The organism is Streptomyces sp. NPDC032472 (assembly GCF_040636955.1).
Taxonomy (GTDB): Bacteria; Actinomycetota; Actinomycetes; order Streptomycetales; family Streptomycetaceae; genus Streptomyces.
The window spans coordinates 1-57,671 of record NZ_JBEZVK010000037.1; the positions used below are offsets into that span (position 1 = coordinate 1).

Here is a 57,671-nt window from a genome sequence, read left to right on the forward strand (position 1 = left end):
CCCTGCCCGTTGCCCTGGCCGGTGAGGCAGCCGTAGCCGGAGAGCGAACCCGGCTCCGCCGGGCACCGGGCTCCGCCCGGACCCGCGCCTCAAACGCCGGCGAGGCTGATTTTGCCGGACCCCCGTCACGGGCATCGAGCCATCCGGCGCGGCTGGAGTTGCCGACCCCTCGTTTCAAGCGCCGGCGAGGCGAGGGGCAGACCACCCTGGCGGAATTGGCTCTTCACGCCCGCCGCACGGCGCCCGATGATCCGGGGGAGGACGACCGTACCCGCCCACCCCCCGGAGGATCCGTGACCGAGCCGCACAACCCGGACAGCACACCGCCCGCCGCCGCCGGGGCCACCGTCTTCCCGGGCGGCCCGGCCCTGTTCCGGCTGGACCCCCGCATCGCCCACCTCAACCACGGCTCGTTCGGCGCCGTCCCCGTCCCCGTCCAGGAGGCCCAGGCGGCGCTGCGCGAGGAACTCCACGCCGACCCCGACGCCTTCTTCGTCGGCGCCGCCAACCGCATCGCCGCCGCCCGCGCCCGGGTCGCCGCCCACTTGGCCGGGGGCACGGCCGACCCCGACGGCCTGGCCTTCGTCTCCAACGCCACCGAGGGCGCCAACCTCGCCCTCGACGCCATCGCCTTCGACGACGGCGACGAAATCCTGGTCACCGACCACGGCTACGGCACCGTCACCGCAGCCGCCGCCCGCCGCGCACCCGTCACCACCGTCCGCCTGGACCCGTACCTCCCGGACGAGGACGCCGTCCGCGAGACGGTGCTGGCCGCGCTCACCCCCCGTACGAAGGTCGTCCTGCTCGACCACATCAGCTCGCCCACCGCCCGGCTCATCGCCTCGCCCCGGCTGCTCGCCGAACTCGCCGCGCGCGGCGTGACGACCGTCGTCGACGGGGCCCACGCCCCCGGGATGGTCGCCGACCCCCTCGCCGGCGGCGCCGACTTCTGGTTCGGGAACCTGCACAAGTGGGGCTACGCCCCCTCCGGCACCGCCGTCCTCGCCGTCGCCCCCGCCCACCGCGGGCGCGTACGGGCCCTGGTCCCCTCCTGGGAGGACGCCCACGGATTCCCCCGCTCCGTCGAGAACCGGGCCACCGCCGACTACACCGGCTGGCTCGCCGCCCCCGAAGGCCTGGACCTGCTCGCCCGGCTCGACGCCGCCAAGGTCCGCGCCCACAACAGCGCGCTCGCCGCCCACGGCGCGGCCCTGCTCGCCGAACTCCCCGGCATCGCCCCGCTCCCGTACACCGAGGGCCTGGCCATGCGCTCCCTGAGGCTGCCCCCCGGCTTCGCCGAGACCCCGGACGCCGCCCGCGCCCTGCGCGAGCGGATCGCCGCCGAGCACGGCATCCGGGTGCTCATCTGGCCCTGGCCGGGCGGCGGCGGCATCCGCGTCTGCGGGCAGCTCTACAACCGCCCCGAGGAGTACGAACGCCTCGCCGCCGTCCTGCCCGCCTACCTCAGGCGCGCCTGAGCAGGTACGTGTCCATGATCCAGCCCTTGCGGGCGCGGGCCTCGGTGCGGAGCTCCTCGATCCGGCCGGCGACCTCCGCCAGCTTCCCCTGGACCAGGATCTCGTCCGGGGTGCCCACGTAGGCACCCCAGTAGATGTACAGGTCCTGGTCGAGGTGGGCCGTGAAGGCGTGCCGGGCGTCCAGCATCACCACCACGTCGTCCACGTCGCCCGGCCAGCCCTCGGCCAGGCGCCGGCCGGTGGTGATCTGGACCGGCCGCCCGACCCGGTTCAGGGTGGTGCGGTGCCGGGCCAGCAGCGAGGAGATGCTGCTGATGCCCGGCACGACCTCGTGCTCGAACGCCACCCGGCCCCGCTCCAGCACCTCGTCGAGGATCGCCAGGGTGGAGTCGTACAGCGACGGGTCGCCCCAGACCAGGAACGCGCCCGTCTCCCCGTCCGCCAGGTCCTCGGCGATGAACCGCTCGAAAATCTCGGCCCGCGCGCTGCGCCAGCCGTCCACCGTCGGCGCGTACTGCGCCGGGGTGCGGTCCCGGTCCGGGTCGCGGCCTTCCACGAGCCGGTGGCCGGGGCGGGCGTGCGCATCGAGCATCGCGCGCCGCAGTCCGGTCAGGTCCGCCTTCTCCTCGCCCTTCTCCAGGATGAGGAACGCGTCCGCCGCGCCGATCGCCTTGACCGCCTGAAGGGTCAGGTGGTCCGGGTCGCCCGCGCCTATGCCGATCACTGAGAACTTCTTCACCCGGCTATTCTGCCCGTCATGCGCGCCGCCCTGTTCGTCACCTGCGTCAACGACGCTCTGTACCCCCGGACCGGCATCGCCGTCGTACGCCTGCTGGAGCGGCTCGGGGTCGAGGTGGACTTCCCGGCGGCCCAGAGCTGCTGCGGCCAGCCCCAGTACAACACCGGCTACCGTCGCGAGAGCGAGCCGCTGCTGCGGCGCACCGCCGAGGCCTTCGCCGGCCACCGGTACGTGGTCACCCCGTCGGGCTCCTGCGCCGCGATGGTCCGCGCCCACTACCCGCGCATCGGCGCCCTGGCGCAGCGGGAGGGCCGCGGCTCCGAGTTGGCCGGGCTGGCCGGGGACCTGGTCCCGCGGGTGTACGAACTGACCGAGTTCCTGGTCGACGTCCTCGGGGTGACCGACGTCGGCGCGTACTTCCCGCACACCGTCACCTACCACCCCTCCTGCCACGGGCTGCGCCAGCTCGGGCTCGGGGACCGGCCGCGCCGGCTGCTCGCCGCCGTGAAGGGCCTGGAGCTGGTCGAGCTGCCGGGCGCCGAGGAGTGCTGCGGCTTCGGCGGCACCTTCGCCGTGAAGAACCCGGACGTGTCCGCAGCGATGGGCACCGACAAGACCGCAGCCGCGGCGGCCACGGGAGCGGAGGTGCTGTGCGGAGCCGACAACTCCTGCCTGGCCCACCTCGACGGCATCCTGCGCCGCAGCGGCACGCCGCTGCGGACCCTGCACCTCGCCGAGATCCTGGCCTCGACGGAGGAGGAACCGTACGCATGACGGACAGGAAGGGCAGAACGGAATGGACGGGCAAGGCGGATAGAGGGGACAGAACGGGAACGGGAACCGGAACGGGAACGTTCGTCGGTATGCCGGCCTTCCCCGCCGCCGCGCGGGAGGCGGTCCACAACGAGGTCCTGCGCGCCAACCTGAGGCACGCCACGCACACGATCCGGGACAAACGGGCCCGCGCCGTCGCCGAACTCGAGGACTGGGACCGGCTGCGCGCCGCCGGAAAGGCCGTCAAGGACCACACCCTGCGCCACCTCGACCGCCACCTGCTCCAGCTGGAGGAGGCGGTGACCGCCGCCGGCGGCACCGTCCACTGGGCGGCCGACGCTGCCGAGGCCAACCGGATCGTCACCGGCCTCGTCCTGGCCACCGGCGAGCGGGAGGTCGTCAAGGTCAAGTCGATGGCCACCCAGGAGATCGGCCTCAACGAGGCGCTGGAGGCCGCCGGGATCGCCGCGTACGAGACCGACCTCGCCGAGCTCATCGTGCAGCTCGGCGACGACCGCCCCTCCCACATCCTGGTCCCGGCCATCCACCGCAACCGCGGCGAGATCCGGGACGTGTTCGTGCGGGAGATGGGCCGCTGGGGCCGCCCCGCCCCCGACGGGCTCGGCGACGATCCGCGCGAGCTGGCGGAGGCCGCCCGCCGCCACCTGCGCGAGAAGTTCCTGCGCGCCAAGGTCGCCGTCTCCGGCGCGAACTTCATGGTCGCCGAGACCGGCACCCTGGTCGTCTTCGAGTCCGAGGGCAACGGCCGGATGTGCCTGACCCTCCCCGACACCCTCATCTCGGTCGTCGGGATCGAGAAGGTCGTCCCGACCTTCCGCGACCTGGAGATCTTCCTGCAGACGCTGCCCCGCTCCTCCACCGCCGAGCGGATGAACCCGTACACCACGATGTGGACCGGCACCGCGGACGGCGACGGCCCCTCCGTCTTCCACCTCGTCCTCCTCGACAACGGCCGCACCGACACCCTCGCCGACGAGGTGGGCCGCCAGGCGCTGCGCTGCATCCGCTGCTCCGCCTGCCTGAACGTCTGCCCCGTCTACGAGCGCGTCGGCGGACATGCCTACGGCTCCGTCTACCCCGGCCCGATCGGCGCCGTCCTCAGCCCCCAACTGCGCGGCACCGCCAGTCCTGTCGACGCCTCGCTGCCGTACGCCTCCACCCTGTGCGGCGCCTGCTACGAGGTGTGCCCGGTCGCCATCGACATCCCCGAGATCCTGGTCCACCTGCGCGAACGGGTCGCCCAGGGCGGGCCGGTGACCCGCGGGGGCCTCCGTACGGTGATCCGGCCCGCCCGCGGCCACGCCGCCGAGCGGGCCGCGATGCGCGCCGCCCGGCTGCTGCTGGACCGCCCGGGCGTGCTGCGGGCGGGGGAGCGGCTGCTGGCCCGGGCCCGCAGGCTCCGGCCGCGCCGGCTGCCGGGGCCGGGGCGGGCCTGGACCGACAGCCGCGAGCTGCCCGAACTGCCGGAGCAGCCGTTCCGCGACTGGTGGGCCCGTGAGCGGGGAGGCCGCGCATGAGCAGCAGGGACGTCATCCTGGCCCGCATCCGCCGGGCCCTGGCCACCGCGCAGGCCGACGCAGACCCGGCTGCCGATGAGGTCCCGCGGGACTACCTGCGCGCCCACGGCGAGCGCACTCGGGCAGAGGCCGCCGACCTGCTCGCGGCCAACCTCACGGAGTACCGGGCGAAGGTCCACCGCACCGACGAGGAGGGCCTGCCGCTGCTGCTGATGCGGCTGCTCGCCGCACGGGGGTCGGGTACGGTCCTCGTACCACCCGCACTGCCCCCGCACTGGCTCTCGGCCGCCGACGCGACCCGCCTCCACGACCGGGCGGCCTCCACCCCGTACGAACTCGACGCCGTGGACAGCGTGGTCACCGGCTGCGCCCTGGCCATCGCCGAGACGGGCACCATCGTCCTGGACGGCGGCCCCGACCAGGGCCGGCGCCGGATCACCCTGATCCCGGACCACCACATCTGCGTGGTCCGCGTCCCCGACCAGGTCGTGGACTCCGTCCCGCAGGCCCTCGAACGGCTGGACCCCGCCCGCCCGCTGACCTGGATCTCCGGCCCCTCGGCCACCAGCGACATCGAACTGGACCGGGTGGAGGGCGTGCACGGCCCCCGCACCCTGGAGGTCGTCCTCCTCGGCGCACAATAGCGGCATGCCATCCCACATCGCCCTGACCGCCCTCGTCGTCCACGACTACGACGAGGCCGTCGACTTCTACACCCGCGCCCTCGGCTTCACCCTCGTCGAGGACACCCCGCGTCCGGACGGCTCCCGCTGGGTCGTCGTGCGCCCGCGCGGGGCCACCGAGTCCGCGCTGCTGCTGGCCCGCGCCAAGAACGACGCCCAGCGCGCCCGGGTCGGCGACCAGACGGGCGGGCGCGTCGGCTTCTTCCTCCACACGGACGACTTCGCCCGCGACCACGCCAGGATGACCGCCGAGGGCGTCCGCTTCCTGGAGGAGCCGCGCCACGAGCCGTACGGCTCGGTCGCCGTCTTCGAGGACCTCTACGGCAACCGCTGGGACCTGCTCCAGCCGGCCCCGGCCGCCGACTGACCTAGTTCTCCTCCCCCCTACTCCTCCTCCCCGGCGTCGCCGGGGAGGAGCCGGGGCGCCTCGGCGGCCGCATCGATGGTGTGTCCGCCGCCTTCCACCCGCACCGCCAGCTCCCGCGCCCAGCGCAGCAGCCCCGGCACGTCGATCCCGTACGCGGCGCCTTCCGCGCCCGCCCCGTCCAACCCGTCGGCCCCGCGCCGCAGCAGCCGCGCTCCGCCGACCGCGTTCCCGCGGGCTGCGTGGGTGAGCCCGACCGCCAGCTGCGCGAGCCCCCGCCAGAGCGGGGCCGCTTCCTCGGGCCCCGACTTCCAGGCGTCCTCGAACACCTCGTGCGCGTGGAACGGCATCCCGGCGTCCAGCAGCCGCTGGGCCTGCGCCACCGTCTCCGCCGGCGTCCGCACCACCCCCTCGGGCTGACGCGCCACCCCCGGCTCCCCGTAGGGCAGCGGCCGCCCCAGCCCGTCCCGCGGCCGCGCACTGCGCGCCCGCCCCTCGCCATCCCGATCCCGTCCACTCACCCGGCCATCCTGCCCCGCCCCGGATACCCGTGCATGCGCACCCCTCAACGTGGGGTAATGTTCTGCATGTGCCGCCGAGACGGGGAAACCCCCAAACGGGCAGAACAGTCGGAAGCACAACGGGACGTGGCGCAGCTTGGTAGCGCACTTGACTGGGGGTCAAGGGGTCGCAGGTTCAAATCCTGTCGTCCCGACTCGAAAGAGTCGAGGTCAGGGGCCGTTTTGGAGCAATCCTAAACGGCCCCTTGATCGTTTTTGGGGACCAGTTGGGGACCAGGGCGGTCAATCCGGGTCAGATTGCGGTGACGGCCGTGACTGGCAGCGAACGAGGTGCACGGAGCACCATGAGGTGCGCAGACAGCGCGGCGCCAGCTGCTGACGACGTCGTCCCGGTGAGTGGCATCGCGCAGGACCGCAGTGGAGATGCGACCGCCACGCCCTCGACACACCCGACGACCTCGACCGCACATTCCGCCGCGGGTTACGCAGAATCCAGCTCCGGCCCCACCTGATCGACGGCTGCCTCACCGCCACAGGTCTGGCTGTCAACCCACCGACCCCACCCTGAAAACCTCAGTATCCGGGGGGCAAGGGGTCGCAGGTTCAATCCCGTCGTCCCGACTTTACGAAATCACAGGTCAGGAGCCGTTTCAGAGGAGATCTGAAACAGCCTCTTGATCATTCTTGGGGACTGGTTGGGGACCAGCGCACTTGACTGGGCCAGAGCGCACCTTGACGCAGTGAAAGTACGCCGTACGGTCCGTGACGTGCTTTCTGTCCTTCGGCAGCCGACGTCGCACGGCCGCGTCCATCCGGTGATCGTGTCGGGTAGCGGTTCGTTATCCTGTCCCTGCTGTGAGGGCGGGGCGGTCGGTGCGGAGAGCGCGGGATCAGGGCCCCTTCTCCCAGTGGAGCAACCTCTGGAATCCGCCATGTTCCGGCGGGGCTTCGGCGCAACGACGTATGTCCGACGGAGCCCTGCGCCCGTGGGGGTGTTCCTCGGGCGGGCCTGACCCGTCATGGTTCCGGCTTCGAGGTGAATGCGGGCGCTCCCCAGCCGCCTTCTGGTGTACCTCTGCGGTGTCGCAGCGCCCACAACGCGACGGGAGCTCCCGCCCCGACCAGCGCTGAAGCCACATACAGACCGGCCTGGTAGCCGGAGAGAAAGGCATTCGAGTCATCGGCCCCGGCTGAGGCTGCGGCATGTTCCACGAACGACACGATGGCGCCCACCAGACCGATCCCGACGACTCCGGACGCCTCGCGGACGGCGCTGAACAGTCCGGCCGCGATTCCGGAAAGGTGATCGGGGGAGGATTCCAGAGCGCGGGCGGTCAGCGGAACGGCCAGCGCAGAGCCGAAGCCGACGGCCGAAAGTCCGGGCAGAATATGGGCAAAGCTCCCTCCGGAGCTGCCCAGTGCGACCATCAGCAACCCCAGGCCGACCAGGAGTAGACCCGCAGCGGAGATCCGGCCGTCTCCCCAGCGGCGCGCCATACGCGCGATGAAAGGGGTGGTGACGATCAGGAAAAAGGCCACGGGAATGAATGCCAGCCCGGCTGGCGTCGGGGCGAGGCCGAGGCCGTTCTGTAGGAACTGGGACGTCAAGAAATAGACTCCGCTCACGCTCACACCCCACAGCAGTTGAGTAATGATTCCGCCGACGAAAGGGCGTTGCCGGAAGAGGAGTCGCAGTACGGTGTTCCGGCGCGATGTCAGTTCGTAGGAAAGACCGACGGCCGATGCGGCGATGATGCCGCCCGCCGTGGCGAAGGGAATGCCGCTGAAACCCTGTTCAGGCCCTTCGATCAGGCAGTAGGCGAGGGCTGCCAGCGAGCAACAGGCCAACGCCACGACGCGGAGCGACAGCGTGGCCGAGGGCGTGGACGCGGCACGTGGCGAGGGTCCTGGCCGGGGGATGAGGAAGCCGACGAGGAGACTTGCGCAGCCCAGCGGCGTGTTCATGGCGAACACGGACTCCCAGCCCAGGTGCTGTGTCATGACACCGGAGACCACGGGGCCGCAGGCCAGCGCGGAAGCCAACGCGGCGGTGGTGGCGCTGAATGCCGCATTGCGCACGCGAGGCGGCAGATCGTGCGACAGGACCGCCAGTGAGGCCGGCAGGATCAGTGCCGCGCCCGCTCCCTGCAGTCCCCGGCAGGCGATCAGCACCATCCCCGAGGGTGCCGTACTGCACCCGACCGATGCGACGGTGAACAGGGCGACACCGAGGGACAGCGTCGCACGCCGCCCGACGGTGTCGGCCAGATGCCCGCCCAGTAGCAGAAGGCTGGCGAGGGTGAGAGGATAAATCGCCGCAACCCATTTGAGGTCGGCCTCACGCAATGCGAGTTCGGCCTGGATCTGAGGCAAAGCCACATTGACGACGGTGTTGTCCAGGGCCGTCATGAAGGACGGCAGCAGTACAGCCACGAGGATTGCGAGGACACGCAGTCGACTCACGATACCTGCCTTGAGCGGCGCGGGCGGTGGTAAGGGGCCGCCACGTTCTGCGCGCCCTTTCTGCGTACTCTGCCCCGTGGGCATGGCAGGCGCGACTTCCGGCCTGAGGTACCCCCGCTGTGCGGGAGGTGCTGACTGGCTGGTCAGGGTGGGTTGGCGTGCTTTCACGTTCGCCTGTTCGGCGGCTGCCTGGCCGGCGTAGTGCTTCTCCTTGAGTTGTGTCCGATCAGCCCACGGATGCCTGGATTCCGGCGCTGACCAGGCGTGTTGTGAGCATGATGGACGTGTACCAGGTCGGCGTCCGCCTGGGCGGAGGTGAGATCGGTGACCCGCAATCGGTTCGGCTCGGTCGCCGTGAATTCGCTTTGCACCAGGCCAGGGGCGAGAGTGGCGTCGGGGTCGCGGCGGGTGAAGCCTTTGCCCGTCCGGCGCGGGCTGATGCCGGCGAGACCTGGTGGTCAGCAGGTCGTCCCGCTCGCCGGCGTCGGCCTCGGCCTGGCGGATCCCGTTGCGCAGGGCCCCGTGGTGCACGCCGAGCTCCTGGCCATGCGGCGGATCACGGGCTTCGGCTCGGCAGTCCGACACATCTGGAGCGCACGCTCACGCAACTCCAGCGGGTATTTCTTTGGGGTGTGCATCGCCTGGGATCCTCTCATGAGTCCCATCTGACCGGCTGTCACCCCTCCCCGCATTTCGAGGGAACCTCAGTCACCCTGATTACGGTATCCGGGGCGGAAAAGCCGCTTGGTTTCCGTACGCCGACCGGGTGCGGCTCTCGGCGTGGCGCTGCGTTCTTGGTCCGTCGCCGTGTTTGGCTAATCGCTCACCACTGTCACTATCCATGGGGAATGAGTGATGGGCGGCGACGGCTGTCATCAATTCGCCTGACAGGCTGACGGCTGAGGAGTTCCGCTGCCTGTCGAGAACGAAGGTTCGGTGAGTTAGTGCTGAAAACCATGGAAGACACGATCAGTCATCATCTGGCCCGTGCCGCCGCGCAGACCCCCGATGAAAAAGCGTTCACTTTCGTGGACTTCAGCACCGATCGTCACGGAGCCTCCAGCTGTCTGACGTGGCGCCAACTGGAGCAGCGGGTACGCACCCTCGCGGCGGTCCTGCGTCGCGGCGGCGCGGCCGGCGAGCGGGTGGCCCTCGTGGGTCCGCAGAACCTGGACTACGTCGTCGGCTTCCTCGCGGCCACGTGCGCTGGTGCGATCGCCGTTCCCCTTTTCCCCCCGGCTCTGCCGGGCCATGCGGAGAAACTGGCTGCCTCGCTCGCCGACGCCGACCCGGTGCTCGCCCTCACCAGCCCCGACTCGCTTCAGGCCGCGGAGAAGTTCTGCGCCAACCAGGACGGCCTCCGCGTGCGCGTGGTTACCGAGGAGGACCTGCTCTCGGGTTGGGCGGCAAGGGCCGAACCGACGGGCGGTGAGCCCTCTCATCCGCGCCCCGAGGACTGTGCCTACCTGCAGTACACCTCGGGCTCCACCCGCATGCCGTCCGGCGTGGAGATCTCCCACGCCAACGTCTGCGCCAACGCACGCCAGGCGCTGAAGGCGTACGACATCCGAGCCGGGCGCAACTGCACCGTCGGCTGGCTTCCGCTGTATCACGACATGGGGCTCGTGCTGGCGATCGTGGTTCCTGTCGTCGGCCACCTCCACTCCGTGCTCATGGATCCGCTGGCCTTCGTGCAACAGCCCTTCCGATGGCTGCGGCTGCTCAGCGAATACCCGGGAGCGCTCACCGCCGCCCCCAACTTCGCGTACGACTACTGTGTGCGCCGCGTCACCGAAGAGGAGCGCGCGAAGCTGTCACTGGGATCGATCGCCGCCATGGTCAACGGCAGTGAACCCATCGCCGAGCAGACGCTCCAGCGGTTCCAGCAGGCCTTCGGCCCGGTCGGCGCGCTCCCCACGGCGATGCGCCCGTCCTACGGGCTGGCCGAGGCGACTGTGTTCGTTTCCGCCTCACCGACCGGTGAGGAGCCGACCGTCACCTCCTTCGACCGTGACGCGCTGGCGGCCGGCACCGCCCGGCCGGCCGAGGGCACCGAGGGACAGGCCGTGACCCGCCTGGTCGGCTGTGGAGTGCCCACCGACCAGGAGGCCGCCATCGTCGACCCGGTCGGCCTCGTCCGGCTGGAAGAAGGGCGAGTGGGCGAGATCTGGCTGCGCGGCCCCAACGTCGGACACGGCTACTGGGGACGCCCGGAACAGAGCGAGGCCACCTTCCGCGCCACCCTCCACGGCGACAACCCGGGCGAGGGAACGCATCACTGGTTGCGCACGGGAGACCTTGGTCTGTGGCACGACAAGCACCTCTACATCACCGGTCGCATCAAGGATCTCGTGATCATCGACGGGACCAATCACTATCCGCAGGACATCGAGCACACCGTCGAGAACGCCCACCCGGCGATCCGCCGCCATTACACCGCGGCGTTCTCCGTCCCCGGTGATGACGGAGAACGCCTGGTCGTCGTCGCCGAGCACGCCCGTGACCTCGCGGAACCCCACAGGGTCCGGGACGAGGTGACACGCGCCGTACGCGTGGCGGTGTCCGCCGGCCACGCCATCGCGATGCACGACTTCGTCCTCGTCCAGCCCGGCACCGTACCCCACACCACCAGCGGGAAGGTCGCCCGCAGCGCCTGCCGTGAGCACTACCTCCGGGGTGCATGGACCTCCGACACCCACGTACAGAGGGATACCGACAACGTATGAACCAGCCAGGCGGACACCAGGAGTCGGTCGAGGAGAACGCCCAGGCCACCACCTCCACCACGGACGGCCGATCCGGACCAGGCGTTGTCGAACTGCGGAACGCACTGGTGCAGTTGGTCTCGGGCATCACCGGCATCTCGCCGGAACAACTCGACGACGGCCGACCTCTGGCGGAGTACGGCCTCACCTCCCGCGACGCCGTCGGACTGACCGGCGAACTGGGGAAGATGCTCGACCGATCGCTGCCCGCCACGCTCCTGTGGGAGCACCCCACCATCGGACAACTCGTCGCCACCCTGACGAAGGCCGACCAGGCCGATGCCGCGCAGTCGGACCGGCAGCCCCGTGCGCCCGACGAGGCGGCCACCACCGCCCCCACCGACGACGGCGCCATCGCCGTCGTCGGCATCGGCTGCCGTCTGCCCGGCAACGTACACGGGCCGGACGCGTTCTGGGAGCAGCTCACGTCGGGAACGGACGCAGTCGGCCAGGTGCCCGAAGAACGCTGGCCGAACTTCGCCGGCACAGCGCCCGACGTCACCGCCCTGATGGAATCCACCACACAGTGGGGCGCCTTTCTCGACGACGTCGAGGGATTCGACGCCAAGTTCTTCGGTATCACGCCCCACGAAGCCAACGTCATGGATCCCCAGCAACGGCTGGTGCTCGAAGTCGTCTGCGAGGCGCTGGACCATGCGGGTGTACCCGCCCACGCCCTGCGGTCCACCCCCACCGGCGTCTTCGTCGGCCTGAGCGCCCTCGAGTACGGGCATCTGACCACCTCGGATCCCGCGCGACTGACCCCGTGGACCAGCACCGGAGCCGCTGGCAGCATCGTCGCCAACCGCGTGTCCTATCTGCTCGACTTCCGCGGCCCCAGCATCACCACCGACACGGCCTGTTCGTCGTCCCTCGTCGCCGTGCATCTGGCCTGCCGCAGCCTGCGCAGCCGGGAGTGCGACACGGCACTGGCCGCAGGAGTGAACCTGCTCCTGTCCCCAGCGGTCACGGCCTCGCTCGAACAGGCCGGCCTGCTGGCCGAGGACGGCAGGTGCAAACCTTTCGACGCCGCGGCGGACGGAATCACCCGCGGTGAGGGCTGTGGCGTGGTCGTGCTCAAGCGGCTCGCCGACGCCCGGCGCGACGGCGACAGGGTGCTCGCCGTCATCAGGGGCACCGCCGTGAACCAGGACGGCCGGTCGGCGGGCCTCATGGCACCCAACCCGGCGGCGCAGGAAGCGCTGCTGCGCGACGCCCTGCGCGACGCACGCATCGACGCGGCCGATGTCGACTATGTCGAAGCGCATGGGACGGGCACCCTGCTGGGGGACCCCATCGAGGCGACCGCCCTCGGAGCGGTCGTCGGACGTGGCAGGCAGCCCGACCGACCACTGCTGATCGGATCGGTCAAGAGCAATCTGGGCCACCTCGAAGGCGCAGCCGGCATCATCGGCCTGATCAAGACCGCGCTGGCCCTGCACCACGGCCGTATCCCGGGCAGTCTGCACTTCCACAGCCCCAACCCCCACATCGACTTCACCGAGCTCGGACTGCGCGTGGTCACCGAACCGACCGCATGGCCCACCTCCGGGGACCGTCCGGGCCGCGCCGGTGTGTCTTCCTTCGGCTTCGGCGGTACGAACGCCCACGCCGTACTCGAGCAGGCGCTGCCGACCGCTGCGAATCCCGCGCAGCCCCCGCGGGCCGAGGACGAAGAGGCCGACCACCCGCACATCCTGGTGGTGTCCGCCCGTTCCCCGGACCGGCTCGCCGACGTGGCCGCGAGCCTGTCGCGATGGGTGGCCGCCGACGACGCGCCCGCCCTCACCGACATCGCCCACACGCTCGCCTCGCACCGCCGTGGCCCGTCCTGCGCCGCCGTCGTCGCGCGGACCCGCTCCGAGGCGGCTGCCGGGCTGGCCGCGCTGGCTCGGGGGGAGACGGGTCCCGGCGTGGTGGCCGCGTGCACCGACGCACGAGCGGCGCAGTCGTTCACAGCGCAGCGACCGGTCTTCGTCTTCTCCGGTTACGGCTCACAGTGGGAGGGCATGGGGCGGCGCCTGCTGACCGAGGACGCCGTCTTCGCCGCCCAGGTGTCCGCGCTCGACACGCACTTCCTCGCGGAGACCGGCTCCTGCCTGACCGACTTGCTCATGTCCGATTCGGCCCGGACAGCGGACCGGATCCAGCCGCTGATCTTCGGGATCCAGCTGGCCCTGGCGCGGACCATGCAGGCCTACGGCGTGGAACCCGCCGCCGTCATCGGCCACTCGATGGGAGAGGTCGCAGCCGCCGTGGTCGCAGGCGCTCTCGACGACCGCGACGGAGTGCGCGTCATCGTCCGCCGGTCGGCCCACCTCGCCATCCTCGAAGCCGAACAGGCCGGCGCGATGGCCGCGGTGGAGCTGCCCGCACCGTCCCGGACGGCGACCCTCCGCCGCTTTCCCGGTGTCGAGGTCGCCGTCCACTCCTCACCGCAGCGCTGCACGGTGTCCGGCCCGGCCCGAGCGGTGCGCGACCTGGTGGACGAGCTGACCGAACAGGGCCGGCTCGCCCGGCTGCTCGAGCTGGCCGGAGCCGCCCACACAGCCCTGGTCGACCCCATTTTGACGCCCCTGCGCGAAGACCTCGCCGACCTGCGCCCGCACGCACCCACCACACCCTGGTACAGCACAGTCCTCGATGATCCCCGCGCAGGCCCGGCATCCGATGCCAGCTACTGGTGCGCCAACGTCCGCCGCCCGGTACGCCTGCAACAGGCGGTGACAGCGGCAGCCGAGGACGGCCACACCCTGTTCCTGGAGATCTCGCCCCACCCCATCGTCCTCGTCCCGCTCGCGGAGAGCCTCGACGCCACCCCGGCGGGGGAAGAGGCGCTGGTCGTCCCGACCCTGCACAAGAACACCGACGACACCGTCCAGGTACGGGTCGCGCTGGCGCGGCTGCACTTCGCCGGCGTCCCGATGAACCCCGGGCTGTGGCCCGCCGGTGCGCGCACCGCACTGCCCACGCCCGCGTGGCGGCACGAACGGTTCTGGTTCCCCCGCCCCGCCCGGTCGACGGAAGCCGGCTGCCATCCCCTGCTGGGGATGCGCATCGACGACCCGAGGACCGGCGCCGTGCTGTGGCAGGGAGACGTCGGCACACGCCGACACGGCACCCGCGGCACGGTCCACGGCAGAGCGGTGCTGACCCTCGCCGAGGCCGCGGAGCTGATGATCGAAGCCGGCCTGGACCTGTTTGCCCGGGAGGGCGTCACGCACCTCGGCATCGAGGACCTGCAGATCCACCGGTGGCTCGCCATCTCCAGCAGCACCCCCCTGACCACGGTGTGGGAACCGGACTCCGGCACACACGGAACCATCACCCTCCACGCCCGCGGCGCCGACACCGTTTGGCGCTGCTACGCCTCGGCCCGCGTCACCCGCGCCCCCGAACCCCAGGACGCGCCCCACCCCGAGCCGGAATCGGAGCCGGCGCTCGTCCGGCACTTCATCCCCGAGGACCCCCGGCCTCCCCACCGGTCGTCCTACGCACATGTCCTGACCGCCATGCTGGAGGCGCAGAGCGCCGCGGACACGCCACCGGGCAGCGACCGCGCCGCCGAGGCCGCCGCCCACACCGTCCCGGTCGGCGTACGGTCCTTGCACATCAAGGGGCAGGGCGTCCTCGACACCGGCTATGACATCCGCTGCACGCCCGTCGACGGCGTCGGCCCGGCGGAGGCAGGCGTCGACCAGTGGCACGTCTCCGCCCGGGGCGCCACGAGCGAGATCGTCGCCCGGTTCGTTCAGCTGCGGCCCGTGGAGCGACGCGAAGTGCCCCGGTCCCTCGAGACGTTCACCTACGACATCCAGTGGGAGAAGTCCACCGTTCCCCTGCCGGCGCGCCGTCTGCAACGTGCCCTGCTCCTCAGCGACGAACCGGACGCAGCGGACGGCGTCACGGCCTCGCTCGTGGCGGCCCTGGAAGCCGGCGGTGTCGACGTCACGCCGACCGATGCCCGGGACGACGACGCCTGCGACGCCGTACTCGACGCCTGGCTGGAGGCCCCGCAGGACGGGCCGAGCGCCGTAGTCCTGTTCTTCCAGCACCACGAACGCGACGACGACATGCGGCCACTGCACAGGGCGGCCCGGTTGGCGCGCCGCCTGGCCGGCGCCACGCACCGGGAACCTCCGCGCCTGTGGATGGCCACCGTTCTGGCACAGGCGACGGGGTCCGGGGAACCGGGGACGCCGTATCTCGCCTGCCTGCGTGGACTCGTCCGGGTCCTCGCGCTCGAACACCCTCATCTGCGGGCCTCACTGGTGGACATCGACCAACAGCCCGGCGCGGTCGACGACCTCGCCCGCGAACTCCTCGCGGGCGGCGACGCGGACGAGATCGCCTGGAGGTCCGGCACACGCCTCACCGCCCGTCTTGCCCGGGCCGACCTGAGCGCACAGCGCAACGACAAGGTGGCTTTCACCCGTCCCGACGGCGCGTACATCATCACCGGGGGCCTGACCGGACTGGGCCTGGCGACAGCGGGCCGGCTCGCCGAGCAGGGTGCCGGGCGCATCGTCCTCAACGGACGCCGTGCCCCGGGACCCGAGGCCCAGGCCGTCCTGGTCGAGCTGGAGGACCGGGGAACCTCCGTCGTTTTGGTCCAGGGGGACATCGCGGACCCGGACGTGTCCACGAAACTGGTGCGTGCCGCCCTCGCCGAGGGCCACACCCTGCGCGGCGTCGCGCACTGTGCCGGCGTCCTGCACGACCGCGTGATCACCGACCTCGAACCGGCGGACATCGACACGGTGCTGCGGCCGAAGGCCGTCGGAGCCCGGAACCTCGAGGCGGTCATCGCCGACCACGATCTCGACTGGTGGGTGATCTTCAGCTCGGCCGCGGCACTTCTCGGCTCACCCGGGCAGTCCGCCTACGCGGCCGCCAACGCCTGGCTCGACGCCGTGGCCCAGCACCGCAGAGCCAACGGCCTGCCCGCGACCTCCATCGCCTGGGGCCCTTGGGCGAACGTCGGCATGGCGGCCGGGAACCCGGTGTCGGCCCTGGAGCCCATCCAGACGAGCGAGGGACTGGATGTCCTGCAGGCACTTGTCACACTCAATCGCGCGCACGTAGGCGTCGTCCACCTCCACGCGGACCGTGTGCTGGGGGCGTTCCCCGGCCTGTCCGCCATCCCATTCTTCTCCGACGTCCTCGGGGACGGTTCACCCGGCGCCGAGGACTGGGTCGGCCCCCATGGCATCGCGGATCTCGGCAGCTCCGCCGCAGACGCGGTGTACGCACGCCTGGTCAGAAGAACCGCGGCCATCATGGGGTTCACGGCCGCCGAACTCAGCGAGACGGTCCCGCTGACCGAACTGGGCCTGGACTCCCTGGTGGCGGTGCGCATCCGCAACGCGTTCCGCCAGGACTTCGGCATCGACCTGCCGGCCCCCCGGCTGCTGCGTGGCGCCAGCCTGCGTGAACTCGGCCTTGCGGTGCTTGAGCAACTCGGACTGGACGCCACGGAGGTGACGGCCGGTTCCCAGCCGACGGCGTCCGACGACACACGACAGGCCGAGCCGTCCACACTCGCGCTGCCGCGCTTCCTCGGCCCCAGGGACGCCGCGGAGCGGCTGGTGGCGAGTGCCTGGGCCGAAGTCCTGCAGCAAGGGCCCAAGGACATCCGGGAGGACTTCACCACCGCCAGCGGGGACCGGGCCGCCGCCGCGGCTATGGCGGATGCCATTCGCCGGCGCCTCGGCGACGACACCGAGTTGAGCCTGACGGCCGACGACATCCTCGCCCAGGGCACCGTCGCCGCCGTCGCCGAACTGATCCGGCCGGTCGTCAACCGAACCGGCCGGTCGGCACTCACCACCCTGCGCCCCCCAGTCGCCGGGTCGCAACGGCCGCCGCTGTTCACCTTCCACCCTGCCGGCGGCCCGACCTCGGTCTACCTGCCCCTGATGGGACTGTTGCCGGCCGAACAGCCCGTGTACGGCCTGGAACGAGTCGACGAGTTGAGCACCATGGAGGAGAAGGCGGCCCACTACCGCACACTCATCCGTGACATCCAGCCGGAAGGGCCCTACCACCTGCTCGGCTGGTCCTTCGGAGGATGTCTCGCCTACGAAGTGGCTCGTCAACTGAGGCAAGAAGGAATGGGCATCGGGTTCCTCGGACTCATCGACACCATCCTGCCCCCCGCCTTGCCGCAACCGGACTCACGGGAGTTCCTGCTCGAGCGTTTCGGTCGTTTCGCCGAATACATCGAGAAGACGTACGGGCACCGTCTTGATCTGCCCTACGAAGAGCTGGCAGCCACCCCGGACGATCAGCAGATCGACGTGATCATGCGTCTGGTCGCCGACGCAGGCCTCGACATGAGCCCAGCGATCATGGAGCACCAAAGGACCTCGTACGTCGATGCCCGCGTCGGCGAACGGTACGTCCCCCGTCCCCAGGAGGGCCACGTAGTCCTCTACCGTGCCAAGCAACCGCAGCAGCTCACCACCGCTCTCGACCCGCGCTACCTCCGGCAGGACGACGACCTCGGATGGGCGCCCCTGTGCCAGACCCTCGAGATCGTCCCCGTCGAGGGCGACCACCTCTCCGTCATCGACCCCCCCCACGTCCAGACCATCGCGCAGCACGTCACCCGCGCCATGGGGTGGCCCACCCGGTGATCGGCGCACCGCGCCTGTTGCGTGGGGCTCACCTGCGGAACAGGCGCAATCGCTCCTCCCCCACCCGAGCAGGGGCGGGCCTGCGAGCCGGTGTCGCCGAGCCCGGCCTCCGTCCGCGGCGGTGCCCGCCACCTTGCCGGCTGTGTTCTGGGCGGTAGGCCGTTGAAGTGCTGCACTCCGTCAGGGACACGCGCTATGACGAGGACGCCTCTCGCGTCCGTACCGGCTCGCTCCGACCCATGCGCGATGGCCTCGCCGCGCAACCGCGCCATCGGCGCACCGCCTCGCCGGCCGCACCGCGATCACTGAAGCCACCCGCTGGGTCGGCCGGAGTTGTTCGGTGTCCGGTTCGTGATCACGAGAGTCCGAGCAGGGCGAGTGGTCGGCGGGCATCGCGGGCGTTGTGCCGCAACGCGGAGGCGATGTTCGCCCGTAGTCGGGAGGCGTCCTTGGCGAAGGTCACGACGCGGATGTGGTGGAGCGACTCGTCCAGGGGCGGCCCGGCAGGGGACGGCACGGCTGACCAGAGCGTGCCGCACACCGCGCGGATTGCGCATGGTCGGGCATCTCGCCCAGCCGCCCCAGGACTGTCCTGTTGTCCTGCCAACGCTGCTCGGCTGTACGGGCTACTGCACTCCGTTGAACGAAGTGTCTTGCTGGGAATGGCCAGCACATTTCGTCATGCTTCCGGCTGTGTGGGTCACTTTTCTGAAGTACGCGAGAATGAATCTGGTGTGCCTCTGGCTCGCCGCCGCTCTCCTCTCGACCGATGCGCATGCGGCTGAGCGGAGACCGGACGGAACGTCCGGGTCCCAGCACACAGAGGCTCGTGTCACTGCCGTGAAAATCATCGACGACCGGACGCGCGATCTCACGGTCAGTTCTCCGGCGATGGGAATGCCGATCCCGGTCCGCGTCATTCTTCCCGCGAGCTGGAGAAAAAGGCCGAAAGCCACCTTTCCTGTTCTCTACATGTACCACGGCGGCGACGACGACTACACCTCCTGGATGCGCGAGACAGATGTGGAAGAGTTGGCGGAGAACTCCGACGTGCTCATCGTCATGCCGGACGCCGGAAGGGCCGGCTACTACAGCGACTGGTTCGCCGGTGCTCCCCGCTGGGAAACCTTTCACGCTGGCGAACTCGTGAGGCTCATGGAGAAGAAGTACCGTGCGGGCCCCTCACGAGCCATCGTCGGACTGTCCATGGGCGGCTTCGGCGCCCTCAACTACGCGTCGCACCACCGGGGGATGTTCCGTTATGTGGCCTCAATGAGTTCTTACGTGGATCTGAACGACCCTGCCGTGCGTCTGGAACTCTCACTCGGTACGTGGAAGGATGGCATCGACATCAGAGAAGTGTGGGGCGATCCGGTGGAGGACGCCGGAGTCTGGCGATACCACAACCCCGTTGCCAGGCCGCGTTCCTTCCGCGGAACGCACGTCCATCTGTCCGCGGGCAGCAGCGAGCCCGGACCGTTGGACACGGGACGCCCATCCGGTGCGCTGCTGGCGAGCGTGCTGGGCGAGGCACCGCTGCCGAAGCAGATCGAGAGATTCGCGGGGTCGCTCCGCTCGGAGGGTGTCGACGTCACGACGCATGTGTACACGCCGGGAACGCATTCCTGGCCGTACTGGCAGAATGAGTTGCACGACATCTGGCCAGCGGTCATGAAGTCACTCGGGTAGCGGTTCATGCGTACAGTGGTGATCTTCGCCGCGGGATCCCGCGGCGACGTCCAGCCTTGTCTGGCCCTGGGGCGAGCACTGCTCCGTCGGGGCGACACGGTAAGGATCCTGGCCAGCGTCCGCTATGGGCGTCTGATCGCCGAGGCGGGCCTGGACCTCCATCCCCTTCCGGTTGACCCCACGGAGATCATCGAGTCCGCCGAGGGGCAGGAACTCCTCGCCGGACGAAGGAACCCGGTGGCGTTCATCCGCCGTATGGACCGGGTCCTGCGGCCCTACATCATGCCGATGCTGGAGGAGACGCAGGCCGGTGCGAACGGAGCCGACCTGGTTCTGGCACCAACCTTCAGCTTCCTCGGCGTTCACCTGAGCCAGTACCTCCAAGTCCCGCACGCCGTCATTCACTTCCAGCCGAGCCAGCCCACGAAGGCCTTTCCGCACCCGTTCGCACCGGCCGCCCGGCTGCTGGGGGGCGTGGGCAACCGGCTCAGTTACGGTGCGGTCGACCTTGGGTCCTGGATGGTGTTCCGGCGGTTCGTCAACGCATGGCGCCGGGAGAGCCTCGGCCTCCCGGCGCTTTCCCTGTCGGCCCCCTTCCGGCAGGTTCGCCAAGCCCCCGTGCTGTGTGCGTTCAGCCCCACGGTCGTACCGCGGCCGTCCGACTGGGGACCGAACGTCCACGTCACCGGCTTCTGGCACCACGACCTGCCGCTGTGGAAACCCTCACGGCGACTGCTCGCCTTCCTCGCCGGAGGCCCCCCGCCCGTCTACGTCGGATTCGGCAGCATGAGGACCAGCGACGCCCAGGCGACTGACGCCCTCGTACGGATGGCCCTGCGTCGGGCGAACCTGCGCGGAGTGCTGCCAGGGGACCCCGCCACCAGCGAGGACGACATCCTCGTGGTCGGCGACACCCCCCACGACTGGCTGTTTCCCCGGATGGCCGCTGTCGTCCACCACGGCGGGGCAGGCACGACGGCCTCGGCCCTGCGCGCCGGAAGACCATCCCTGGTCTGCCCGTTCTTCGGGGACCAGCCCTACTGGGCCGCACGGGTGCACGAGCTCGGCGCGGGGCCCGCGCCCCTGCCGGTCCGTGAGCTCACCGTTGCCGCCCTCGCCCAGCGCCTGCAGGTCCTCACCCGGCACGCTTCCTACGCTGAGGCCGCGCGTCGGCTCGGCCGGGTCCTGGAAGCCGAGGACGGCACCGCTCGGGCCTGTGAGGTCCTGGACCAGTTCGGGGTCGGCTCTGGGTGATCACGGGTGATCGAGACGTCCTCGAACGCTTCCGGTGCCGGGCCCGGAGCGACTTCTGGGTCAGTAGCGTCAGGGGGCCGGCCGGCCGGCCGGCATGCAGGCGCCGCAGCAGCCGCAGAGCCGTACTGCGCGGCACGGGCGCGGCCAGCACGTGGGCGAGACGGGTCGCCGCCCGGCCGCATAGCTCCCGCGCAACCTCGGATATCCGGCCCGCCAGAACCGGCACGTCCGCCACCGTCCGGCCGTTGTACGCGTGCACCTTCGCCGTCGGCGTCCCGCACATCGGGCAGGACTCCGGATCGTCCCGGGTCCCAGCCGTGACCGGCACCGCATCAACACGACCCGCCACGTGACGACGGCCACCGCCGAGAGCCTCGAAAGCACCGTTGCCACAGAGGAGTTGACGTCCGTCGCACCTGGTGATCACGGAAGGGCACCCAGCGTGGCCACCGACTACGGGACAGAGCCGAACGGCTGCGGTCCTCGCAGTGGGCCCGTCGGCGGTGGCGGTGGGCCGGAATGGTGGAATAGATACGATATGTGCTTGATCTTGGCTTATACGGCATCTAGTATTCGTCGGGGGAAATGCTGCGAGGTCCGAGTCCCGTGCCACCGTCCGGAAGTGGGGTGTGGAGCGCGTGCGCGCGAGGTGCGGCTGCCGACCGGCTTCGGGTCAGAAGGGACGTCCCAGAGGGACGCGCTGGCTGCGGGCGTTCGCCGCAATGCCGTTGCTGGCGTCGGTGCTCGCCGCTTGTGGCGGTGACGAGGGCTCCGGCAGGCCCACCCTCAACTGGTACAACTTCCCCGACGACTCCGGTGCACTCCAGCAGGCGGCCGACCGGTGCAGCCGGGCTTCGGGCGGCCGCTACAGGATCAGCTACAACAAGCTCCCGCGGGCCGCGGACGGCCAGCGCCAGCAGCTCGTACGCAGACTCGCCGCCGAGGACGACTCGCTCGACATCCTGGGCCTGGACGTCACCTGGGCGGCGGAGTTCGCCGAGGCGCGCTGGATCCGGGAATGGACGGGGGCGGCGAAGCAGCAGGCTGTCGAGGGCACCCTGCGCGTACCACTGCAGACCTCGACCTGGAAAGGCAAGCTGTACGCCGTCCCGTACAACACCAACACCCAGCTCCTGTGGTACCGCAAGGACCTGGTGCCCACCCCACCCAGGACTTGGGCCGAGATGCTGGACATGGCCGGCGCCCTCGCCCGGCAGGGCAAACCGCACTACGTGGAGATCCAGGGCGCCCAGTACGAGGGCCTGACCGTCTGGTTCAACACGCTGATCAACAGTGCGGGCGGCTCCATCCTCAACGCGAGCGCGACCGAGCCTTCACTCGGCCCTCCTGCCGTGCGAGCCGCGGGGATCATGCGTGAACTGGCGAAGTCTCCGGTCGCGGACCCCTCCCTGCCCAACCAGATGGAGGACCAGAACCGCCTCGCCATGGAGTCGGGGGCGGCGGCGTTCGAGCTCAACTACCCGTTCGTCTATCCGTCGATGAGGGCGAACAACGCCGAGCTGTTCAAGAACTTCCGCTGGGCGCCGTACCCTCGGGTCGACGCGAACCGTCCGGCACGGCCCACCATCGGCGGCATCGATCTGGCTGTGAGTGCCTACTCGCGCCACCCCGACCTGGCATTCGAGGCAGCGCTGTGCCTGCGCAACCGGGAAAACCAGCTCACCGCCGCGCTCGAGGGCGGTCTGCCGCCCACCCTTCGCGCCCTGTACGACGAGCCCGCGTTCATGAAGGAGTACCCCTTCTCCGAGGCGGTGCTGGCCGCCCTGGAGTCGGCGAGCGTGCGCCCGCTCACTCCGGCCTACCAGAACGTGTCGATCGCGGTCTCCCACACGCTGTCTCCACCGGCCGGGATCAAACCGGAAAGCTCCGTCGACACCATCGGGGAGCAGATCGACGATGCCCTGCGATCCGAGGGTGTGATCCCGTGAACCAGATCTTGCCGCACGACTCCGTCAGCCGGCGCCGCAGCGCGCGGGCCTCGTCCTCGAACGGCCCGAGATGAGCACGCGGGCGCAACCGGCCGGAACCCAACCGCCCGCCGCCGAGGCGGAGATGGAGCAGGTGTGGCCGGACCGGGCGGCACTCTCGGCGGGCGCCAGGCAGGAGCGGCGGCTCGGCTGGCTGCTCTGCGCGCCCGCGGTCGTCGTCATGATCGCCGTGACCGCCTACCCCATCGGGTACGCCGTCTACCTGTCCCTCCAGCGGTACGACCTGCGCTTTCCCGGACAGGCGGAGTTCGTGGGCCTGAGCAACTACGGGGCGGTGCTGTCATCCCCGTTTTGGTGGGACGCCTTCTGGGTCACGCTCTTCATCACCGTCGTGTCAGTGGCGATCGAGCTGGTCCTCGGAATGGGGCTCGCCCTGGTGATGCACCGCACGATCTTCTGGCGCGGTGTCGTCCGCACGTCGGTACTCATTCCGTATGGGATCGTCACCGTGGTCGCCGCCTTCTCCTGGCAGTACGCCTGGACCCCGGAGCTCGGATACCTCGCCGAGCTGCTGCCCAGCGGAGAGGCCCCGCTGACCGAACAGTGGCCCGCCCTCTGGCTGATCATCCTCGCCGAGGTGTGGAAGACGACGCCTTTCATGGCCCTGCTGCTGCTCGCGGGCCTCGCGCTGGTCCCCGAGGAGACCCTGAAGGCCGCCATGGTGGACGGTGCCACCGCCTGGCAGCGCTTCACCAAGATCATGCTGCCGCTGATGAAACCGGCCGTCCTGGTGGCACTGCTCTTCCGCACACTGGACGCGTTTCGGATCTTCGACAACGTCTACGTCCTGACCGCAGGCGCCCAGGGGACCAGCTCTCTGTCGATCCTCGGGTACGACAACCTGTTCACCTCGCTGAACCTGGGCATCGGGTCGGCGATCTCGGTCCTGATCTTCATCTGCGTCGGGATCATCGCCTTCACCTTCGTCAAACTGTTCGGCACCTCCGCACCCGGCGCGGAGGCGAAGCGCTGATGGCCGCGGTGGGAAAGTCGCATGCCGCCCGATGGGGTGTCATGAACGTGGTGGTGGTGCTGTACGCCCTGTTCCCGGTGTGGTGGATCGCCGCGCTGTCGTTCAAGGACCCCACCACCCTGACGGACGGCAACTACATCCCCACGGACTGGACGTGGGAGAACTACCGGGGCATCTTCGAGACCGCCGAGTTCACCCGCGCGCTGATCAACTCGATCGGTATCGCCCTGATCGCCACGGTGATCGCGGTGGCGCTGGGCACGATGGCCGCCTATGCGGTGGCCAGGCTGCGCTTTCCCGGCAAGCGGGTGCTCATCGGCATGTCACTGCTGATCGCCATGTTCCCCCCGATCTCCCTGGTGTCACCACTGTTCAACATCGAGCGGATCATCGGGATCTTCGACACCTGGGTCGGGCTGATCATCCCGTACATGACCTTCTCCCTGCCGCTCGCGATCTACACCCTGTCGGCTTTCTTCCGGGAGATCCCCTGGGATCTGGAGAAGGCCGCCAAGGTCGACGGGGCGACGCCCGCGCAGGCCTTCCGGATGGTGATCGTGCCGCTGGCCGCGCCGGGCGTGTTCACCACGGCCATTCTCGTGTTCATCTTCTGCTGGAACGACTTCCTGTTCGCGATCTCACTGACTTCCACCGAGTCCGCGCGCACCGTGCCGGCCGCGATCGCGTTCTTCACCGGGAGCTCCCAGTTCCAGCAGCCCACAGGGTCGATCGCCGCCGCCGCTGTGGTCATCACCATCCCGATCATCATTTTCGTCCTCTTCTTCCAGCGGCGGATCGTCGCCGGGCTGACCTCCGGGGCGGTCAAGGGATGAACGGGCCGATCGCGGCAGACAGGCCACCGGCCCGAGACACCGACCGCAGTGCCCGGCCCCGGAAGGCATGACGGCAAGGAGGCATCAGCCATGGCCGAGATCACCCTTGAGGGAGTCACCAAGCGCTTTCCCGACGGAGCCCTCGCCGTAAAGGACTTGGACCTCGAGATCGCCGACGGCGAGTTCGTGATCCTGGTCGGCCCGTCGGGATGCGGCAAGTCCACCACCCTGAACATGATCGCCGGACTTGAGGACATCACGGAGGGGACCCTGCGCATCGGAGACCGAGTCGTCAACGACCTGGCTCCCAAGGAACGCGACGTCGCCATGGTGTTCCAGAGCTATGCCCTGTACCCGCACATGAACGTCCGGGAGAACATGGGCTTCCCGCTGCGCCTGGCCAAGGTGGACAAGGACACCATCAACGCCAAGGTGACGGAAGCCGCCCGGATCCTCGACCTCACCGAGCACCTGGACCGCAAGCCCGCCAACCTCTCGGGCGGTCAGCGCCAGCGGGTGGCCATGGGGCGGGCGATCGTCCGTGATCCCAAGGCGTTCTTGATGGACGAGCCGCTGTCCAACCTGGACGCCAAACTCCGGGTGCAGATGCGCACTCAGATCTCCCGGCTGCAGCGGCGCCTCGGCACGACCACCGTGTACGTCACCCACGACCAGACCGAGGCGATGACGCTCGGCGACCGCGTCGTGGTCATGAGGCAGGGCCTGGTCCAGCAGATCGGCACACCTGCCGAACTGTACGACCTGCCGCGCAACATCTTCGTCGCGGGCTTCATCGGCTCCCCGGCGATGAATTTCCTGAACGCCACTCTGGAGAACAGTGCCCTGCGCTCGCCCCTGGGCGACCTGACCCTCGACGCCCGTACGAGGCAGGCGCTGGAAAGGCGGAACGCGCCCCGCGAGGTCATCGTAGGGCTACGACCGGAGGCATTCGAGGACGTCGCCCTGCCACACCGGGACCGGACGGGCCCGGTCTTCACCGCCACCGTGGAGGTACTGGAGTCGCTGGGCTCCGATGTGTACGTCTACTTCACCGCGGGGGGCGGCCCCGCAACGACCACCGAACTGGAGGAGCTCGCCAAGGACTCGGGCCTGCGGGACACCGGCGCCGACACCCATCACATCGTGGCCCGCCTGGACGCCGCCACGGGTGCCCGCGAGGGCGAACCGGTAGAGCTGCAGGTTGACATGGCCAAGGCTCACGTGTTCGACCCGGCGACCGGAGCGAACCTTACGAATCCGGTGAGGGCGGACTGACGATGCACCACACACGGGCGCGATCCGCATCCATGTACCCGTGAAGGGTGCCGTCGTTATGGCGGGAAGGAGTCACGAGGCCGATGTGACGCGGCCGTCCGGCGCGATGGACGGGTAGAGGTGGGCCACCGTCAGGCCGCAGAGGTCGTGACTGCCGTCCACACCCAGGTTTCGCGGACCTTGTGATCCGGGCGTAGGGGAAAGGGCCAGTAGTGGGGCGACAAACTCGCGCGGCCCACACGGCACCCGTCGGGACGATGCGGGCGGGCCCGAGGGCCAGAGGTGCGGGAGCGGCTGGACGGGCGGGTGCTGATCGACTGCTCCAACCCGGTCGGTCCGGGTTTCCGGCTGCTGGCGGACCGGGGGCCTCGGCGGTCTTGTGTCTGGCGGGCGCCGCGCCGGGAGCGCGGGTCGTCAGGGCTTTCAATCTCCGCCACGAGGGTGTCTGGCGTATGGACCCGCCGGTCTTCGACCTCGTCATCGCAGGGCTTCTCGAAGCCAACCCCGACTGGCTCGGCGCATACGGCCACCGGCTGATCATCGAACGGCGCACCGGCCGCGTCGTCGGTTCGATCGGCTTGTTCTGGCCGCCTGCCGAGGGCGCTCTCGAGCTCCGCTACGGCGTCGTCGCCTCCCATCAGGGCCGCGGCTACGCTACTGAGGCTGCCACGGCACTCGCCGCGTTCGCCCTCGGCGCGCCCGGGGTCCACACCGTGGTCGCCGGCGTCGAACTGTCGAACCCGGCCTCCGTCCGCGTCCTGGAAAAGGCCGGCTTCGACAGGTTCGAGACCGTGCCCGCCGAGGACGGTGGTGAGCTGGCTCGCTACCGGATGACCACGGCGCCGGAGCTCCGCCAGGCATAGGCTGTGCGGGCCGGCGGCGGACCATCCCCGCCGGCCCCCGGCCGGCCGCTGCGGATGGTCGGGGGGCTCGTGCCTTCCTCGCGTCCTACACCTCAGTGGCAGCCGGTTCGGTCATCAGACGTGTCGTGAGCGGCGCATGGATGCCGTGTCGTTCTGCCGCCCGGAGCAAGGCGCCGCCGATCACGTCGCGTTCCAGCGGTCGGCCCGCTTCCGCGTCGCGTTGCATTGACGATTTGCTGTCGGCTGGGAAGGCGTCGTGGCGCGTCATGATCTGGCTGACGTCCGTCGGCCCACCGAAGGCCCTGCTGACAGCGGTGGTCTCCGCGACCAGTGCCGCCAGCTCGTCGCGTCGCTCGGACCGGATAGTGCCGATCGGCAGGTGGTAGCGGGTGGTGAGGAGCGCGAAGGGTGCCAGGAAGGCCAGCTTGCCCCACAGCACGGCGTTCTCGTCCGGGACGACGCGGGTGCTCGCGCCGATCCCGGTGAGCAGTTCGGCGATCGGAACGGCGGGCTCAGGGTCGGCGCGGGTCGGTCGCCGTCTCGGCCTCCTGACCTGCACGAGCCACTGAGCAGTAGATGAATATGATTGTCGTGGGCTAGTCTGTGCCCGCTCGCGCCGGGCCACCTCCGGTCGGGCCGGGCGCGTTCCGCCGCGCCTCGGAGGAAGAGCGAGGGGCGCAGCGTGGTTGAGGGATCGGCGAGTGCGGCGACGGCACCGCCACCTCCTTTCGACCCGGATGGCGGCGAGGACGACTCGGGGCGACGGCACCGGACGGCGACCGGGACGGTCCGCTCGACGCTGGTCGGGGCCGCGGTAGCCGCGGTGCTCGCCGGACCGTGGCTGGAGCGGCATTTCGGGCTGACGGCGTTCGAGGCGTGGCGCACGCTGCTGGTGGCCATCGTCATGCAGGGCGTACCGTTCCTGATCCTCGGCACCGTCGTCTCGGCGGCCATCGGCGCGTTCATCCCCGCCCGGGTCTTCTCCAAGATCCTGCCCCGCAACCCCGTTCTCGCCGTGCCGGTGGCCGGTGCCGCCGGAGTGGTGCTGCCGGGGTGCGAGTGCGCCTCGGTGCCGGTCGCAGGCAGCCTGATGCGACGGGGTGTGGCTCCCGCGGCGGCACTGACGTTCCTGCTCGCCGCGCCCGCCGTCAACCCCGTGGTGCTCGTCTCGACGGCGATCGCGTTCCCCGGCAAGCCCGAGATGGTGGCCGCCCGGTTCGGCGCCTCGCTGGTCACCTCCGTGGTCATGGGCTGGCTGTGGATCCGGTGGGGGCGCGAGGAGTGGCTGCGGCCGCCGACGGGGCACGCGGAGCATGCACCCGGCGCGGGCCGGCTGGAGGCCTTCCGGCGCGGGATGCAGCACGACTTCCTGCAGGCGGGCGGCTTCCTGGTGGTCGGCGCCATGGCCGCGGCGACTTTCAACGTCCTCGTACCGCCGTCCGTCCTGCAAACCTTCTCCGGGTCTCCCTGGCTGGGCGTCCTGGTGGCGGCGGCGCTCGCGGTGCTCCTGTCCGTGTGCTCGGAGGCGGACGCGTTCGTCGCGTCCTCGTTCACCGGCTTCTCGCCGACCGCCCGGCTCGCCTTCATGGTGGTGGGCCCGATGGTCGACATGAAGCTGATCGCCCTGCAGTCGGGGGCCTTCGGACGGGCGTTCGCGGTGCGGTTCTGCGGCGGCACGTTCGCCGTGGCGGTCCTGTGCTGCGTACTCGTCGGAGGCGTGCTCCTGTGACCGGACGACACCCCGACCGCGTGGCGCAGCCGGGCCTGCTGAGCGGACTCGGTCCGCCGGTCCTGATGGCGCTGACCGGCACGGGCCTGCTGCACACCACCGCGCGCAGCGACGTGTACCTCCGGTACGTCAAGGAAGGGCTGCGGCCGTACCTCATCGCGTCCGGACTCCTGCTGCTCGCCCTGGGCCTCGCGGGGCTGGGAGCCGAGGTGGTGCGCCGCGTGCGGCAGCCGCTGGGCGATCACACGGAAGGGCACGCCGACCACGGGCACGGGCCTGCCACGCCCGTCGCCTGGCTCCTTGCCGTACCCGCCCTTACCCTGATGTTCGTCGCCCCGCCGGCGCTCGGCTCGTACACGGCCTCAAGGGACGGGGCCGCGACGGGGGTCGAGCAGGCCGCCTACGAGGAACTGCCGGAGGCGCCGACCACACCCATGGGCCTGGAGGAGTTCATCGGACGCTCCGTGCACGCGCCGAAGACCCTGCGTGGCCGCGAGGTCCGGCTGCTCGGATTCGTCTCCGCCGGCAAGAGCCCGGACACCTGGTACCTCAACCGCCTGAAGCTCAGCTGCTGCGCGGCCGACGCGCGGACCCTGCGCGTGGAGATGCACGGTGTGAAGGCGCCGGAAAACGACACCTGGGTCGAGGTCACGGGCGTCTGGCGGGCCGAGCACGTCCCCGTCGAGAACCCCGTCCCGACGCTGGAGGTCGGTGTCCTGAAGCCCGTGGGGCAACCGCGCAATCCCTACCACGACGCGCCGCCCACGGACGGCTGAGTCCTCGGCCGGGGTCCGCCACGCCGCCTTGTCCCGCCCTGGCCCGGGTATCGACCCCATCGGGCTGAGGCTCCACAACTTGTCATCGCGCCAAGGGCCCCAGCTCGACATCAGCAGATCCTTGGTTTGCTGGTGGCGCAGGAGCGGCAGCCCGGTTGCCTAGGGTGTGGGGCCCGAGGTTCGGCGGCTTGGTCCGCGAATGGTCCGGATCTTCAGGGCGCCGGCCGGTCGTCGCAGAAGGCGGCATTCCGGGAGGGGCCGGGCTGGGCGGTGCCGTGGCTGCGACCACCGCCCAGCCCGGAGTCTCAGGCTGCCTTCGGCACGGGTGTGGCGACGGGCTCGTGCTCGCAGGCGTCGTCGATGCCGTATGTCTCCCACTCCGGGAATTCGTCCTCGGCCGGGACTGCTTCGTCCGGGCTGAGGAGGCAGGCTCCGAGGGCCGCCCGGAGGGCCTCGGCGCGGAGTCCGGTGCCGATGAACACCAGCTCCTGGCCCTGGGCGCTGTCCGGGCCGCGGGCCCCCGAGGGCTCGAACCGGGCCACCGCGCCGGCCTGGGACCACAGACCGGTCACCCGGGGACGGCTGGCGAGCCAGAAGAAGCCCTTGGAGCGCAGGATTCGCCCGAAGGTGCCGCTGTCGAGGCCCTTGGTGACGAACGTCCACAGCCTGCCGGGGTGGAAGGCCGCGTCGGCGCGGAACACCAGTGAGGAGATGCCGTACTCCTCGGTCTCCGGGACATGGTCGCCGTTGAGCTCCTTGACCCAGCCCGGGGCCTGCTGGGCCCGCTCCACGTCGAACAGTCCGGTGCCCAGTACCTGTTCGAGCGCCACGTGGCCGCGTACGGCGGGCAGGATCCGGGCCTCGGGATTGAGCCGGGCGAGGGTGGCGCGCAGTCGCGCGGCGTCGCCCGGCCCGACCAGGTCGAGCTTGTTGATGACGATGACGTCCGCGAACTCGACCTGGTCCATCAGGAGATCGCTGACGGTCCGCTCGTCGTCCTCGTACTGGTCCAGGCCGCGCGCCACCAGTTCGTCCCCGCCGGCGAGTTCCCGCAGGAAGTTCGAGGCGTCGACGACGGTGACCATGGTGTCGAGGCGGGCGAGGTCGCCGAGGGTGGCGCCGTCGTCCCGGGGGAAGGCGAAGGTGGCGGCGACCGGCATGGGCTCGGAGATACCGCTGGACTCGATGAGCAGGTAGTCGAAACGGCCTTCGCGGGCGAGCCGGTCGACCTCCTCCAGCAGGTCGTCGCGCAGGGTGCAGCAGATGCACCCGTTGGTCATCTCGACCAGCCGCTCCTCGGTGCGGGAGAGCGCCGCCTCGCCACCGCGCACGAGCGAGGCGTCGATGTTGACCTCGCTCATGTCATTGACGATCACCGCGACCCGCAGGCCTTCGCGGTTGCTCAGGACATGGTTGAGCAGGGTGGTCTTTCCGGCGCCGAGGAAGCCGGACAGAACCGTCACCGGCAGGCGGTCGTACGAGACCACGGGATCAGCCTTCGGGGTGGATGAGGCCACGCTCGTACGCCTTCACCAGGCGCTGCGGCACCTGGTAGACGGAGCCGTCGACGGTGATCGGCACGAGCTGGGGCGTGGTCGCCTTCCACTGTGCGCGGCGGTGGCGGGTGTTGCTGCGGGACATCTTCCGCTTTGGGACGGCCATGGTGGGACTCCTCGGTCTGGTTACTGACTCGCCGAGGCTATATGAAAATGGGTACCATTATCAATATGGAGGGTGGGGGTGATGGGGGGTGGTCGAGCGTGACGTCCCCGAGCCCTTCGGCGAGCCGGCCCGGGTGCAGCGGGCGCCAGGCGTGCCGTACGAGGCTGGACGCCGCGGGGTCGGGGTCTGGGGTGACGGGAGGGAGGGGGGCGACAGCCTTCAGTGGCGACTCCCATGTCTTGCGTGCGCGCTTCGGTGACCGCCTGGCCGCCTGGCCGGCTGGCCGTCAGCGCCGCGCCCTCCGTGGGGAGTTGCCGCAGCTCGGTCACCCCGATGCCGGGGTTGAGGTGTCGTGCGAGAACGGCAGCTCCCTTTCCGGGGCGAGGGTCGTCCGGGGTGGCCATCGCCACGAGAACGGTGTCAGCGGCCTCGATCTGAAGGTCTTTCAAAGGCGACTCCCGACTCCGACGCCATCGCCCGCCCCGCATGCTCCGGCCAAAGCCAATGGCGACCGACACACCGCCCGGGCCTTACTCATGGGCGGGCGTACGCGCAGTGAGGCCGTCTCGGAGTCGAGCCGGTTCCGCCGTGACGGCTCGGCCTTGGAGATGTACGCGTGCGGCCCTCTTCGAGCCCCCCTTGCTTGCCCGTTGAGGTGCCGCACGCGTACGGAACACACCCTAATCATTAATGGTAATCATGTTCAATGACTCGCGCGGGGCAGTGTGCGGGTAGTGCTCGACCGAGGGTCGGGTTTGGGGTCCGGGTGTCGCCTACCAGGACGACTTCTTCACTCCTGGCAGGAAGCCTGCGTGCGCCTGCTGCCGGGCTCGCACTCGGGAGAGCCCGAACTTGCGCAGGTAGCCACGGGGGCGGCCGTCCGCACTGTCGCGGTTGCGGACTCGGGTGGCGCTGGCGTTGCGCGGTTGCCGGCGCAGCTCCGCGGCAGCGGCTTCCCGCTCCGCCGTGGTGGACGACGGGTGTCGGATGGCCTCCTTGAGTTCGGCCCGCCGGGCGGCGTAGCGCGCAACGATCTCCTTGCGCTTCTCGTTCTGCGCGATCTTGCTCTTCTTGGCCATCAGACCTTCCCCCCTCGGGCGCGGATCCGGGCCACGGCGGCCTCGATGCCGATCGCGTCCACCGTCTTGATCGCCTTGGCGCTCAGCGTCAGGCGGACGTGGCGCCCCTCGCCGGCCAGCCAGTAGCGCTTGTGCTGGATGTTCGGGTCGAAGCGGCGCGAGGTGCGCCGGTGTGAGTGGGAGATGTTGTTGCCGAAGCCCGGCTTGGCGCCGGTCAGTTGACAGTGGGCAGACATGGATGCGGCCGCCTTTCTGGGGGAGCGTGCTTGTTGGTAATGAAAATCAGTGTCATATACTAGCCTCATGGCACGCAACGAGATCCGCCCGATCGTCAAGCTCCGTTCCACGGCAGGCACCGGGTTCACCTATGTGACGCGCAAGAACCGGCGCAACGACCCCGAGCGGCTGGTGCTGCGCAAGTACGACCCCGTCGTCCGCCGCCACGTCGACTTCCGCGAAGAGCGCTGATCCCCCGCACACCCCGCCCCGACTCATCGAAAGGCCCCTTGCCATGAAGCCCGGAATCCACCCCGCCTACGCGCCCGTCGTCTTCCGCGACTCCGCCTCCGGCACCGCGTTCCTGACCCGCTCCACGATGACCAGCGACAAGACCGTCGACTGGGAGGACGGCAACACCTACCCCGTCGTCGACGTGGAGATCTCCTCGGGGAGCCACCCCTTCTACACCGGCACCGCTCGCGTGCTCGACGCCGCCGGCCGTGTCGAGAAGTTCGAGCGCCGCTACGGAGCCCGCTGATGGCCCGCGACCACCAGCTTCCCGTCGTCATCGTCGCCGGCCTTCACGCCGACGCACGAAAGGAGGTCGTAGAGCGCCTCCTGCATGCGGTTCCGGGCAGTGTGGCACTGCACCACGACCTGGCCGCGGCACCGGACGGCACCGTGCTCCGCCTGATCCGCGACGCGTCGGGCATCCTCTCCCGCGGCGAGACACCCCTGGTCAACGACTGCGCGTGCTGCGCGCTGCGCGAGGACCTGGTCCCGGAGCTGGAGCGGATGGCGGACAGTGGTCTGACCCGTCTCGCCGTGGTCGAGCTGTGGGACTCGGTCGAACCGAGGGCCATGGCGGAGGTCATCGCCGGGCATGGCGGCGACCGGCTGGTCGTGACGGGCGTGATCACCGCCGTGGACCCGGCGCTTGTCCTGCCGTATCTCGCGAACGGCGACGACCTGGCCGAGGCCGGTCTTGCGGCGGCCCCCACCGACCAGCGGACCGTCGGTGACACCTGGGCCCGTCAGTTGGAGTACGCGCCCGTCCTCGCCGTTGTCGACAGCGAGGAGGCCGACGACGAAGACCACGCCCTCCTCGCGCAGCTGCATCCCACCGCGCGACGGGTGCCGGCCGCCTCCATGGAACTCGCACGGGCCGCGTTCGCCGGGTTCAACGTCGAGGCCGCCGCAGCTGCCCAGCATCCTGCGTGCGCGCTTCTGCCCCAGGAAGCCGACGAGGCGGGCGTCACCACGTTCGTGTGGCGCCGCAGACGGCCGTTCCATCCCGAACGCCTCTACCAGGCACTCGAAGACCTGTGCTGTGCCGCCGCCCGGAGCCGCGGCAGGTTCTGGCTCGCCGACCGCCCCGACACGCTGCTCGCCTGGGACGCGGCCGGCGGAGCGCTGTGCGTGGAGAGCGCCGGGCCGTGGCTGGCGTCACTGCCCGACGCGGCCTGGGACATGGTCCCGCCCATGCGCCAGGCGGCAGCCGCACTCGACTGGCACCCGGACCACGGCGACTGCTGCCAGCACCTTGTCTTCACCTCGCCCGGCCTGGACCGGGACGGGCTGGAACAGCTCCTCGACTCCTGCCTGCTGACGGACGCGGAGTACGGGTCGGGACGCGAAGCCTGGAAGCACCTGCCCGCCGCCTTCGACTCCCTCCTCGACGCCGCCTGACACCCGCCCAGACTGATCACGGCCCGGCGAGGCCGTAACCGAATCATCCATGCAAGGAGAAGCCCCCCATGGCCCGACGTCCGCACCCCGGCAAGCCCCTGAAGTCCCGCCCCAACCCCCTCGACGCGGCCGAGGTCACCTACATCGACTACAAGGACACCGACCTGCTGCGGAAGTTCATCTCCGACAGGGGGAAGATCCGCAGCCGACGCGTCGCACGGGTGACGGCCCAGCAGCAGCGTGCCCTCGCCGCCGCCATCAAGAACGCACGGGAGATGGCGCTGCTGCCGTACGCCGGCCGCTGAGGGCACCCGGGCTCATCGCCCGGACACCATCAGCCGGTCCGTTGGCGCGCCTCGCGGCGCGGGGGATGGGTGGCTTCGACGCTCTCGCCGGGGCCGGTCGGGCTCGCCGCCCTGGTGGGACCGGCCGCCGTACCCGACGCGGTAGGTGTGGTGCACGCGGCGGCGACCGAGATCTCCGCCCGGCCCGCCGTCGAGGCCCTGCGCATGCAGGGCGAGTCCTGGTGGCGTACCGCGTTCGGCTACGTGGCCCGGTCCATGCGCCGGACCCTCGCCGCGACGCGGGGATCCGCCTGACCGGATCCTTGTACTTGGTGGCCACCGCCGCGTTCCTCGGCATCGGCGTCCAGCCGGACGCCGCCGACTGGGCGGTGATGGTGGACCCCAACCGATCGGGGTTGTTCCTGCAGCCGTGGGCGGCGGTGGTGCCCGCCCTGCTCATCGCGGCCCTGTCAGGAGGCCGGGGATGAACCCGGTCGCGGAAGTGGAAGACCTCCGGGTGGAGGTCGCCGGCGGCACGCTCGTGGACGGGGTGAGCCTGACGGCCCGCGCGGGACGGGTCACGGCCAGCGGAAAGACCACCACCGGACGCGCCCTGCTCGGCGAGTTCCCGTCCGGCGCCCGGGTCGACGGCCGGATCCGCACCCCGGGACCCGGCGCCGTCGGCTACGTACCTACCCCAGCACCCCGCCGCCGTCCTGAACCCCGCCCGCCGCGCCGGAGCGCTTCTGCGGGACATCGCCGCCCAGCGGGGCGGAACCCGCCGCGAGATCCGCGACCGCGTCGAGGCCGCCCTGCGCCGGGCTCAGTTGCCCGACCCCCGCGGACGCGGTGCTGCCCGCCCCCACTACGCGGCCCGGGCTCCCCAAGCCGCGAGCCACGATCCGGCGTGCCGCCACACGGATCGCGGTGCGGGAGCTGACCGCCCGGCACGGTGCCGGTACTACACGGCATCACGCTGTCGGTCGCTCGCACCGCGGTCCGACTGCGTGGCGCCGACCGGGACACCGCACGCCGGGCGGCCGTACGGACCTTGGCGGAGCTGGGCCTGGCCGAGGAGCTGACCCTGCGCCGTCCTGGTGCGCTGTCCGGCGGCGAACTCCAACGGGCGGCCCTGGCCCGGGCCCTGCTGGCCGAGCCCGAAGTCCTGGTGTGCGACGAGATCACCTCCGGGCTCGACCCGGCCACCCGGGACGCTCTCCTCGCTCACCTGGCGGCACTGCGGGAACGACGCGCTCTCAGCCTGGTGTTCATCACCCACGACGGGGCAGCCGCCGACGCCCTGGCCGACCGAACCGCCGTCCTCGACACCGGCCGCTTGGCCGCATGCCAGTAGCAGTCTGCTCCGGCCTCCCTCTGGCAGGAGGGGCTCGGCAGGCAACGAACAGACTTGCGTACCCGGTCGGTGTACGGGCATCCCGACGGGCTGAATGCCCACATGACGATGTCTTGCCGCAGCCTTGGCGGCGCTTTGGCGCATGACGCCCTCCCCGGCGCTAGCGTTCCCGTCATGCCGTCTCTGCCGTCACACCCCCCACGCCACGGCGGGCTCCAGGCCTTGCCGTACCGCAAGCCGACGCGCGGTCGGGACTACTGGATCCTGGACGATGTCCTGCCCGACCCCGATGCCGTACGGGCCCGCGTGCTCGAGCGGGACGACTGGGTGGAGGGCTACCCGTACAAGCCCGAGCCATGGCCGGGGCTGCGCACGATGCCCGGTCTTGAACCGGCGGAGCTCGCGCACGTGGAGAAGCTGGTGTGCAGGACCGTCGGGGTACGCAAGATCTGGACCGTGGATCCCGTCGGCGGTGGCATCTTCAACCACAACTGCGTCCAGGTCGTCGGCAAGGACGAATGCGAACCGCGCCCGCACACCGACTCCCGAAGCCTGTGCCGCTACGCGGCGGTGCTGTACCTCAGCCCGGACCTGCCCAAGGACTGCGGCACCAGCTTCTACCGCCAGAGTCTGCCCGGCGGTGTGCTCGGCGGCAACCAGGTGCTCGCCCCGCACAACAACCTCGTCGACGCACTCGGCACCCGTTTCGTGCCGGAGGACTCCTTCACCGAGGACCTGCGCGTCCCGCCCCGCTACAACCGTCTGCTGCTGTACTCGGCCAACCTCATCCACACCGCGACCGGTTACGTGGGCAGCACCTTGGAGGACAAGCGGATGACGGCCGTCTTCTTCTGGATGGCCTAAGCCTGGACCACCGGCAGGTGATCAACCGGATTCCACCGCCGGCGCGCGGGAGTGGGTTCGCGCTGCGCAGGCGGTCCCTTGGTCCGAGAGGGTGCTCGAGGTGCGCGCCGGTGGTGTCCGACGACGTACTCAGCCTCGCGCTCCTGTCGGCTGTCGCCCGTGGCGTCACCGTGAAGGACGAGGTGGCCCAGCTCGTGTGCTGCGGTGAACCGGTGGCGGTACGCGTCGTTGGTGCGGTTGGGCGTGAGGATCGCCACCGGACGCGCGGGCCGGGAGGAGAAGGCGTCAACCGTGCGGGCCGCCTCGTCGGCGGCCGCTAGGACGACGATCCCGTGGTTTCCATGCGTCGGACCGTCGGAGGCCGTTCTCTCACTACTGGGAGGGCGGCCTTCCGTGCGTCCTGAGCCATGGTGGTCGCAATGTGGTCGCACGTCCGGCCTGCGGCCGGCAAGCCGAGGCCCTGACGGCCGGCGGCGCGGGAGAGCGGAGCCGGCGGACGACCTCACCGAGCCCCTGGATGCGGTCGCGTGGTGGTCGCAGCCACGCCGGGCTGCTCGTCTCGTGGTTGGCCTTCTCGGCTCCGGTGAGGGTGCGGTCGACGGCGTCGACGGCTTCGGGGGCTGCGCCGCCCACAACGGGGGCTGCGCAGCACTGCGCACGGCCGGCGGACCGTGCGGGCTGACTGCGCGGTCCGGGTGCCTGCTGCCCTGGTTCCAGGGCACTCCGGGCCGCGCAGTCCGCCGGGGCTATCCCCGCCCGAAGGAACGGGCAGACCTCGGCGCACGCCCTGCCGGGACGCAGGGGCGCCCGCGCGGACGGCGACACCGCAACCGCGCAGGCGGAGCCGCTCCGGCCCGGTTGTGCCTGCGGCCCCGCCCGGGCGTCGGGGTCAGGACGGGTCGCCGTACTGGAGGCCGCGTCCGTTGGTGCCGACGTACACGCGGCCGAAGGCGTCGGGGTCGCCGGTGATGACGCCGGTGCTGCCGATGCCGCCCCACTGGTGGGCGTCGTCGTTGACGCGGAGCCAGGTGGCGCCCTTGTCGGTGGAGCGGAAGACGCCGGTGACGTCCTTGACGGTGCCGATCAGGTACAGGGCCTGGTAGGAGGCGCCGGGTGCGGCCTTGCCGAAGCCGAGGGCGGAGGCGGACTTCACCGGGGCGAGCCTGGTGAAGGTGCGGCCGCCGTCGGTGGAGTGCAGGAGCCCCTGGCCGCCGCCGGCGATCCACAGGTCGCCCGCGACCCCGGGGACGGCCTTGAGCCGGCCGTCGGCGGGCAGGTTGCCGGCCCGGGCGCTGAAGGTCGCCCCGCCGTCGGTGCTGGCGTAGAGCGTGCCGCCGGCCAGTGAGTAGAACGTCCCGGCCGAGGAGCGGTCGGCGACGACGAGGGCGTCGGTGCCCAGGCCGCCGACCTTCGACCAGCTCGCTCCCTTGTCGGTCGAGCGGTACGGGGCCTGGCCGGCCTGCGTCCAGACGATGGCCGAGCCGTCGGCGGAGAGCGCCACCCGGCCGCTGTCGGCGCCGGCCACCGGTTCGGACGCGAAGCCGTTCCAACTGCGGCCGCCGTCGGTGGAGTAGGCGCCGTCCTGCGCGCCGCCACGGCCGACCCGGACCACCATCGAGGGGTTGGACTGCGCGAAGTCGATGGAGGTGCTGTTGGTCATCATCGGGTTCTTCAGTCGCCCGGGGGGCACGTCGGTCAGGGAGTCGTGGCGGAATCCGCCCAGGTCGCCCATGGCCGTGATGACGTGGGCGCCGCCGGGCGGGGCGATCGCGTCCAGCAGTGCGGTCTCCTCCAGCCCGCGGGCCCCCACGCTCCAGTGGCTGGTGCCGCCGCTGTCGGAGGCGCCCGCGTCCTTGCTGCGCAGGATGCCGCTGCCGGTGCCGTACAGCACGTGCCCGGAGTCGAAGGGATCGATGGCCAGGGCGGTCATCCAGTGCCCCGTCCCGGTACCCACGTACGGAGCGGCGGAGGCGTCCCGCACCGACTTGTCGGCCAGTGCCTTCCATGTCGTGCCGCCGTCGGTGGTCCGGTAGATCTCGTCCTGCGGCCACCAGCGGCCGAGGGTCGTGACCATCACCGTGGAGGGATTGCGCGGGTCGACGGCCAGACCGGAGAACCCGTAGTTGCCCTGGGAGGGGGAGATGTTCTTCCACGCCCCGCCGGCCGGCGTGTGCTTCCACACCGAGCCCCCCGTCACGCCGTTGGGGCCGAGGGCGTTGGTGTACGTCAGGTACAGCGAGCCGTCACCGGAGAGCACGCCGTGCTGCGGCATCTGGCCGGTCGGCTGCCCGGGGACGGCCTGCCAGGTGCTGCCGCCGTCGGTGGAGCGGTAGAGGGAGGTGGACCTGTCGGCGACGCCGACGTAGACCGTCTTGCTGCCGGCCGGCCCGTACGTCACGAAGGAGATGCCCGCGCCGCTGCTCGCCCCGTCCTTGACGGGGAACGAGGAGACCTGGCTCCATGTCGCGCCGTGGTCGGTGCTGCGCCACAGGCCGTTCTTGCGTGTGCCCAGCAGCAGGGTGCCGTTGTCCGCGGGGTTGACCGCCAGCCGCTCGCCCGCCCCGCGGCCGTCCTCGTTGCCGCCCAGCTTGAAGGGAAGGTCGGTGCGCTGGAAAGTGCGGCCGCGGTCCGTGGAGCGCAGGATCGCTCCGTTGCCCGCCCAGTTGTTGGTGTAGGTGCCGGTGGCGAGGTAGAGCCGGTTGGCGTCGACCGGATCGGTGGCCAGCGCGTCGACGCCCAGCAGGTTCCAGTCCTTCTCGCCGATCCAGTCGGTCAGCGGGATCCACTGCTCGGCCCCGGTGTCCCAGCGGTAGGCGCCGCCCATGTCGGTACGTGCGTACAGCAGGCCCTTCTCCCGCGGGTTGAACACCAGACCGGTGACGTAACCGCCGCCCACCACCTGGGCGTTTCGCCACGTGTACGGCCCGGATCCCGGCGCATCGGTCCCGGCCGTCCTCACCAGCTTCCACTGCTGGTTGGTACCGCCATGGCCGCGGTACTGGATGACTGCCGCGCCGTCGGCAGTGGAGCCGCCGGCGACGTCCAGGACCTGGCCGCTCCTGCGGGAGGTGAGGACGACGGCGTCGGAACCGCTCACCTCGTCGATCCGCCACTCCTGGGAGGTGGAGGAGGTGTCGGTCTGCTGCTCGACGGCGGCCGCCTGGGCTGTTGAATCGCCTGCTACGCCCAGCACTTTGCCGCTGTTGCGGTTCACCAGCTCGTAGTGGCCGTCCCCGGTGGGCCGCAGCTTCCACTGCTGGTTGGCGGTGTTCTGGTCGGTCCACTGCTGGATGCGGGTGCCGTCGGCGGTGGAGAAGGCGTTGACGTCCAGCGCCTTGCCGCTGCGTACGGAGACCAGCCGGTAGTAGGAATTGCCGTCGATCGTCGCGGCCTGCGAGTCGTCCTGCACGTACAGGAGGTACGGCACGAGGACGGCGGGCACACCGAGCAGCAGTCCGGTCCCGGTCCAGCGACGGCGGTGACGTCCGCGGCGCCCGCCGTTCGTGGGGTTCTTCATGGGGAGGTGTTCTCCTTGCGTATCACTGTGGATCGGGGCAGGTCAGCGCTGCAGGGTGAGGAGGCCCGGCCGGTAGGGCAGTCGGTCGTAGGGACCGCCCGCCGTGGGGGACTTGCCCTGGTAGAGGAACCGCAGGTTGCAGGGGTCGACGGTCATCGTCTGGTCGGGGTTGTCGCGGACCAGGTCGCCGTGGCTGATGTCGTTGGTCCAGGTGGCGCCGCTGTTCGCCTTGCCCGCGAAGGGGTTGCTCTCGCTGCCGGCCTGCGGGGTCCAAGCGCCGCTCAGGCTGGAGGCCGTGAACGAGCGGAAGTAGCGCGTCTGGTTCGCACCCTTCGCCTCGACGATCAGGAGGTACTGGTTCTGGCCCTGGACCTTGTACACCTGCGGCGCCTCGAACAGGTTGTCGGGCGTGTCACCCAAGACCGTCGTGTACGAGGAGCCGAAGTTCCCCGGGAAGTTTCCGATCGGCATGCTCGCCCGGTAGATCTTGCCGTTGTCCCCGGCGAAGAACAGGTACATGTTCTGGTCGTCGGCGATCAGGGTCTGGTCGATCGGGCCGGTGGGGGAATCGGTGCGGGGGATGCTCCCGGTGAACAGCGGCTGCGGCGCCGACCAGCCGTCGGGGTTGGCCGGGTCGCTCGACGTGCGGTAGATGAAGGGCCACGCCCCCCACTGGTACGCCAGCACCCAGATCTTCTTGGGCGCGAAGTAGAACAATGTGGGAGCCACCGCCGCCTGGCTCATCCCGGTCTGACGGGCCGACGCCATGTCCGACCAGTTCGTGAAGGGCCCGGACATCATGGAGCCGTACGAAGATCCCGAGAAGTTCGACCCGTAGACCAGGTGCTTGCCGTTGTACGTCACGGTGGTGAAGTCCTTCAGCGAGGTCCACCCGTTCGCCGGCTGCGCCAGCGCACCCGTGGACGTCCACCGGTACGTCGACGGGAGAGCACACGTGCCGCCCGTCGGCGCGGGCTTCGTCGGGGCCGGCGTCCCGGGCAGGCCGGTCCACTTCTGGTTGCCGCCGGACCAGCAGGAGTACAGCTGGATCCTGGTGCGGTTGGCGGTGGCCGCGCCGACGGCGTCGAGGCACAGCCCCGACTGGGACCCGGCGATCGTGCCGTCGGTGTTGATGTTCCACTGCTGGCTGACGCCGCCGCTGCAGTCCTCGATGACCACCGCGGTGCCGTTGGCGGTGCCCTTGTCCCTGGCGCCCAGGCACTTGTTGCCGTAGATCATCAGCTGCTTGCCGGAGGTGTAGGTCCAGCGCTGGTTGGTTCCTCCGTGGCAGTCCCACAGCTGCGCCTGGGTTCCGTTGACCGTGGTGGAACCCGCGATGTCGATGCAGCGGCCGGAGGCGACGCCCTTGATCGTGCCGGTGCCGGTCCCGAGGGCGGTACCGGGGGCTGTCTTGAGGACGTTCACGACAGCCGTGTAGGCGGCCTTGGGGTTGCCGTTGTCGTCGAACAGCAGGGGGTGCTCGCCTTTGCGCCAGGAGTCGCTGTCGCGGATGCCCCAGACCGAGATGCCGGTGCACCGGGCCACGGACAGGCAGGCCTTGACCGTGTCCGCGTAGTGGGTGGGCGACGCCTGGGCGATGTCCAGCTCGGTGATCTGGACGTCGACGCCGAGGGCGGCGAAACGGGACAGGGTGGTCTGGAAGCTTGCCGGGGGACCGCCGGGGCCGAAGTGGCTCTGGAACCCGACGCAGTCGATCGGCACGCCGCGGGACTTGAAGTCCCTGATCATGCTGTAGACGCCCTGGGTCTTGGCGTCCGACCAGTTCTCGATGTTGTAGTCGTTGTAGCAGAGCTTGGCCGAGGAGTCGGCCGCCCGGGCGGTGCGGAACGCCTCCTCGATGAAGCCGTCGCCCAGCACGTTCTGGAACACCGAGCTGCGGTGCCGGCCGCTGCCTCCGTCGGCGAAGGCCTCGTTGACCACGTCCCAGGCGTAGATCTTGCCCTTGAAGTGGGTCATTTCGGTGGTGATGTGGTTGTTCATCACGCTGCGCAGCGTGTTCGCGTCGCCGATGGAGCCGACCCAGGACGGGAGCTGCGAGTGCCAGACCGTGGTGTGGCCGCGCAGGCGCTGGCCGTGCGCCGCGGCGTGGTTGACGATCTGATCGGCCGGACCGAAGTTGAAGTTGCCGCGGGACGGTTCGACGGCGTCCCACTTCATCTCGTTCTCCGGGGTGACCATGTTGAACTCCCGGTCCAGGATGGCGGCGTACTTCGAGTCGCCGAGCCTGCCGGCGGCCACAGCAGTGCCGAAGTACCTGCCTGAGGGCGCCGCATGCGTGCCCAGGGGTGTCGTGGCTCCGGCGGAGCCGGGCAGGAGCGTCAGGGCACCCGCCAGCAGCGCCGCGGCCGACAGTCCGATCGTCAGTGTCCGGCGGTGCCGACCGCGCCGGTGCAGGCCCTTCATGCTGCTCCTCGCTGGTCTCGGGTCGCCCCGGGGTGCGTGATCGCGGGGGCATCGGCCGGCACGGCCTGATCCGCCGCGGGGTGGGTGCGGTGCGGGACGGGGCGTCGATCCTGCGTACGGCTCGCGCGGGGCTCACGGGGATGTCGCGTCATGGGGGGCTTTCTTTCGCGTATGTGCCTACGGGGAGGTGGGGACCGCTCACGCCGGCTCGCATGGTGAGCGGCGGGAAGAACCCCACGAAGTGGAGGCTGGCGGGCGCGGGGCCGCGTAACAGAAATGCGGCGCCGCCCCGAAGATCGCCCCGTGATGCATCTCGCAGGCGAAAAGTGTTACGCCGGGCCCCGTGGTCCGGTCGCCCGTGGTCGCCCGTGGGGAAGGGGAGGCCGCCCTGCTCGGCGGTGGTGTCTCCCACGGCACCGGTGGGCGGTTGCCGTGTCCGTTCCTCAGGCCGACCGGTTCGGCGGGGTGCCGGTCGGAGCACGGGGGTCGGCCGCGGATGCGGCGCGGCGCGCGGGCGGCTCACTGGCCGGTGGTCAACCGCGCATGCCGGAGTCCGGCGCCGGCTCGCCGGCTGTCACCGCGCGGCCCGGTCCGGAAGGTTCACGGAGCGGTTCTCAGGACCAGGCCTTGCGGACGACGAAGGACGCCTGGCCGGAGAAGGCCCGGCTGCCGTCGGAGCCGTCGAGCCAGATGCCGCCGTCGCGATGGCGGAGGACCGACCCGGGGTAGTTGGAGGAGTGCAGGACCACCGACCCCGCGACCGCCCCGGGGCGCGGACAGAAGGTGGCGTCTTTGCGGAACAGTTCGCTGCCGTCGTCGGTGCTCAGCCGCAGTCGCAGGTAGTGGTGTCGCAGATAACGGCCGTCGGCCGCACGGAGGGTGACGCACCGCGTGTCGGCCAGCCCCGGGACCACCGTGAACGTGACACGCTGCCGTGTCTGCGCACCGCTGGACGCGGAGACCCGGCCCAGCGTCGCGAAGTCGCCGGAATACGTCAGGTAGAGGTCGGGCTCGTCCACGGACTCCAGCGATCGTGCGCCCAGCGGAACCGTGCCCGCGACCTCGGACGGACTCGCCGACGGCGGTCCGGCCGGGGTGGGGGTGCTCGACGGGGTCGGCGTGGGATCGCCGACCGCGGGAGCGGCGATGACGCCGGGCGTCCGGGGCGCCGGCTCCGGCCAGGCCGCGTAGGTGGCGGCCCCGGTGATGAGCACCGCGCCGGCGGCGAGGCTCGCCAGCGGATGAGCGGTCACCGCAGGGAGTTTGCCGGTCAGCGCGCCGTGCAGGCCGCCTCCCGCCGTTGCCGTTGCCGTTGCCGTTGCCGTTGCCGTTGCCGTGGTCGCCGCCGCCGTCGCCGTGCCGGCGGCGACGGGGGCCGTGGCCGACCAGGCGGCGCTCGCGGCCGAACCGGACAGCAGGCCCTTGGCGGTCAGGGCGGCGATGAGTCCGGCAGGGACGGCCAGGGGCGCGAGGCTGAGGAGCAGCAGCTCGGCGGGGACCCGGTTGGTCGTCGTCGCCGTGCAGACCGGGCAGTCGCGGGTGTGCCGCGCGATCCGCTTCCGCCACACCGAGGTACGCACACCGTCCCAGCCGGCGACGGTCTCGCCCAGCTGCGGACAGCGCGGGTGGGTCTCCAGCGCGGCGACGATCGTCCGGCTCAGGTCCAGTTGCTCGCGCATGCGCTGCAGGCGCACTCCCACATGGGCGACGGAGAGGCCCGTCGCGGCGGCCATGTCCTCACGGCTCAGCAGTCCGGCGCGCTCCTGCCACCACAGGGAGAGCATCACCCGGTGGTCCGGGTCGAGCCACCGGCCGGCTTCGGCGATCCGACGGCGTTCGTCCGACACCTGGAGCCGCAGGATCGTCGCGTCCTCAGGTTCGGGAGCGGCGTCCGGGAGGTGGGCCGCCTCGTCGATGACCGCCGTCCGGCCGGCGACGACGCGGTGCCGCTGCCAATGGGTCTGTATCTGGCGGAGGGTGATCGACACCAGCCAGGAGCGGAAGCTGTCGGGGGCGCGCACGGCGGGCAGGTCGCGCACCACGCGCAACAGCGTTTCCTGGACGACGTCATCGACGTCGTCGTGTCCGCTCACCGCTCGTCGGACGATGTTGTAGATCAAGGGCAGGTAGGCGGCGATCAGCTCTTCGCGCGCCCGGTCGTCCCCGGCCTGCGCCGCGACGACCAGCCGCGCGTGGTCCGCATCCATGTGCCCCATTGCCCACCTTTCTCATCAAGGCGTCAGACCCTAACGTCCGCACAGCTGTGCGGCCAAAGCCCGTGCCTCGGGCCGGGATCGGGACCCGGGTGCTCTTCCTGGCGTGCGTGGGCGTGGCCGGCGCGTGCTGCGGCCCGCGCTCAGGAAGGCCGGGTGGGGGCCCGTAGCCCGGCCCCGTACCCGCCCTGGGGGGTGGGGCGGTCGTGCTGATGCCCGGCGGCAGCTCGCCGGTCAGGGTGGTCTCGATGCCGCTGTTCGCGATCAGCTGCCGGAGGTCGGCCAGCGCGTCCTGCCTCTCCTGCCCACGCCGACCGTGCACGCCCACGCTGGTCGCAGACCCGCCTTCCCGAGTCACTACCGTCTCCGGGGTCACGGGAGCGAGCAGTTGACGCCGCCCGCCGGGCCGGCGGAGCCGCCGCCCCGGCAGTGGTCCGGACTGCCGGGCCGGAAGGCTGACCGGCGGCCCGGCAGTCCGGCCGGTCAGCGCACGTGCCGGGCGAAGACACGGAGCGAGTGATCCACCTCGAACGCCGGTACGTCCCCGTGCCCCCCCCGGGGTCGGCCACCGTGGTGCGGGGCGTCGATCGCGACGACTGCGAACCCCTCTCGCGTGTCCGAAGGCATGGCGGTCGCAGCCGCGCCGCATCCTGGCCGGGTGCCGTTCGGTCGGGGTCGCGGGTCGCGGGCCGGGAGTTGATCGCCGTGTCGAGGGCCTTGCCGTCAACGCGTTGCAGGACCCGGCGAACGGGGGCCTCGGTTGGCAGTGGCGAGGCCCCCTGCGGGACTTGGGGTCACCTGTCGACGGCGGCGGTCACGCGGTTCCAGTTGTCCAGGTCTGCGGTGCGGGCCTCCAGGGCGGTGCGCATGTCGGTGGCGCTGGAGGTGCCGAGGGCCAGGCGCAGCGGGGGGTTGGGGCTGTCGACCGCGGTTCGGATGCCTTCGGCGATCCGGGCTGCGGAGGAGAACGCGGATGCGGGGAGTTCTCCGATGCCCTTCTGGACCTCGCGGACGGTCTGGTCGTAGTCGTCGAGGCGGGCGGCGACGTCGAGGTTGGACAGGAAGGGGGTGGCGGTCATTCCGGGCTGGATGACCGTGACCTTGATGCCGAGCGGTGCGAGCTCGGCCGCCAGTGCGTCCGACAGTCCCTCGACCGCGTACTTGGTCGCGGCCAGCAGCCCCACCCCCGGGTGGGCGGACTGCCCGTAGACCGACGAGCCCTGGAGGATGTGCCCGGATCGCTGGGCGCGGAGTACCGGCAGCGTCGCGCGGAGCACGTTGAGCACTCCGAAGACGTTGGTGTCGAACACGGCGCGGACTTGCGCGTCGGAGGCTTCCTCGACGGCTCCGAAGAGTCCGTAGCCGGCGTTGTTGGCCACCACGTCGATGCGGCCGAACCGAGAGAGCGTGCGCTCCACCGCCTCCCGGACGGCCTGCTCGTCGCGCACGTCCGCCCGGACGAGGAGCAGGCGGTCGCCGTGCGCTTCGGTCAGTTCGTCCAGGGGAGCGGTGTCGCGGGCGATCGCCGAGACGGCATCGCCGTTCTCCAGGGCCTGGAGCGCCAGTTCGCGGCCGATGCCGGAGGTCGCGCCGGTGATGAGCCACGTGCGGGGACTGGTCTGCTGGTCTGATGTTCCGTTCATGTTGCGACCGTAGGTTGTTAGCTCATAACTAGTCAAGCGGTCTGGTGTTGTGCGTTGGCTGTTAGGCGGCTTAGTGGCTCATCTTGCTGATGTAGGATGGCGTGATGAGCAGTGCTGCAGCCGGATCTGCGAAGCCCAGCCCCCGCGCCGTCGTGCCCGTGGCGGAGACCGTGCTCGCGTTCGTGAACACGCGCGCGGACGGGGCCGGTCGGCGGGAGCTGTTCGGGGACGGGCACTCGTTCGCGGCGTGGCTCGCGGAGCACGACGAGTTCGGCGGTGAGGCCGTGGCGACCGATGCCGATGCCGCGGCCGCACGCGAGCTGCGTGACGCCCTGGTGACCCTGCTGCTGGCGCACTCGGGCGACGAGGAGAGCCTGGGCGAGCCGCTCCGGCACGCCGAGCAACACCTGCGGCGCGCAGGTGCGCTCTACCCGCTGGCGACGGTGGTCACAGCCGGTGGTGTCGAGCTGGCGTCTCCGCAGGCAGGGGTGCCGCGTGTGTTCGGGACCGTGCTGGCCGCGGTGACGACCGTCGCGCAGACCGGCGACTGGGCGCGCATCAAGGCGTGCCGCAACCCCCCGTGCCATTTCGGCTTCTTCGACCGCACCCGCAACGGGGCAGGGCTCTACTGCAGTACCGGCTGCGGCTCCCAGGTATCCATGCGCAATTACCGTCGGCGGCAGCGCCGCGAGAGCGAGGCACCGCCCGAGGCGTGAGGCCGCGGCCCCACGGATGGTCCGGGCGGCGGCGTGCCTTCGCGGGGGCGGCAGGACGTTTGGCCGATGCTGTCGGCATGAGCAGCCAGCCACAGGTGATCGTGCATGCTCCGGACGGGCGCGGGCTGCGCGAGGTCAGCCTGGCGGGGCAGGTTGTGGGGTGGGCCTGGTCGCTGCGGGACCTGCGCAGGGTGCTGCGGCGGGCGGGCGTGGGGCCGGAGGTCGATCTCGGCAACCCCGGCTTGGTGCGGTGGCGGGCGGATCCCGGTCTGTGGCCCGACAAGGCGTGGGTGCGGCGGACGGGCGGCTGCTTCATGGCCGTCGGGCTGCTGGTGTCCGCGGCGGTGTTGTCCCGGGTCGGACTGTGGGACGTGATGGGGGCGCTGACGTTCGGCGGCCGGGTCATGGGAGCGGTGTTCCTGACGGGTGCGCTGCTGGAGGTCGCCGCGGCCGCCGCCGTGGTGGACTTCTGGGGCAAGCGGCGCATGCGGTATTCCGGGCCGGCCGTGGTCCTGGGCGTCGTCGTCGCGGCGGTGACGAGCCTGATGCTGCTCGTCCTGCAATGGGAGGGCGGGTACCGGCGAGGCTGGTTGTGGTTGTGGGCCGCCCTGGCAACGTGGTGCTGCTGGGCGGGATGGGCACTGACGCGCCAGAAGGCTTGGCGGGGTGTCCCGCACCCGCGGCGCTTCGCGCTCGGGGTGGCCCTGTCGGGCCTGGTGGGTGCGGCCAGCCTGGCGTACTCCTCGATGTACAGCCCGTACGTCGCCCCTCCGAAGGTCCCGTTCGGGGCCACGTTCGGCAAGCCCTCGCCGAACGCCGCGCACACCTCCCTCTACGTGCCGGTCCGGCTCACGTTCAGGAACGACGGGCCGGCCAGCATCCACGTCGTGGGGACCTTGTGGTCGGCCACCTTGTGGCCGTCGGCGTACACCGCGACGGGAACCGACTTCGGTGCCTGGGAGAGCGAGCTGGGGAACGGCTGGGACAGCTACCGCCACGAGCGTTCCACGGGCGCGTCCAGGGTGCTGGCGGCAGGAAGGATCAGCGGCCCGGGGGACCGGCTCGACCCGGGAGACGACTTCTCCAGGGACGTGGTCGTCGAGGTCCCGGCGAAGGGGCCGGCGGACGGACGGGTCGAGATCTACGCCATCATCTCGTTCATCCGCGCCGACCGGGGGAAGCTGGCCAACAGCTACCGCGACTCCGCGGAGTACTCCTGGAACACCGAATCGGATGCCCATGAGCACCGGCTGGACCCGCCCGGCTGGCTGGCCGAGCCGGGCGACGAGTTCTTCCGCTACCGGGCGCGGATCTACCGCAGCAGCGCGATCATGCGCATCACCCAGGCCCCCGACTGGGCGGCGATGTGGTGGGTGATCCCCAAGGAGAACGGCGCCACCCCGTACATGGAGGTGCACATCGCACGCGACGCCGACAGCCAGGAGCGTCTCAGCGATGCCCAGCAGGAACCGTACGGGATGAAGACCCTGTCGACTTCGGTCGACCAGCCGGTCGCCCTGCTGAAGAAGGCGGCCGGGCCTCGGTGAGGTACCTCGGTGGCCACGACCGCGGCGGGCGGGTCAGCCGACGTGGACGCGGGGGCGGCGGTCGCGGTCGGGTTCGGCCTCGCGCAGGACCTCGCGGGTGACCGGGGCGATCTCGCCCTGGCCGAAGAGGAAGAAGCGGAGGAAGTTGGCGAACGGGTTGCCCTCGGTCCACTCGAAGTAGATGTGCGGGCGGACGCCCGTGAGGTCGCGGGCGTGCAGGAGGAGGGCGGCCAGGGCGTTGGGGACCGAGGAGCTCTCCACGGTGAGGACGCGGAAGCGGTCGTGGAGGACCTCGCCGCGGACGGTCAGCCCGGCCTCGAACTCGGACGGGTCCGTGACCGTCACCTCGACGAAGACGAAGTCCTCCGTCGAGGGGATGTCGTTGTCGGCGCGGATCTGCTCGCTCTTCTCGCGGTACTCGGCCACGTCCCGCTGGTCCGGCTCGTTGGCGATGAACCGGGGCGTGCGGCGTGCGATGTCCTGGACGAACCGCTCGGCCATGTCGTCGAGCTCGACGTGCGTGACGCGCAGCTCGAAGGCGCGGCCGAGGCGCGAGAGGAGCGAGACGAGGATGATGCCGGCGATGAAGCAGGCGCCGATCTTCACGCCGTCCGGGCGCTCGATCACGTTGACCACGGTGGTGTAGAGGAAGACGGCGGAGATGACGCCGAACCCGACCGTCCAGCCGCGCTGCCCGGCCTTGCGGGCCGAGATGGTCACGGCGATCGCGGCGGAGCAGATGAGCACGAGGACACCGGTGGCGTACGCGCCGCCCTGGGCGTCGACGTCGGCGTCGAAGAGCCACGTCACCAGGAAGGCGACAAGGGTGAAGACGATGACCATGGGGCGTACGGCGCGGGCCCAGTGCGGGGCCATGCCGTACTTGGGGAGGTAGCGCGGCATCAGGTTGAGCAGCCCGGCCATGGCGGAGGCGCCGGCGAACCACAGGATGCAGATGGTCGAGACGTCGTAGACGGTGCCGAAGGCGTTGCCGAGGTATTCGTGGGCCAGGTACGCGAGCGCGCGGCCGTTGGCCTTGCCGCCGGACTCGAACTCCTGGTGCGGGATGAGGACGGTGGTGATGAAGCTCGTGGAGATCAGGAACACGCTCATGATCAGCGCGGCCGTGGTCAGGAGCTTCCTGGTGTCCCGGATCCGGCCGGCGGGGTTGGTCTCGCCGTCCCCCGGGTCGCCCTTCACGTGCGGCATCACCGCCACGCCCGTCTCGAAACCGGACAGGCCGAGCGCCAGCTTGGGGAAGACGAGCAGCGCGACCCCGATCATGACGAACACGTTGCCGTGCTCGGCGGTCAGGGCGGCCGTCCAGTCGGTGACGACGTGTCCGGCGGTTATCACGTGCCACAGGCCGTTGACCACGACGACCACGTTCAGCCCGAGGTAGATCCCGACGAGCGCCACGGCGACGCCGATCGCCTCCAGGAAGCCCTTCAGGAACACCGCGCCGAGCAGCGCGACCAGGATGAGGGTGATCAACACCTGTTTGTCGTGCAGGGCCGACTCCAGGTGCGGGTTCTCCACCAGGTGGGTCGAGGCGTCGGCGGCCGACAGCGTGATGGTGATCAGGAAGTCGGTCGCGGCGAAGCCCAGCAGGGTGAGGACGAAGAGCTTGCCCTTCCAGAAGGAGAGCAGCCGCGAGAGCATGGCGATCGAACCCTCGCCGTGCGGGCTCTCCTGCGCCACCCGGCGGTACACGGGCAGCGCACCCGCCAGCGTCACGATCACGAGCACGACCGTGGCGATGGGGGAGAGCAGCCCCGCGGCCAGCGCGGCGATACCGGGCTGGTAGCCGAGGGTCGAGAAGTAGTCCACACCGGTCAGGCACATCACCCGGTACCAGGGCTGGCCCTCGTGGCCGGTTGCGGGCTCCGCTTCCTTCGGCCGGGACGGCTGGCCCTTGCCCATGTCGGACAGCCCTTCCAGCATCCACGCACGGAGCCTGCCGCTCCGCGTGTCGGTCGTGGTGGCCATGGGTGCTCCTGGGCTGCTCGCTGATGGGGGAAATCCGGCCGTTCTCGTACGGCCGAGCCAGCGTAAGCAGCCCGGATCGCACGAGCCGCGGCGAGGGCGTCAGGAAAACGTCAAGATCCGCGCTTCGGAGGGTCGCCTTCGTCACATCGGCCGCGGAACGTCGGCGACGGACATGGCCGCGGTAAGACGACGTGGCAGACCGCCGGACCGGTCGGGATCCCGAATCCAACCCTTCCCGCCGCCCGCCGCCCGCCGGTCGCGGCCGGGGTCAGTTCTCGGCCAGGACGATGACGTGGTCGGCTTCGTCCAGGGTCAGGGGCAGGATCCTGGACGGGTTCAGGCGGACCCCGTAGCGCGGGGCCCTGTCGCCGTGGCCGGCGATCCGGTAGCCGATCGCGGTCTCGCCCCGGCGCCGGGCGGCCTCCACGACGGTGGCGAAGTTCGCCTCGGTCCCCGTACGCAGGTAGTCGCCCGCGGGCTTGAGGTAGATCTCGGACCCGGCGGGGTCGAAGAGGTCGGCCAGGACCGCGTGCAGGTCGCCGTTCTCGGCCAGTTGGGTCAGCAGCAGGCAGATCAGCTTGGTGCTGACGATGAAGTCGTCGGCCTTGGTGACCTGGGCCACCTCCCGGTTGCTGTCGTCGTTCATCTCCGTGACGATCGAGTACGGGTCGCCGAGGCGGACCTCGATGTCGCGCAGGTGCAGGAGCGTCACCAGGGTCCGGTCGTCGGCGAGGTCCGGGTCGATGCTCTCGTCCGAGAGGACGATGATGTGCTGGTACGTGCCGAGGTCCAGCGCCTCCAGCGACCGCCGGACGGTCGGGTCGCAGGACTTGTACCCCACCGTGAGGTTGTCGCGTCCGGTCTCCAGGGCCTCGTCCGGGCGCCGGGGCGCGGCGACGTCGATGACCGAGCCGGGCCTGACGAGCTGGTCCAGCAGCCTGATGATCTTCGGCGCGCGGGAGTTCCAGCCGATCATCAGGGTCCGGTCGGGGACCGCCCGCCGGCTCGGTGTGGAGACCACCGCCGCGTCCACGACGGCGGGCGTGTCGTCGGCCAGCTTGATGAGGAGGTCGTCCTCCGCGATCACGATCATGCTGTCGTCGGGGCCGATCCGGGTGTCCATCGCGGGGTTGACCAGCGTCCGGCCGCCCGGACCCTGCACCCCGATGGGGACGCCGAGTTCGTAGCGGCCGAGGGCCTCGCCGTACGTGCATCCGGCCAGCGCCGGCTCGCGGCGTATGTAGATCTCGTTGCCGAAGAAGCTGAGCAGTTCGTCGCACACGGTGGACAGGCCGGTCTGCCGGTGCGACTGCACGACGAGCCGTACGGCGAAGTCGTCGGCGTCGATGACCAGGCCGGTCTCGCCGGCCGCGAGCCGCGCCACCGCCAGGTTGTCGGAGTCCTGTACGGCGGCGACGACGTGGGGCCGGGTGCCGCTCCAGGCCCGGTTGTTCAGCAGGAGCAGCGTCTTGATGACGTTGGTGTCGCGGTCGTCGCCCACCGGCGGCAGCACCATGATGGCCTTGGCGGTGTCGGGGCTCACCAGCTCCAGGTCGTCCCGCTTGAGGGGGTTGCCGGAGCGGCAGATGATGCGGGTGTGACCGGTGTCGGGGACGCGCAGGCGGATCTGCTCCTCCATGTCGACCTTGTCGCGGTCGGCGAGGATCACCACGCAGGACCTGCGCTCGCTCTGGTTGGCCTCGACCAGCTCGGCGACCACCGTGAAGACCTGCTCGGACCAGCCGAGCAGGATGGTGTGGCCGCGTTCGATGATGCGTGAACGGCCCTTGCGCAGCCGCTGGATCCTGGCGTCGAGCCCGGTGGTCAGCACGCCGATGAGCGCGCTGACGATGAAGATCCCGCCGAGGGTGGCGGCCAGCATCAGCGCGAGGAACACCGGACCGCCGGTGTCGCCGCCCATCGTGCCGGGGTCGAGCGTGCGCAGCATGCTCATCCAGGCCACGCCGGCCCAGCCGCCGTTGGCCTCGGTGTCCTCCTCGGTGAGCAGCACCACCAGAGCGGTGATCACCGTGATGAGGGAGACCGAGGCGAGGGCCAGCCACGCCATGAGCGCGGAGACGCCACGGTCCATGGTGGCGTCGAACCAATACCGCAGCCGGTCCCACACCTTCGCCAGCCCCCTGTTGCCCCAGCCGTCCGCCCCGCGCAGACGGAACGGATCATCCCACGGGGCGGAGCGGCGGCGCGGCCCGGCACCGCCGCCCCTGCGTTCGCACCGGGTCAGGCCGGTGTCGCCGCGAGGCGGTGCCCGCGGGAGGTGCGGGTCGCTCTGCCGGCGGTCCGGCCCTGCCGGGGCGGGGTACGGGTGCCGGGCTCGGCGGCCGGGTCCGGATCCGGCTCCGGGGCCGTCAGGACGGCCACGAGCGCGAGGCGGGCCCGGGCCACGCGGGAGCGGACGGTGCCCACCGGGCAGCCGGCCGCGGTCGCCGCCTCCGCGTAGTTCAGGCCCAGCAACTGCGTGAGGACGAACGCCTCGCGCCGTTCGGCCGGTATGCCGGCCAGGAGTTCCGCCAGGGCGATGCCGTCCTCGAAGCCGGGGACGCCGTACGGCTGGCTCTGCTCCGCCGCCGTCTGCCAGTCGTGCCGGCTCGACAGGCGGGGACGGGCGGCGGCGTGGCGGAGGCTGTCCACCACGGTGCGGCGGGCGATCGACAGCAGCCAGGTCCGGGCCGAGGAGCGGCCCTCGAAGCGGGGGAGGGCGGCCAGCGCGCGCAGGAAGACGTCCTGGGTGAGGTCGTCGGCGGCCTGCGGGTCGGCGCTGAGGTAGGCCACGTAGCGCCACACGTCGCGGTGGAGGGCGCGTACGAAGCGGTCGGCCTTGGCGGGGTCGCCGTCGCGGGCTTCGAGGGCCAGCCGGGTCACGTCCGCGTCGGAGTCCGGGGTGTGCCGGGACGACGGCGTGCGGCCGGCAGGACGGAGCTGGGTGGGCAGGGCAGGAGTCATCGCCACAAGGTCCTTACGGGCAAAAGGAGTTCCGGGCCCGCGCACGGCGGGGCCGGTGAAGGGGGTACGGCCTGCCGGAGGGCATGGCCGATGCCCGAGGCGCGACGGAGCGGAGCCGTCAGCGTGCGCTCGGGGAGCCGGCTGTCACAGGACAGCGGTTCCCGTCGGCGGACCCCGTGAGGTGAGGGCGTGGACGAGGAGGAACGTCCGCAGCGTCCGGTCGCGGCGGGTCCGGCGGACGTGGACGCGGGGGCGGTGCGGTGTCGGCGCGAGGAGCCCGAACAGGACGCGCAGGGGCGCCCAGAGCCGTCCGGCGAGGGCGCGCAGGGCAGCGAAGGCGGCCTGCTCCGCGTAGGCGAGCCAGAGCCCGCACAGCACGGCGGCGAGCAGGTGCGCGGCCAGCATCCCCGTCGGGGACATGCCGGCCATGGCCCCCGTCATACCGGTCGGGCCCGCCATGCCGGCCGGGCCCGCCATCGCGGCCATGCCCGCCGCGTCGGCCATGCCGGCCATGTCGTGGCCGGACGGCATGGAGGTGGAGGCCATGGAGGCCATGTCGGGCAGGGCGTGGGGGGCGTGGGCGCCCGCCGTGGCGGTGCCGGGCGGCAGCCGGTGCGCGAGCGGGCCGAGCCATGCCCCGTCGAGGATCCTCAGGGCCTCGCCGCCGGACATCCCGGCTCCCGGGCCCTCGCCACACGTGAGGTACGCGGCCCACTGCCCGGCGAAGGAGGTCCCGGCCGGCAGGGACGGGTGGAGCAGTGACTGGACCAGGGAGAACACGCCGTGGAGCACGGCCTGTACGGCCACCGTCGCGGTGGTGACGGCGAGCAGTCCGCGTTCGCGGCCCGCCAGCGCCCAGGCCGCTGCCGCGGTCCCGGCCCAGGCCGGGGGCAGCGCCCACCAGGGCACGGGCGTGCCCGACATGAGGAGGTGGCCGGTGGCCGCGAGCAGCACACAGACGACTGCGAACATCGCAGCCCGTGCGGCTCGGGAACAGTGGCCTGGCTTCATGGCGCGTTCATCTTCGCACCGGGTCTCCGTGCCGGGCAGGGGGGTGCGCACTTCATGACAAGTCCTCATGTCCCGTCGCAGAGGGAGAACTTGGCGTGACGGGCCTGCCCCGCGATGTGGTGCACGACACAGCTCGAAGGCGGGAACCGGAGGGCCCGGCCGTCCGACTGACTCCCCAGACGGGCGGGTTGTGCACCTTCCGGGAAGGGAGACCTCTGTGACAGCACAGTTGACGGCGGCGCCACCCCGTTCGGCGGACCGGTCGGACCGGTGGCTGACCGCGCTCCTCACCTGCGCCATGGCCTTCTCGATGCTGCAGCTGTTCCTGCTGGGGGCGCTGGGCCCGCGGCTGGTGGCCGACCCGGGCGTCTCACCGGCGGTGCTGGGGCTGACCACCACGACCGGTTTCGCCGTGGCCGCCGTACTGTCCCCGGCGGGCGGCCGGATCGTGGACCGGATCGGACCGCGGCGCTCCCTGGTCCTGCTGCTGCTCGTCTCCGCGGCCGCCCTCGCCCTCATCGCGGCTGCACCCGGCGCCGCCCTGCTGCTCGGCGCGGTCGCACTGGGCGGCGTACCGCAGGCCCTGGCCAACCCCGCCACCAACAAGGCGGTCCTGGCCGCCGTACCGCCCGCCCGGCGCGGCGCGGTGACCGGCCTGAAGCAGTCCGGGGTGCAGCTCGGAGCCTTCGCGGCCGGGCTGCCGCTCACCGCCCTGGCGGGCGCCGCGGGGTGGCGGGCCGCGGTGTGGACGGCCTCCGGCGGTGCGCTGCTCGCGGCCCTCTGGGCGCTGCGGTCCCTGCCGGCCGATGCGCCGCCGGCCCCGCCCCCCTCCCGGACGGTGCTCGTGCCGCGGGGCATGGTGGCCTGGCTGGCCGCCTTCTCGCTCTTCCTCGGCGCCGGGATCGCCTCGGTCAACACCTACTTGGCCCTCTACGGCGTGCAGCGGCTGGGCCTGGGCCCGAGCGCGGCCGGCGCACTCGTGGCGGTCCTCGGCGTGGCGGGGGTCGCCGGCCGGGTGGGCTGGTCCAGGGCGGCCCGGCCGGGGCGCGCCGAACGGCTCCCGGCGCGGCTCGCCTGCGGGGCCGTGGGGGCGGCCGCCCTGCTGGGAACGGCACAGCAGGCGGGGCCCCTGGTGTGGGCGGGGGCCGTGGCGGTGGGCGTTTTCGCCGTGTCCGGCAACGCCGTGTCCATGGTGCTGGTCCTGCAGCGGGCCGCGCCGGGGCGGGCCGGGCAGGATTCGGCGCTGGTCGCGGCAGGGTTCTTCGCCGGATTCGCCGTGGGGCCGCCCGCGTTCGGGCTGTTGGCCGGGCACGGCCGGTACGGGGCGGGGTGGCTGCTGGTGGCGGTGGAGTTCGCCGTGGCGGCGGCGGTCGCGTTCCTATGGGCCCGGCGGGACCGGCGGAGCCGTCCCGAGCAGGGGGAGGCGGGCGCGTGAGCCGCGGCGACCGGGCCGGCCGCGCCCTGGCGGCCGTGCTGGAACGGGCCGCGGTGACCGCGGCGCAGGTGGGCTCCCGCTTCCCGCTGTACGCCGATCCCGCGGACGGGACGTGGACGACGACCGGCCGCGGCTCCTGGGCCGGCGGCTTCTGGGCCGGACTGCTGTGGCTGCGCGCCCGCCACACCGGGGACGCGGCCGACCGGCGCGCCGCCGCCGCGTGCACGGCCCGCCTCGCACCCTGGTCGGAGGCCGACACCGCGACCCGCGGCCTGATCCTCTGGTACGCGACCGCTCTCGCCGAGGACGACGGCGAAGCCGCCGCACTGCGGGCGCACGCGGCCAAGGCCTGCCTCGCGGCCCACGACCCCGCGACCGGGACCGTCCCCTGGGGCGACGCCTTCGGCGGGCCCCGCTTGCTGGCCCGCGTGGACGGCGTACCCGGGACGGTGCCCCTCCTGGCCGCGGCCGGCCCGGCCGGGGCGGCCGCCGCGGCCGCACATCTGCACCGGCACCTCGACCTCTGCCTGGGATCGCCCGCCCAAGTGCAGCCGCCCGCCTGGCGGTTCGACGGCTGGGACGGAAGCTGGCAGCCGTGCGAGGAGCCGCGGCCCGGATGGAGCCGCGGCTCCGCCTGGCTGCTCCTCGCGGTCGCGGACGCCCTCCTGGACCCGCGGGTCGCCGCACACGGGCGTCGGCGGCTCCTGGACGCCGCCGGACAACTCTTGGCGCAGCACGGCGTGTTGAGCGGGGCGCGCCTGGTTCCGCCGGCCGGAGCCCACGACCCGGACGGCCCCCTCGACTCCTCGGCCGCCGCGATCTCCGCAGTGGCCCTGCTGAAGCTCGCCCGGGTGCCCGCAGCATGGTCGACGGCCTGCTCCCGCCGCGGTGTTGCGGTCCTGAGCCGGCTGGCCGGGGCCCATCTCACCGCCCCCGGCGACCGCCGCCCGGCAGGCATGCTGCTGGACGGCTGCTACGACGCCGACAAGGGCCTGGCCGTGCGGCACGAGCTGATCTGGGGCGACTTCTTCCTGGCCCTCGGGCTGGCCTCGCTGACCGGACTCGTCGACCTCACCCGCGTGTAGCGGGCGGCCGGACCCCCGGCTCGTAGCCGCGCAGGACCCGCCGGGCGACGGAGGTGATGTGCAGCTCGTCGGGGCCGTCCAGGATGCGGGCGGCCCGCCCGCCGCGGAACAGGCCGGGCAGCGGGGTGTCCGGGCCGAGTCCGGCCGCGCCGTGGACCTGGATGGCCGAGTCGGTGACCTGTTGCAGCATGCGCGCGGCGGCCACCTTGGCGAGCCCCACCTCGGTACGGGCGTCCTGTCCGGCGGCGATCAGCGCCACCGCCTCGTGGACCAGGGGGCGGGTGGTGCGCAGGGCGAGCAGGGCCTCGAAGACGTGCTGCTGGACGAGCTGGTGCTCGGCGAGCGGGCCGCGGGAGCCGCGGCGCTCCGCGGCCCGCTCGCACATCAGGTCGAAGGCGCGCCGGGCCTGGCCGAGCCAGCGCAGGCAGCGCAGGGTGCGGCCCAGGGCCAGCCGTTCGCCCGCGATGGCCAGGGCCTCCCCGGGGGCGCCGATCAGGTGGTCGCCGGGCACGCCGACCCGGTCGAGCTCGATCTCGTACTGGCCCGCCGCACCCAGGACCGGGAGCTCGCGGACGATCCGGAAGCCGGGGGAACCGGTGGGGACGAGGA

At 71.3% G+C, this 57,671-nt stretch carries 45 protein-coding genes, 1 tRNA gene and 4 pseudogenes (1 of these 50 running past the window's edge); 30 read left to right on the forward strand and 20 right to left on the reverse strand.

Annotated elements, in window-relative coordinates; all coding sequences use genetic code 11:
- The first annotated feature begins 293 nt into the window (after positions 1-293).
- Entirely contained in the window at positions 294-1,481 is a 1,188-nt protein-coding gene (locus AB0F11_RS23930; RefSeq protein WP_362177241.1) for an aminotransferase class V-fold PLP-dependent enzyme, read from the forward strand.
- Here the strand turns inward: AB0F11_RS23930 and cobF are convergent.
- The gene (gene cobF / locus AB0F11_RS23935; RefSeq protein WP_362177244.1) at positions 1,468-2,220 is read right to left on the reverse strand and encodes a precorrin-6A synthase (deacetylating); all 753 of its coding nucleotides are present in this window, start codon (positions 2,218-2,220) and stop codon (positions 1,468-1,470) included. The two genes, AB0F11_RS23930 and cobF, sit on opposite strands and share 14 nt — an antisense overlap.
- Before the next feature lie 18 nt (positions 2,221-2,238).
- Between cobF and AB0F11_RS23940 the strand changes: the two genes are divergently transcribed.
- The 4 genes from AB0F11_RS23940 to AB0F11_RS23955 all read left to right on the forward strand — a co-directional run bounded on the left by AB0F11_RS23940 (position 2,239) and on the right by AB0F11_RS23955 (position 5,582).
- Positions 2,239-2,994 carry a (Fe-S)-binding protein gene (locus AB0F11_RS23940; RefSeq protein ID WP_362177247.1) on the forward strand — a complete coding sequence of 252 codons (756 nt, stop codon included), beginning with the start codon at positions 2,239-2,241 and terminating at the stop codon, positions 2,992-2,994.
- Between the two features lie 89 nt (positions 2,995-3,083).
- Positions 3,084-4,532, forward strand: coding sequence for a lactate utilization protein B (locus tag AB0F11_RS23945; protein ID WP_362177250.1), 1,449 nt, complete (start codon positions 3,084-3,086; stop codon positions 4,530-4,532).
- Positions 4,529-5,176, forward strand: a complete 648-nt coding sequence (locus tag AB0F11_RS23950; RefSeq protein WP_362177253.1) for an LUD domain-containing protein — start codon at positions 4,529-4,531, stop codon at positions 5,174-5,176. The genes AB0F11_RS23945 and AB0F11_RS23950 overlap by 4 nt, the downstream gene beginning before the upstream one ends.
- 4 nt (positions 5,177-5,180) lie before the next feature.
- Entirely contained in the window at positions 5,181-5,582 is a 402-nt protein-coding gene (locus AB0F11_RS23955) for a VOC family protein (RefSeq protein ID WP_362177256.1), read from the forward strand.
- A gap of 17 nt (positions 5,583-5,599) precedes the next feature.
- Here the strand turns inward: AB0F11_RS23955 and AB0F11_RS23960 are convergent, their stop codons facing one another.
- The gene (locus AB0F11_RS23960; protein WP_362177259.1) at positions 5,600-6,148 is read right to left on the reverse strand and encodes a DUF309 domain-containing protein; all 549 of its coding nucleotides are present in this window, start codon (positions 6,146-6,148) and stop codon (positions 5,600-5,602) included.
- A gap of 72 nt (positions 6,149-6,220) precedes the next feature.
- Between AB0F11_RS23960 and AB0F11_RS23965 the strand changes: the two genes are divergently transcribed.
- A tRNA-Pro gene (locus AB0F11_RS23965) sits at positions 6,221-6,294 on the forward strand.
- Between the two features lie 251 nt (positions 6,295-6,545).
- A pseudogene (locus tag AB0F11_RS23970) lies at positions 6,546-6,668 on the forward strand (DDE endonuclease); the annotation flags it as partial.
- 449 nt (positions 6,669-7,117) lie between these two features.
- Here AB0F11_RS23970 and AB0F11_RS23975 read toward each other — a convergent pair.
- Positions 7,118-8,533 (reverse strand): MFS transporter, encoded by a 1,416-nt coding sequence (locus AB0F11_RS23975; RefSeq protein ID WP_362177261.1) that lies wholly within the window; start codon positions 8,531-8,533, stop codon positions 7,118-7,120.
- Positions 8,534-9,519: 986 nt separating this feature from the next.
- Here AB0F11_RS23975 and AB0F11_RS23980 point away from each other — a divergent pair.
- Together AB0F11_RS23980 and AB0F11_RS23985 are read left to right on the forward strand one after the other, a co-directional pair.
- Positions 9,520-11,289, forward strand: coding sequence for a fatty acyl-AMP ligase (locus AB0F11_RS23980; RefSeq protein WP_362177264.1), 1,770 nt, complete (start codon positions 9,520-9,522; stop codon positions 11,287-11,289).
- Complete coding sequence (locus AB0F11_RS23985; protein ID WP_362177267.1) at positions 11,286-17,966, forward strand: SDR family NAD(P)-dependent oxidoreductase; 6,681 nt, start codon at positions 11,286-11,288, stop codon at positions 17,964-17,966. The genes AB0F11_RS23980 and AB0F11_RS23985 overlap by 4 nt, the downstream gene beginning before the upstream one ends.
- A 355-nt stretch (positions 17,967-18,321) precedes the next feature.
- Here the strand turns inward: AB0F11_RS23985 and AB0F11_RS23990 are convergent, their stop codons facing one another.
- On the reverse strand, positions 18,322-18,483 hold the full coding sequence (locus AB0F11_RS23990; RefSeq protein WP_362177269.1) for a hypothetical protein: 162 nt from the start codon (positions 18,481-18,483) through the stop codon (positions 18,322-18,324).
- Between the two features lie 323 nt (positions 18,484-18,806).
- Here AB0F11_RS23990 and AB0F11_RS23995 point away from each other — a divergent pair, with 323 nt between their 5' ends.
- The 8 genes and pseudogenes from AB0F11_RS23995 to AB0F11_RS24030 all read left to right on the forward strand — a co-directional run bounded on the left by AB0F11_RS23995 (position 18,807) and on the right by AB0F11_RS24030 (position 26,862).
- Positions 18,807-19,655: an alpha/beta hydrolase family protein gene (locus tag AB0F11_RS23995; protein WP_362177271.1), complete on the forward strand. Its 849-nt coding sequence runs from the start codon at positions 18,807-18,809 to the stop codon at positions 19,653-19,655.
- 6 nt (positions 19,656-19,661) lie between these two features.
- On the forward strand, positions 19,662-20,909 hold the full coding sequence (locus AB0F11_RS24000) for a glycosyltransferase (protein WP_362177274.1): 1,248 nt from the start codon (positions 19,662-19,664) through the stop codon (positions 20,907-20,909).
- 722 nt (positions 20,910-21,631) lie between these two features.
- Positions 21,632-22,858 carry an ABC transporter substrate-binding protein gene (locus AB0F11_RS24005; protein WP_362177276.1) on the forward strand — a complete coding sequence of 409 codons (1,227 nt, stop codon included), beginning with the start codon at positions 21,632-21,634 and terminating at the stop codon, positions 22,856-22,858.
- 70 nt (positions 22,859-22,928) lie between these two features.
- Complete coding sequence (locus AB0F11_RS24010; RefSeq protein WP_362177278.1) at positions 22,929-23,891, forward strand: sugar ABC transporter permease; 963 nt, start codon at positions 22,929-22,931, stop codon at positions 23,889-23,891.
- The gene (locus AB0F11_RS24015) at positions 23,891-24,724 is read left to right on the forward strand and encodes a carbohydrate ABC transporter permease (RefSeq protein ID WP_362177281.1); all 834 of its coding nucleotides are present in this window, start codon (positions 23,891-23,893) and stop codon (positions 24,722-24,724) included. The genes AB0F11_RS24010 and AB0F11_RS24015 overlap by 1 nt, the downstream gene beginning before the upstream one ends.
- A 90-nt stretch (positions 24,725-24,814) precedes the next feature.
- The gene (gene ugpC, locus AB0F11_RS24020) at positions 24,815-25,999 is read left to right on the forward strand and encodes a sn-glycerol-3-phosphate ABC transporter ATP-binding protein UgpC (protein WP_362177284.1); all 1,185 of its coding nucleotides are present in this window, start codon (positions 24,815-24,817) and stop codon (positions 25,997-25,999) included.
- A 282-nt stretch (positions 26,000-26,281) separates the two neighbouring features.
- Positions 26,282-26,472, forward strand: a pseudogene (locus AB0F11_RS24025) (NADP oxidoreductase); the annotation flags it as partial.
- Positions 26,452-26,862, forward strand: coding sequence for a GNAT family N-acetyltransferase (locus tag AB0F11_RS24030; RefSeq protein WP_362177408.1), 411 nt, complete (start codon positions 26,452-26,454; stop codon positions 26,860-26,862). The pseudogene AB0F11_RS24025 and the gene AB0F11_RS24030, both read left to right, overlap by 21 nt.
- Before the next feature lie 85 nt (positions 26,863-26,947).
- Here AB0F11_RS24030 and AB0F11_RS24035 read toward each other — a convergent pair.
- Positions 26,948-27,361, reverse strand: a pseudogene (locus AB0F11_RS24035) (ketopantoate reductase C-terminal domain-containing protein); the annotation flags it as partial.
- A 324-nt stretch (positions 27,362-27,685) separates the two neighbouring features.
- On the opposite strand from AB0F11_RS24035, the gene AB0F11_RS24040 reads away from it, so the two are divergent.
- Complete coding sequence (locus AB0F11_RS24040) at positions 27,686-28,591, forward strand: permease (RefSeq protein ID WP_362177410.1); 906 nt, start codon at positions 27,686-27,688, stop codon at positions 28,589-28,591.
- Positions 28,588-29,367 (forward strand): TIGR03943 family protein, encoded by a 780-nt coding sequence (locus tag AB0F11_RS24045; RefSeq protein ID WP_362177287.1) that lies wholly within the window; start codon positions 28,588-28,590, stop codon positions 29,365-29,367. Before AB0F11_RS24040 ends, AB0F11_RS24045 begins: the two co-directional genes overlap by 4 nt.
- 305 nt (positions 29,368-29,672) lie before the next feature.
- On the opposite strand, the gene AB0F11_RS24050 is transcribed toward AB0F11_RS24045, so the two are convergent.
- The 4 genes from AB0F11_RS24050 to rpmB all read right to left on the reverse strand — a co-directional run bounded on the left by AB0F11_RS24050 (position 29,673) and on the right by rpmB (position 32,344).
- A complete protein-coding gene (locus AB0F11_RS24050; RefSeq protein ID WP_362177290.1) occupies positions 29,673-30,884 on the reverse strand; it encodes a GTP-binding protein in 1,212 nt (403 codons plus the stop codon).
- Positions 30,859-31,029: a 50S ribosomal protein L32 gene (rpmF, locus tag AB0F11_RS24055; protein WP_150206903.1), complete on the reverse strand. Its 171-nt coding sequence runs from the start codon at positions 31,027-31,029 to the stop codon at positions 30,859-30,861. The genes AB0F11_RS24050 and rpmF overlap by 26 nt, the downstream gene beginning before the upstream one ends.
- Positions 31,030-31,802: 773 nt before the next feature.
- The gene (gene rpsN / locus AB0F11_RS24060; protein ID WP_362177293.1) at positions 31,803-32,108 is read right to left on the reverse strand and encodes a 30S ribosomal protein S14; all 306 of its coding nucleotides are present in this window, start codon (positions 32,106-32,108) and stop codon (positions 31,803-31,805) included.
- Positions 32,108-32,344, reverse strand: a complete 237-nt coding sequence (rpmB, locus tag AB0F11_RS24065) for a 50S ribosomal protein L28 (protein ID WP_362177296.1) — start codon at positions 32,342-32,344, stop codon at positions 32,108-32,110. Before rpmB ends, rpsN begins: the two co-directional genes overlap by 1 nt.
- A gap of 67 nt (positions 32,345-32,411) precedes the next feature.
- On the opposite strand from rpmB, the gene rpmG reads away from it, so the two are divergent.
- The 5 genes and pseudogenes from rpmG to AB0F11_RS24090 all read left to right on the forward strand — a co-directional run.
- Positions 32,412-32,576, forward strand: a complete 165-nt coding sequence (rpmG, locus tag AB0F11_RS24070) for a 50S ribosomal protein L33 (RefSeq protein WP_362177299.1) — start codon at positions 32,412-32,414, stop codon at positions 32,574-32,576.
- A 43-nt stretch (positions 32,577-32,619) separates the two neighbouring features.
- Complete coding sequence (locus tag AB0F11_RS24075) at positions 32,620-32,865, forward strand: type B 50S ribosomal protein L31 (protein WP_362177302.1); 246 nt, start codon at positions 32,620-32,622, stop codon at positions 32,863-32,865.
- Positions 32,865-34,016, forward strand: coding sequence for a GTP-binding protein (locus tag AB0F11_RS24080; protein WP_362177305.1), 1,152 nt, complete (start codon positions 32,865-32,867; stop codon positions 34,014-34,016). The genes AB0F11_RS24075 and AB0F11_RS24080 overlap by 1 nt, the downstream gene beginning before the upstream one ends.
- 68 nt (positions 34,017-34,084) lie before the next feature.
- On the forward strand, positions 34,085-34,321 hold the full coding sequence (gene rpsR / locus AB0F11_RS24085; protein ID WP_362177308.1) for a 30S ribosomal protein S18: 237 nt from the start codon (positions 34,085-34,087) through the stop codon (positions 34,319-34,321).
- 69 nt (positions 34,322-34,390) lie between these two features.
- Positions 34,391-34,788, forward strand: a pseudogene (locus AB0F11_RS24090) (ABC transporter permease subunit); the annotation flags it as partial.
- A gap of 204 nt (positions 34,789-34,992) precedes the next feature.
- Here the strand turns inward: AB0F11_RS24090 and AB0F11_RS24095 are convergent.
- Entirely contained in the window at positions 34,993-35,166 is a 174-nt protein-coding gene (locus AB0F11_RS24095) for a hypothetical protein (protein ID WP_362177310.1), read from the reverse strand.
- 86 nt (positions 35,167-35,252) lie between these two features.
- On the opposite strand from AB0F11_RS24095, the gene AB0F11_RS24100 reads away from it, so the two are divergent.
- Both AB0F11_RS24100 and AB0F11_RS24105 read left to right on the forward strand, forming a co-directional pair.
- A complete protein-coding gene (locus AB0F11_RS24100) occupies positions 35,253-35,654 on the forward strand; it encodes an ATP-binding cassette domain-containing protein (RefSeq protein ID WP_362177313.1) in 402 nt (133 codons plus the stop codon).
- 174 nt (positions 35,655-35,828) lie between these two features.
- Positions 35,829-36,518 carry a DUF6445 family protein gene (locus AB0F11_RS24105; RefSeq protein ID WP_362177316.1) on the forward strand — a complete coding sequence of 230 codons (690 nt, stop codon included), beginning with the start codon at positions 35,829-35,831 and terminating at the stop codon, positions 36,516-36,518.
- Here the strand turns inward: AB0F11_RS24105 and AB0F11_RS24110 are convergent.
- The 5 genes from AB0F11_RS24110 to AB0F11_RS24130 all read right to left on the reverse strand — a co-directional run bounded on the left by AB0F11_RS24110 (position 36,515) and on the right by AB0F11_RS24130 (position 46,315).
- Positions 36,515-37,240 carry an ImmA/IrrE family metallo-endopeptidase gene (locus AB0F11_RS24110; protein ID WP_362177319.1) on the reverse strand — a complete coding sequence of 242 codons (726 nt, stop codon included), beginning with the start codon at positions 37,238-37,240 and terminating at the stop codon, positions 36,515-36,517. The genes AB0F11_RS24105 and AB0F11_RS24110 overlap by 4 nt on opposite strands.
- 167 nt (positions 37,241-37,407) lie before the next feature.
- Entirely contained in the window at positions 37,408-40,035 is a 2,628-nt protein-coding gene (locus AB0F11_RS24115) for an RICIN domain-containing protein (protein WP_362177321.1), read from the reverse strand.
- Positions 40,036-40,077: 42 nt separating this feature from the next.
- Positions 40,078-42,459, reverse strand: coding sequence for a non-reducing end alpha-L-arabinofuranosidase family hydrolase (locus AB0F11_RS24120; RefSeq protein ID WP_362177323.1), 2,382 nt, complete (start codon positions 42,457-42,459; stop codon positions 40,078-40,080).
- 614 nt (positions 42,460-43,073) lie between these two features.
- On the reverse strand, positions 43,074-44,666 hold the full coding sequence (locus AB0F11_RS24125; RefSeq protein ID WP_362177325.1) for a sigma-70 family RNA polymerase sigma factor: 1,593 nt from the start codon (positions 44,664-44,666) through the stop codon (positions 43,074-43,076).
- Positions 44,667-45,466: 800 nt separating this feature from the next.
- Complete coding sequence (locus AB0F11_RS24130) at positions 45,467-46,315, reverse strand: SDR family NAD(P)-dependent oxidoreductase (protein WP_362177328.1); 849 nt, start codon at positions 46,313-46,315, stop codon at positions 45,467-45,469.
- A 104-nt stretch (positions 46,316-46,419) separates the two neighbouring features.
- Between AB0F11_RS24130 and AB0F11_RS24135 the strand changes: the two genes are divergently transcribed.
- Both AB0F11_RS24135 and AB0F11_RS24140 read left to right on the forward strand, forming a co-directional pair.
- Positions 46,420-47,031 carry a CGNR zinc finger domain-containing protein gene (locus AB0F11_RS24135; protein WP_362177330.1) on the forward strand — a complete coding sequence of 204 codons (612 nt, stop codon included), beginning with the start codon at positions 46,420-46,422 and terminating at the stop codon, positions 47,029-47,031.
- A 77-nt stretch (positions 47,032-47,108) separates the two neighbouring features.
- The gene (locus AB0F11_RS24140) at positions 47,109-48,578 is read left to right on the forward strand and encodes a hypothetical protein (RefSeq protein ID WP_362177333.1); all 1,470 of its coding nucleotides are present in this window, start codon (positions 47,109-47,111) and stop codon (positions 48,576-48,578) included.
- 33 nt (positions 48,579-48,611) lie between these two features.
- Here the strand turns inward: AB0F11_RS24140 and AB0F11_RS24145 are convergent, their stop codons facing one another.
- From AB0F11_RS24145 to AB0F11_RS24160, 4 genes are all read right to left on the reverse strand, one after another.
- Entirely contained in the window at positions 48,612-50,567 is a 1,956-nt protein-coding gene (locus AB0F11_RS24145; protein ID WP_362177336.1) for an amino acid transporter, read from the reverse strand.
- A gap of 268 nt (positions 50,568-50,835) precedes the next feature.
- Positions 50,836-52,695, reverse strand: a complete 1,860-nt coding sequence (locus tag AB0F11_RS24150; RefSeq protein WP_362177338.1) for a potassium transporter TrkA — start codon at positions 52,693-52,695, stop codon at positions 50,836-50,838.
- 113 nt (positions 52,696-52,808) lie between these two features.
- Positions 52,809-53,531, reverse strand: coding sequence for a sigma-70 family RNA polymerase sigma factor (locus tag AB0F11_RS24155; protein WP_362177341.1), 723 nt, complete (start codon positions 53,529-53,531; stop codon positions 52,809-52,811).
- A 144-nt stretch (positions 53,532-53,675) separates the two neighbouring features.
- Positions 53,676-54,503, reverse strand: a complete 828-nt coding sequence (locus AB0F11_RS24160) for a hypothetical protein (protein WP_362177343.1) — start codon at positions 54,501-54,503, stop codon at positions 53,676-53,678.
- A gap of 256 nt (positions 54,504-54,759) precedes the next feature.
- Between AB0F11_RS24160 and AB0F11_RS24165 the strand changes: the two genes are divergently transcribed.
- Both AB0F11_RS24165 and AB0F11_RS24170 read left to right on the forward strand, forming a co-directional pair.
- Positions 54,760-55,977, forward strand: a complete 1,218-nt coding sequence (locus AB0F11_RS24165) for an MFS transporter (RefSeq protein WP_362177346.1) — start codon at positions 54,760-54,762, stop codon at positions 55,975-55,977.
- On the forward strand, positions 55,974-57,062 hold the full coding sequence (locus AB0F11_RS24170) for a sugar ABC transporter permease (RefSeq protein ID WP_362177349.1): 1,089 nt from the start codon (positions 55,974-55,976) through the stop codon (positions 57,060-57,062). The genes AB0F11_RS24165 and AB0F11_RS24170 overlap by 4 nt, the downstream gene beginning before the upstream one ends.
- On the opposite strand, the gene AB0F11_RS24175 is transcribed toward AB0F11_RS24170, so the two are convergent.
- Positions 57,049-57,671 carry the 3' portion of an acyl-CoA dehydrogenase family protein gene (locus tag AB0F11_RS24175; protein ID WP_362177351.1) on the reverse strand. It continues 568 nt past the right edge of the window, so 623 of the gene's 1,191 nt are visible here — the last part of the coding sequence; the start codon falls outside the window, past its right edge; it ends in the stop codon at positions 57,049-57,051. The two genes, AB0F11_RS24170 and AB0F11_RS24175, sit on opposite strands and share 14 nt — an antisense overlap.

Excerpts from the sequence above, each read along its gene's own strand:
- rpmB (WP_362177296.1), bottom strand. The coding sequence starts at position 32,344 with ATGTCTGCCCACTGTCAACTGACCGGCGCCAAGCCGGGCTTCGGCAAC.
- AB0F11_RS23985 (WP_362177267.1), top strand. The coding sequence starts at position 11,286 with ATGAACCAGCCAGGCGGACACCAGGAGTCGGTCGAGGAGAACGCCCAG.
- AB0F11_RS24130 (WP_362177328.1), bottom strand. The coding sequence starts at position 46,315 with ATGAACGGAACATCAGACCAGCAGACCAGTCCCCGCACGTGGCTCATC.
- AB0F11_RS24155 (WP_362177341.1), bottom strand. The coding sequence starts at position 53,531 with ATGACTCCTGCCCTGCCCACCCAGCTCCGTCCTGCCGGCCGCACGCCG.
- AB0F11_RS24140 (WP_362177333.1), top strand. The coding sequence starts at position 47,109 with ATGAGCAGCCAGCCACAGGTGATCGTGCATGCTCCGGACGGGCGCGGG.
- AB0F11_RS24135 (WP_362177330.1), top strand. The coding sequence starts at position 46,420 with ATGAGCAGTGCTGCAGCCGGATCTGCGAAGCCCAGCCCCCGCGCCGTC.
- ugpC (WP_362177284.1), top strand. The coding sequence starts at position 24,815 with ATGGCCGAGATCACCCTTGAGGGAGTCACCAAGCGCTTTCCCGACGGA.
- AB0F11_RS24115 (WP_362177321.1), bottom strand. The coding sequence starts at position 40,035 with ATGAAGAACCCCACGAACGGCGGGCGCCGCGGACGTCACCGCCGTCGC.
- rpmF (WP_150206903.1), bottom strand. The coding sequence starts at position 31,029 with ATGGCCGTCCCAAAGCGGAAGATGTCCCGCAGCAACACCCGCCACCGC.
- AB0F11_RS23980 (WP_362177264.1), top strand. The coding sequence starts at position 9,520 with ATGGAAGACACGATCAGTCATCATCTGGCCCGTGCCGCCGCGCAGACC.
- AB0F11_RS23940 (WP_362177247.1), top strand. The coding sequence starts at position 2,239 with ATGCGCGCCGCCCTGTTCGTCACCTGCGTCAACGACGCTCTGTACCCC.
- AB0F11_RS23950 (WP_362177253.1), top strand. The coding sequence starts at position 4,529 with ATGAGCAGCAGGGACGTCATCCTGGCCCGCATCCGCCGGGCCCTGGCC.
- AB0F11_RS24000 (WP_362177274.1), top strand. The coding sequence starts at position 19,662 with ATGCGTACAGTGGTGATCTTCGCCGCGGGATCCCGCGGCGACGTCCAG.
- AB0F11_RS24145 (WP_362177336.1), bottom strand. The coding sequence starts at position 50,567 with ATGGCCACCACGACCGACACGCGGAGCGGCAGGCTCCGTGCGTGGATG.
- AB0F11_RS24120 (WP_362177323.1), bottom strand. The coding sequence starts at position 42,459 with ATGAAGGGCCTGCACCGGCGCGGTCGGCACCGCCGGACACTGACGATC.
- AB0F11_RS23945 (WP_362177250.1), top strand. The coding sequence starts at position 3,084 with ATGCCGGCCTTCCCCGCCGCCGCGCGGGAGGCGGTCCACAACGAGGTC.
- AB0F11_RS23955 (WP_362177256.1), top strand. The coding sequence starts at position 5,181 with ATGCCATCCCACATCGCCCTGACCGCCCTCGTCGTCCACGACTACGAC.
- AB0F11_RS24005 (WP_362177276.1), top strand. The coding sequence starts at position 21,632 with ATGCCGTTGCTGGCGTCGGTGCTCGCCGCTTGTGGCGGTGACGAGGGC.
- AB0F11_RS24080 (WP_362177305.1), top strand. The coding sequence starts at position 32,865 with ATGGCCCGCGACCACCAGCTTCCCGTCGTCATCGTCGCCGGCCTTCAC.
- AB0F11_RS24125 (WP_362177325.1), bottom strand. The coding sequence starts at position 44,666 with ATGGATGCGGACCACGCGCGGCTGGTCGTCGCGGCGCAGGCCGGGGAC.
- AB0F11_RS24010 (WP_362177278.1), top strand. The coding sequence starts at position 22,929 with ATGAGCACGCGGGCGCAACCGGCCGGAACCCAACCGCCCGCCGCCGAG.
- AB0F11_RS24030 (WP_362177408.1), top strand. The coding sequence starts at position 26,452 with ATGGACCCGCCGGTCTTCGACCTCGTCATCGCAGGGCTTCTCGAAGCC.
- AB0F11_RS24105 (WP_362177316.1), top strand. The coding sequence starts at position 35,829 with ATGCCGTCTCTGCCGTCACACCCCCCACGCCACGGCGGGCTCCAGGCC.
- rpsR (WP_362177308.1), top strand. The coding sequence starts at position 34,085 with ATGGCCCGACGTCCGCACCCCGGCAAGCCCCTGAAGTCCCGCCCCAAC.
- rpmG (WP_362177299.1), top strand. The coding sequence starts at position 32,412 with ATGGCACGCAACGAGATCCGCCCGATCGTCAAGCTCCGTTCCACGGCA.
- rpsN (WP_362177293.1), bottom strand. The coding sequence starts at position 32,108 with ATGGCCAAGAAGAGCAAGATCGCGCAGAACGAGAAGCGCAAGGAGATC.
- AB0F11_RS24075 (WP_362177302.1), top strand. The coding sequence starts at position 32,620 with ATGAAGCCCGGAATCCACCCCGCCTACGCGCCCGTCGTCTTCCGCGAC.
- AB0F11_RS24160 (WP_362177343.1), bottom strand. The coding sequence starts at position 54,503 with ATGTTCGCAGTCGTCTGTGTGCTGCTCGCGGCCACCGGCCACCTCCTC.
- AB0F11_RS24015 (WP_362177281.1), top strand. The coding sequence starts at position 23,891 with ATGGCCGCGGTGGGAAAGTCGCATGCCGCCCGATGGGGTGTCATGAAC.